Genomic DNA, 54,393 nt, shown 5'->3' with positions numbered 1-54,393 from the left:
GGTTCTGCCGCTGTTGCAGAACCAGGCGCCGTATCTGCCGGCGGGGCAGGCGGCCTATGTCTATGTGGCCGACGATCCGAATCTGGTCCTTGCGGTGCAGGAGGATTCGGTGGGCGGTGCGCTGTCGGCCGGTGCCGTGTCGGGCAATGTCAACCTGGTGGCGGGGGCGGGATCGACCGTGTCGGCGCAGTCGGGGTGGCAGATCCAGTCGAGCAGCGCGGGGACGCTGGCGACCGGGCAGATGCGCATTCTGCGGGCGTATCAGGCGATCGACAATGCGATCGGCGCCAACGCGAAGTGGCTGTGCCGCATCAATCTTCATTCCATCACCAGCACGCTTGGCGTCTGAGGAGTCTGTTCAATGGCCGTAATTACGACGGGCGCGCACCCCAAGGCTCTCTGGCCCGGTATCAAGGCGTGGTGGGGGCGCAGCTATGACGAGCATCGCGTCGAATATCTGGATCTGTTCGACAAGCAGACGTCGGACAAGGCGTATGAGGAGGAGGTCGAGATTACCGGCTTCGGCCTGGCGCCGGTGAAGCCGCAGGGGCAGCAGATCTATTACGACACGGAAGCGCAGGGTGCGGTCAGCCGCTTTACGCATGTGGCGTATGCGCTGGGCTATATCGTGACCTATGAGGAGCTGCGCGACAATCTGTATGAGGCGGTGTCGAAGCGCCGGGCCGCGCAGCTGGCGTTTTCGATGCGCCAGACCAAGGAAAACGTGCTGGCCGGCATTTACAACATGGCGTTTTCGGCCAGCGCGCTGGGGGGCGATGGGGCGCCGCTGATTTCGGCCGGTCATCCGACGCTGGCGGGCAGCCAGTCGAACCTGCTGGGGACGGCGGCGGATCTGTCGGAGGCGGCGATCGAGGATCTGACGGTGCAGATCATGCAGTGTCAGAATAATCGGGGGATGCGGATTTCGGCGCTGCCGCGCACGCTCAATGTGCCTTCGGCGCTGTGGTTCGAGGCCAACCGGGTGTGCAATTCGGTGCTGCAGAACGATACGGCGAACAATGCGATCAACGTGCTGCGGGCGACCAATGCGTTCCCCGAAGGTATCAAGCTGAACCATTACTTCACCAGCCAGACGGCGTGGTTCATCCGGACCAATGTGCCGAATTCGCTGACCTATTATGAGCGTGATCCGATCTCGTTCGATCAGGACAATGATTTCGACACGAGGAATGCCAAGGCGGCCTGTTACGAACGCTATTCCGGATACTGGGCGGATTGGCGGGGGTTGTATGGGACGCCTGGGGTTTAAGGTTCTCTTCTTTTTCTGAAGAAAAAGAAGCAAAAAGACTTTTATTCGTTTGGTGTTGTATGCGCGGATAAGAGTCTTTTCTTTAATTGATCAAAAGTTTTTTGGTTCTTTTTTTCAAAAAAGAACAGAACGCTGACAATGGAGCAATCCTCATGACCAAACGCAAGCCGACTCCTCCGACTCCCCGCCGTCCCGCCGTGGTGGAGGTGCATCATCATTACCATGGTGCCGCGCAGGTGCCGGCCGAAGCGAAGACCGTGCCGGTACGCCGCAAGCCGGCGCCGACGACGCGTCGGGGCTGATGGCGTGGGCGCGGCCGGTGGGGCCGGCTGCGCCCTGATGCGGGGAGGGACGGCATGGCGGATGTGACGACTGTTCAGGTGATCGCGAATGGTCCACGTCATCTGGTTCTGCGCGTGACGGATGTCAGCGATGGGACCGGGCTGGCGGGGATGAAGATCGTGGATGCGCAATCCATGGCTTTTGCGGTCGGTGGACAGGTGCCGGGGGTGCATCTGATGGTGCGGCGCATTGCCTATGATGTGCATGGGATGGTGGCGCGGCTGCAATGGGAGGCGACGGAGCCGGTGGATCTGGCGACGCTGTCGGGCTTCGGGCATCTGGATTTTCGTCGGTTTCAGGGCGTTCCCAATCCGAAAGCGGCGGGGGCGACGGGATCGATCCTGCTGACGACGATGGGGGCCGGGGCGGGGAGCGCGGCCACGATCGTTCTTGAGATGATCAAGGGTGTGCCGCAGGCGTGACGGGAGAGCGAATGTGAGCGAGCCCTGGCGGTACCGGCCCGGCGACCATTATGTGCTGGACGACCTGTCGGGTTTCAAGATCCGGCGGTCGCGGGCGCGCACCATCCCTGGCGGGCAGACCGGACAGGCCCTGGTGGATGGAAGGCGGTGGGAGGCGCAGCAGCCGCAGGATTTCGTGCGCGGGGTGGCGGACGAGCAGAGTGTGGATGTGGCCCGGCCGCGCCAGGAGAACCGCTTTACCGTGGTGGGAACCTGCGTGGCGGCGCCCGCCGCCGCCGGGAGCGGCGTGGTGGCGGTGGCGTCCACGCTCGGTTTCGCCGTTGGTGACCGGGTTCAGATCATGCTCGACCGGGGTGAGAATGTTGCGGTCTCGATCGTGGCGATCGGCGGCGGAATGCTGACCATCGTGCCGGTTCTGCCGGGTGCGGTGGGGGTGCTGGGCGGGGGGATGGAGAACATGGTGCTGAAGATAGTGCAGGAATCGTCTTCGTCTTTCCTGATGGTCGAGGGCGATAAGCCGCTTGGGGTCGGGGCGTGACGGTGCCGGCGGGGGCCTATCCGGTCAGTCGTCTTGATCCGGTGCCGGCATGATGACCGGGAGCGCGGGCTGGAACCCCGGGACATCCGACATCATCAACGGCGCGCTGCGGCTGATCGGCGCGATGGCCAGCGGGGAGGTGCCGCCGGCGAATGAATATCAGGACGCGCTGTCTGCGCTGAACGGGCTGATCAAGGCGTGGCAGGTGTCGGGCGTGCATGTCTGGGCGCAGGGTGAGGGGACGGTGTTTCTCCAGCCCGGGCAGGCCCGGTATGGGATCGGCGTCGGCAGTGCGGACAATGTGGCGCAGGGCTATGTGGCCACGGTTGCGGGAGCGCCGGTGGTGGCGGGGGCGGCGCAGGTGACGGTGGCCTCTGTTGCCGGCATCGCGGCCGGCTGCCGGATCGGCATTGTGCTGGATGGGGGCGGGCTGTTCTGGAGCTCGGTTCTGTCGGTGGTCGGTGGAACGGTCTATCTGGCATCGGGGCTGGGCGGCGCGGTATCGGCGGGGGCGGTGGTGGTCGCTTATGGCGCGCCGTTCGTGCGGCCGCTGACGGTGATCGGGGCGCGGGCCGTCGATCTGGCGACGGGGGTGGAGACGCCGCTGATTCCGATGGCGCGGCTGGATTATGCGAACCTGTCGGGCAAGGGGACGCCGGGTGGGAGTCCGGTGCAGTATTTTTACGATCCGCAGGTGGGGACCGGTCTTTTCAGTGTCTATCCGGCGCCTGGAAGCGGGCAGGTGGCGGTGACCCTGACCTGCCAGCTTCCGTTGCAGGATGTGGGCGGTGCGGCCGATCGTGCCGATGTGCCGCAGGAATGGATCTCGGCGCTGCGTTTCGCGCTGGCGGTGGAACTGGCGCCGGAATATGACTGCCCGGCCCAGCGTTTCGAGATGCTGAAGGCGATGGCGGCGGAGAAATTCGCCGTGGTGGCGCAGTGGGATCGGGAGCCGGCGGGGACGACCACCTGCCCGTTCAGCCAGCCGGTCTATCAGATGATCGCGGGGGCATTGCGGCTGTGCGGGGCGGTGGGGCCGCAGGATGTGCCGCGCCTGGGGCTGGTGGAGAATGCGTTCGCGTCGCTGAATGCGATGGTGCAGGCGTGGCAGGCTTCGGGCATTCATGTGTGGGCGGAAGAAGAGTGCACGCTGTTCCTGCAGCCGGGGCAGGTGCGGTACCTGATCGGGGCCGGGTCGGCGGATGCGGTTGCGGTGAGCAGCCAGTGTGTCGAGACGGTGCTGGCGGCGGCGGGTGCGGGGGCGCAGGTGACGGTTGGGGCTGTGGCGGGGATCGCTGCCGGCTGGCGGGTGGGACTCTGGCTGGATGGCGGGGGTGTGTTCTGGACCGGTGTGGTGGCGGTTTCGGGGGGCGGGCTGACGCTGGCCGCGCCGTTGCCGTCCGCGGCGTCTGAGGGGGCGCGGGTTGTGGCCTATCCTTGCCCGATGGTGCGGCCGTTGCGGGTGCCGGCGGCGCGGCGACGGCAGTTCGCGGGCGGCGGGCAGGCGGTGGAGGTCCCGCTGGTGCCGATGTCGCGTCTGGATTACGCCAATATTCCGAACAAGAGCGTGCCTGGTGTGGTGACGCAGTTCTTCTACGATCCGCAATTGGGGACGGGGGTGCTGCATGTATGGCCCGCGCCCTCGGACAGTGGCAGTGCGGTGGCGTTTACCGCGCAGCGGCCGCTGATGCCGTTTGCCGATCTGACTTCGGTGCCGGATTTTCCCGATGAGTGGCTGGCCGCGATGCGCTGGAACCTCGCTGTGGAATTATGGCCGGAATATAACGGATCGGGGAAAGGGCCGGTCGATCCGGCGCAATATGCGATTCTGAAGCAGGAGGCCGTCAGCAAATTGATGGTGGCGCAGGCCTGGGATCGGGAGCCGCAATCGGTGCTGTTTGGTGCCGGCGCGGGGCCGGCCGGGCGGGCGGGGTAGGGGCGATGGCGGTTCAGCAGGTGGCCTTTGCCGCGCAATCTTACCAGGCGCACTCAGTGGCGCTGGATGCGCAGCGTTGCGTCAATTTCTATGCCGAATATGCGCCGAAGGATGCCAAGACGCCGGTGCCGGTGTGGGGCTGCCCCGGCATGGTGGCGTTCGCGCAGTGCGGGGCCGGGCCGGTGTGGGGCATGTGCCTGATGGGCGGGGCGCTGTATGTGGTCTCGGGGCAGGCGCTGTATCGGGTGGATGCCGACGGGTCGAGCTTGGAGCTGGGCGCGACCTGGGTGACGGGGCCGGTGTCGATGGATACCAACGGCGTCGATCTGGTGTGGGTGGATGGGGAGTCCGGCTGGTCCTATTCGGTGGCCGGCGGTGTGCGGCAGATCACGGATGAGAATTTCTATCCGGCTGACAGCGTGGTGTATTTCGATACTTATTTCGTCTTCAATCGGGCCGGGACGCAGGAATTCTTTCTCTCGCCGCCGGAGGCGGTGACGCCGTTCGACGGGACGATGTTTGCCTCGAAAGAGGCGACGGCCGATCCGTTGCTGGCGATCGTGAATTCGCATGAGCAGCTCTATCTGTTCGGCGCGGCGCGGACGGAGGTGTGGTACGATGCCGGGACTGCGGCGCCGTCCTTTCCGTTCCAACGGTTCGATGGTGCGTTTATCCAGCGGGGCATTGCGGGGCCGCATGCGCATTGCCTGGAGGATAATACGCTCTTTTTCCTGGGCGATGACGGAATGTTCTATCGCCTGGCGGGGTACCAGCCGCAGCGTGTTTCGACCCATGCGATCGAGGGGGCGTGGCAGGCCTATGTGACGCGGGCGGATGCGCGCTGTTTCAGCTACACGCTGGAAGGGCATAAATTCATCACCCTGCTGTTTCCGTCGGCGGCTGCGACCTGGGTTTATGATGTGGCGACCGGATTGTGGCACGAGCGGGAATCCTGGACCGGCAGTGGGGCAGACAGTTCGATCGGTCGCTGGCGGGCCAATTGCGCGATCATGGCCTATGGCAGGGTGCTGGTGGGCGATTGGCTGAGCGGTGTGGTCGGGGTGTTGAATCCGCTGGTCTATACCGAGCTGGGGGCGACCATGCGCGGGTTGCTGGCCGCGCCGCCGGTGCAGGGGTTGCGCGGGCGCGTGTTCATGCGGCGGTTCGAGCTGGATGTGGAGACGGGGATCGGTCTGCCGGGCATGCCTGCCGTGCGGAACGTGACCTATCAGCCGCAGGGGGTGGAACTGACGACGCCCACCGCGCTGACGCGGGCGACGGCGCCGGAGGGCATGGCGGTGGGGCTGGCCAGTCTGCTGGTCAGCCTGTGGGTGGATCTGCCCGATGACGGCGCGCCGCGCGGGCTGGTGCTGGGCAGTGGGGATGCGACGGGCAGCCGGCCGGGCTTCTTTATCGGTGTGGCCAATGACGACACGCTGGCCGGGGCGCAGATCGTGGTGCGGGCGACCGACATGCAGGGCGGGGAGATCGTGCGTGCGTCTTATGATTTTGCCGGCTGGGGGGCGGGGTGGGTGAATCTGCTGCTGTCGCTGTCGCCGGGGGAGCGGCAGGTGCAGCTTTATGCCGGAGGGGTGGCGCTGGTGCCGGCCTCGGTCATGTGGTCGTCGGCGGCGCCGGTCGGCAATGTGGCGGGGCAGGGGTGGCGCGTTGCGCCCTGGAACGGCGTTGTCGAGGGCGCGGGGCTGCTGGCGGCGCCGCAGTTTGGCGGCCATACGGCCGGGTCGACCGCCGTTTATAACGGGTGGGCGAATATGTCGTGCATGCCGGACCGGTCGGGCAACATGATTTCGCTGGGCAGCGGGGCGGTGAATGCGGTCTCGCCTTCGGGCACGGTGGTGTGGACGCTGGAGCAGGCCGGCGTGCAGGCCGATATCCTGACGATGGCGCCGGGGCTGGACATGCTGAATTTCCGGCTGAATGCGGTCTCGGTGCTGCTGCTGGGCCAGTATCTGGTGGTGGGGGTGGATGACGGCGCGGTGTGGGAAGGGATTGCGCTGTATCAGGCCAATGGCCAGGCGGTGCCGGTCTTTCTGGGATTCGTCTATAACGCCATTGGCGGGCCGGGGCCGATCTATGGCGCCAATCAATGTTTCCTGGCCGGGTCTCAGACGATCGACGATCCGATCCTGTCCTACCAGGTCGATTATCCGGCGGTGCCGCGTGTGGTGCTGGTCTTTCCCAGTATTGCGCAGATCATCGGTGGGGCGGCGCGGTCGGGTGGGCTCAACGGGCTGTATCCCCAGTTGGGCAGCGCGGTGGCGTGGGCCGCGTGCCGGGTGCCGGTGATCAAATATGCCTATCCCGCGCAGCTTGGGACGCATCTGCTGATCCAGTCCGGTTATAACGGCAATGTCGGGTTCTTTCTGCCGGACGGGCAGGGGGGGACCAACCATTATCTGTATTTCAGCCGGGGCGACATGGCGGCCAATGCGGTGGCCGGGGGGAATGCCAACCCGGAATTGCTCGGCGTGATCGGGCCTGCCTGGCCGCATGGGGCGATGGTGCGGATTGCCATGGGGGTTGTCAGCTACGATGCGCTGGCGGCGCAGTTTGCCGGCAATGTCCTTACGGGGCTGAACGGGACATTGCCGATGTATACGATCGACAATGAAAACTGGATCGATTCTGCCGGCGTGGTGCAGATTCCGTTTGCGGATGAATATGCGTTCATTGCCGACGGACAGAAGGGGGGGACGGATGTTTATGGCGGCCAGCCGGGGCTGACGCGGATCGGGGGGAGTGGCGACTGGCTGGTGTCGTTTCTGCTGGTGGGGCTGTCGGACAGTGCGGCCAACCGGGGCAATGCGCGCATGTGGGATACGGTGCGGGTGTTCCGGTATGCCGCCGGGCGGGCGACGCAGATCGGGGCGCCGGTTTCGGGCGAGGCCTATGCCGCCACCGACTGGGCGGGCTACACGATCGGGCCGTGGAGCGATGGCAATGCCGTGGCCTATGTGAGCGGATCGGTGGTGACGATCTGCGGCAACATGAAGCAGACGGCGGTGGGGACGTATCCGGTGCCGGCCGGCACGCAGTATCAGACGCGTTTCGGCAGCCTGGCCTTTGCCACGGCGCGGATTGCCGATCTGTTCGTGGGGGCGCCGGGGGATTTTGTGGATCTGTCGGTGGCGGCGAACAGGGCGTTGTTCCTGACCGATGCGGGTGGGGCGCGTTATCTGGCGTCTGACGGGTCGGCGCCGCTGGGGGTGGCGCCGCCGGTTTTCCTGACCGTGGCGGCGGGGGCGCCGGTGGCGGCGTTTGCCGATAATGGCGGGGCGGGTGGCGGCTTTGCGGTGACGGGGGGGATCGTGCCGGCGGGGTCGAACCCGGCGGGCAGTGCGTTTGTGGAATCGGCTGATGTCGTCAATGACGATCCGCCCGGTGTGGACCCGCGGATCATGCTGGACTGGTCGGATGACGGGGCGCGGACCTGGAGCGCGTTGCGGCTTTGGCGGTCGATGGGGCGGCAGGGGGCGTATCGGACGCGGCTGCGCTGGCAGAAGCTGGGGCAGGCGCGGCAGCGGGTGCTGCGGTTGCAGGTGACGGACCCGGTGCGGCGGAATCTGATCGGGTTCTATCTGGACACCGAAACGGGGATGGAGTGATGCCGGCGGTACCGCGCCAGACCCTGCCGGTGGGGGACTGGCCGTTCGTCGACACCGCGACCGGGCGGCTGACGCTGTCGGCCTATCAGTTTCTCGCGCGGCTTCAGGCCGGGTCCAGCGGGTCGATCCGCAACCTGTCGGTGATTGCCGGGGCGCTGGGCGTGCCGGTGGCAAGTATTGGTGCCAGCGGGTCGGCTTCGGTGATCCTGCCGGCGTCCTTTCCGCCGCCGGCACCCGTGCCGGCGGGGCGGGGGGAGCGGTTGTCGGCGTTGCTGGCGGCCGTGCCGCGCCCGGTTGCGCCGGGTTCGCGGATGTTGCCCGTGGCGCCGGCACGGCCGGCGGATGTAGTGGCGTTGCATCATGGTGCGCGGGTGATGGACGGGTTCGGTGGGCCGGAGGGGCGGGTCGCCGGGTGGGTGGGCGATGTCTTCCTGCAACGCGATGGCGGGCCGGCGGGGGCGGTGTGGGCCAAGCAGTCGGGCGCCGGGACGGTGGCGGGCTGGGCGGTGCTGGGGCAGGGGGCTGGCGCGGGGGGTGGCGTGCTGCCGCTGGTCAACGGGAATATCGCGCCGGTCGGCATGCTGTCCGATCCGGCGGGGCAGACAATCGGGGTGCCGATCTGATGGGCAACAGCACGCTGATTACCGATTATCTCGGTTACGGCACCCTTGCCGCGCGGCCGGTGGCGCCGAACCTGCCGGCGGGGTGTCTCGGGGTCTATTACGCCACCGATACCGGGCAGATCCAGGTGTGGAACGGGGCGTGGCAGGATTGGACGCCGTCCGCCCTTTCCTTCTCCGGCAGTCTGGTGGCGGCGGGAAGCGGGCAGGGCACGGCTGCTGCCATGTCGTCGGAAGTCAATCTGTTCACCAATGTGGCGGCCGGCACTGGGGCGGTGCTGGTGGCGGGGCTGGTGGGAACCTGGCGCAAGGTGCTGAACCGGGGCGGTTCCGCGCTGCTGGTCTATCCGCACGTGGGGGGCGTGATCGATGCGCTGGCGGCGGGAGTGCCGGTTGCGATCGTGCCCGGTGGAGTCGCCACGTTCTGGCAGAACAGTGCAACGCAATGGTATTCGGAATGAAGAGAATCCTGTTGATGCTGGCCGGCATGCTGGTGCTGGCGCCATATGCTTCGGGCCCGGCGCGGGCGCAAATGGTGGGGCCGGTCGGGCATGGTGAAATTCCGTCCTGCCCCGACAGCGGCGGCAACCATCTGAATTATGTGCCCGTGAGCGGGAGTTTTGCCTGCGGTACGACTGGTGTGCCCTGGGTGGGGGCGATGGTGACCCTGTCGGCGGATGCGGCGATGGCGGCGACCGGTGGCAGTTTCGTGCAGATGAAGGTGTGGAACAGCGAAATTCTCGATACGTCGTCTTTCTGGTCGGCGGGTACGCCGGGGCAGTTCACGATTCCGGCCGGGGTTAGCCGGGTGCGGGTTGCGCTGTCGGTCGCGCAGTCGGGTATCGGGTCCAACCAGTTCCTGGTCTATCGGAACGGGGTGCGGGTGGCCGGATCGTTCCGGATCTCGGTGCCGGCGGGCTACAATAATGACGGGGTGACTGGTATGTCGGGGGTTATTCCTGTTTCTCCGGGCGATGCGATCAGTGTTTCCTATGCCTCGGCGGCGGCTTTTACCCTTTCTGCCGATGTCAGTACCTGGTTCCAGATCGAGGCCGTACCATAGAACCTGTCTGGAAATGCTCATGGAGCCCGCGTGACGCACATATCCGCGTCACGCTGCTTGGCCTCTTGACCGCGTTGCCCGTGGCGGCCCACTTTCTGCCCGTCGAGAGAAGATGAGGCGGGATGATGGATCTGATCGAAATTCTCAAGCATCGCTATACGGCCAAGGCCTATGATACCGGCCGCCGGCTGCCGGACGATATCGTGGCGCAGCTGATGGCGGCGCTGCGCTTCAGCCCGTCCTCGGTCAATGCGCAGCCCTGGCATTTCTTTGTGGCCGACGATGCGGCCGGCAAGGCGCGCGTGGCCACGGGGGCGGCGGGGCCGTTTGCCTATAATGCGCCGAAGATCCTCAATGCCTCGCATGTCGTGCTGCTGTGCGCGCGCACGACCCTGCCGCCGGCGCATTTGCAGGCGGTGCTGGACCAGGAGCAGGCGGACGGCCGCTTTGCCGGCGAGGAGGCCCGCGAGGGGCAGCGCAAGACCCGGGGCGGTTATGTGGCGCTGCACGAGGAGGCGGGCGACCTGGCCATGTGGACGCAGAAGCAGGCCTATATCGCGCTGGGCTTCCTGCTGCTGGCCGCCGGCGCGCTGGGGGTGGATGCGACGCCGATGGAGGGTTTCGATGCCGGGGCGCTGGATGCGGCGTTCGGCCTGACGGAGAAGGGGCTGGCGCCGGCGGTGATCGTGTCGCTGGGCTATCACGCCGAGAGCGATTTCAACGCGAAACTGCCGAAATCGCGGCTGGCGGACGATGTGGTGTTCTCGCGCGCCTGACGGCCGGCCCGGCCTGCGACCGTCCCTGGATTATCTGTGCGGGAAGCATTCATGACCACCCTGTCCGGCGCCGATGCGCGCGACGCCGATCTGGCGGCCCAGTACGAGGCCTATCCCTATCCCGAGCGCGACCCGCGCGATGAGGCGAAGCGGCTGCTGATCGGCAGCCCGAGCCATCTGCGGGAGATCGACTACTGGGTGCTCGGTGCCCGCCGGCCGGAGGCGGCCCCGTTACGGGCGCTGGTGGCCGGGTGCGGCACCGGGGACGGGGCGATCATGCTGGCCACGCACATGGCGCGTGCCGGCCGGGCGGGCGAGGTGGTGTGCGTCGACCGTTCGACCCATGCTTTGGGGATTGCCCGGGCGCGGGCCGAGGCGCGGGGGCTGGGTAATATCCGCTTTGTCCAGGGCTCGCTGACCGCGCTGGGTGAGCTGGATCTGGGGGTGTTCGATTATATCGATTGCTGCGGCGTGCTGCATCATCTGCCTGATCCGCTGGCGGCGCTGCGCGGGCTGGTGGGCCTGATGGCACCGGGCGGGGGGATGGGGCTGATGGTCTATGCCCCCTATGGGCGGACCGGCGTGTATATGGTGCAGGAGGCGCTGGAGATTCTGGCGCCGCATGGCCGGAAGCCGGCGGAGCGGCTGGGCACCGCCAAGCGCGTGATGGCCGCGCTGCCGGCCACGGCGTGGCTGCGCCAGAACGGCAATTTCGGCGACCATCTGACCGGGGGTGATGCCGGGTTGTATGACCTGCTGCTGAACCCGCGCGACCGGGCCTATACGATTGCGGCCTTTCTCGATCTGCTGGATGCGGCGGGGCTGGAGCCGGCGTGCCTGATGGAGCCGGCGCGCTATGACCCCGCGCTGTTCCTGCCCAATCCGCGCCTGCGGGCGCGTGTGGCGGAGCTGGGCTGGCGGGAACGGGCCGTGGTGGCCGAGGCGCTGACGGGCAACATGGCCACCCATGTCGCCTATGTGGTGCGCAAGGGTGCGCGGGTGGCGCCGCCCGATTGCGGCGGCGACGATGCGGTGCCGGTGATGCGGGAAATCCCCGGCGCCGAGCTGGCGCGGCAGATCAGCCCCGATGGCATCCTGCCCTTTGCCTTCGGCACGCTGACAGTGCCGGCGCCGGTGCCGCCGCAGATGCGGACCATTCTGCCGCTGGTGGACGGTACGCGCAGCGTGGGCGCGCTGGCCGGGCTGATGGCCGAGCGGGGGATGGAGCGGGCCCGGTTCCTCAAGGTCTGGCGCGAGGGGTTTACCGTGCTGGAAAGCCTGAACCGGTTGTTGCTGCGGGCTGCCGCGTAGGGCGTGTCAGTCGTGATCCTGGCCGCCGGAAGAGGATGGTGCCGACCAGATGCTGCGCATGGGATAGAAGGTGCCCCCCTTGAAGCGCACGCTGCCGCCTTCGCTGAACAGGGCGACGCGGTCGAATTTTTCGGATGGAAAGATTGTTTCCGTCATCACCGTCTGTCCGTTATCGGCGAAGAGTTCCATGGACGCCGCGTCCATCAGTAGCCGCAGGGTGACGGGCTGGCGCATGGCAGTGCGCGGAGCGGTGTCGATCCGGGGGGCGAATTTGGGCGAGAAGGCCGGGTCGGCGGCCTTGCGCCGGTCGCTGAAATAGCGGCCGGTCGTGCCGTCATAGCCGACGCGGAGTTCCTCGCCGCGCGCATTGGAGAAGACCAGGCCGAAGCGGACTGCTCCGGTGGGGCGGTCGAAGCGCAGTTGCAGGTCCGACTGGCTGACGGTGGCGGGGGGGGGGATATCCAGCTTCAGCATGCCGTCGATCGTGTGGGCGGTGGTTTTCGGCGTAGCTGGCCGTTGGGATGGCTTCCATGGTCGCCGGAGAGACCGCGTCATGGACTCCACTTTCTGTCAGTCGTGCGCAGGTCGGGCCTTTGCAGCGGCGCGGTGGAATGCTGATGATTTGTAAAAAGACGAGACAGATGCGTGAGATGTGCCGCTATTAATTACGATGCTGTGATGAATATGGCGGTATAGGGAAATCATATGGGTTCCGGGGAAGAGGGCGTCTTTTTCAGGCTGGCGATGGTTTTCGGCGGCCAAAGTTGCGGCGGTATTCGCTGGGGCTGAGTTTGACGCGGCTGCGGAAATGGTGCCGCAGGGCGAAGACGCTGCCGAAACCGACGGCTTCGGCGATGTCTTCCATCGGGCGTGACGTTTCCTGCAGGAGCGTCTTGGCGGCTTCGACGCGTTCGGTGGCCAGCCATTCGCCGGCCGGCATGCCGGTGGCCGCGACGACACGGCGTTCGAAGCTGCGGCGGCTCATCGCGGCTTCGTCGGCCAGGCGGGCGATGGGCCAGGATTGATGGAGTGCCTGGCGGACACGGTCGAGGACGGGGGCGATATCGGTTTCGGCGCGCAGGCTGACGGGGCGTTCGAGAAACTGCGCCTGGCCGCCGGTGCGATGCGCGGGCATGACGATGCGGCGGGCCACGGAATTGGCGGCCGCCGGCCCGTAATCCTGCCGGACGATTTCAATCAGCAGGTCGATGCCGGCGGCGCTGCCGGCGGAGGTGAAGATGCGGTCGGTCTCGCGATAGAGCGAGGTGCTGTCGACGCGGAGGGCGGGAAAGCGGCGTTGCAGGGCCTGGGCGTGGCGCCAGTGCGTGGTGACCGGCGCGCCGTCGAGCAGGCCGGTGGCGGCCAGCACGAAGGCACCGGAACAGATCGACGCCAGCCGTGCCCCGCGCGCGTGGGCTCGGCGCAGCCGGACCACGAGTGTGGGGGGGACGGGTGCCTCGGCGCCCCTCCAGCCGGGGATGACGATCAGATCTGCCTGATCCAGGAGTTCCGCTCCGTGGTCGGGGAGGATGCGGATGCCGCCATGGGCGCGCAGGGGGCCGTCCTCGATCGCGCAACTGGCGAAGCGGTACCAGTCCGTCCCCATTTCGGGACGGTGCAGGCCGAAGATTTCGGACACGATGCCGAATTCGAACGTGCAGAGGCCGTCATAGAGCAGGGCGGCGACCAGCGGGCCGGTTGTGTTTGGCATGATCTGCATGATGATTGTCGTTTATGCCAATTGCAAGCGTGGCGCGGGGAAAGGATGCTGGCGGGGAGAAGCAGGGAGGCTTTCGATGGCAACGTCCGTCACCTTTGTCCCGCCCGCGTCGTCTGCCGAAGCCGTTGCGCATTTCTCGGCGCTGTTCGCGTTCGAGACGGATTGCTGGGATGTGCATGAGGCTTTGGCCCGGGAGGCCGATTTCGTGTTGCTTGATGTGCGGAGCCCGGATCTTTTCGTCAGAGGGCATGTCGGCGGGGCGATCAACATGCCGCATGGAAGGATCACGGCCTCGGGCATGGCGGCGTGGCCTGCGGAGACGGTTTTCGTCGTCTATTGCGCGGGGCCGCATTGTAATGGCGCGGCGCGTGGGGCCCTCCGTCTGGCCCGGTTGGGGCGGCCGGTGAAGATCATGGCTGGTGGTGTGACGGGCTGGCTGGATGAGGGTTTTGCCCTTGAGGCAGGTACCCATGCTTGAGATGCGCCCCGATTGCGGCTGTTGCGGCAGGGACCTTCCGCAATCATCGGCCGAGGCGATGATCTGCTCTTTCGAGTGTACTTTCTGCGCGGCCTGCGTGTCGGAGGTGCTGGACCATCGGTGCCCGAATTGTGGCGGGGAACTGGTCAGGAGGCCGATCCGCGATGTGCCGGCTTCGGCGTGACGTGCGGAATTCGTATCCTGACCAGTTTGCGACTGGGGCGATGACCCTGTATCAGTTCGTCGGGAAGCGAACCGTGTCCGATGGCACCACGCGAACGGTTCTTGATCCGGCGTCGAACCCCGATAACAAGCGGTTGTGGTGATCGACGATCTGCTCGGCAGTCAGTGGGCCGAAATCGGCGGTTGTATGACCATCGCTGAGTAACAGCACGTCGAAGCCCAACGAAACGGCCCGCCGTGTGGTGGTATCGATGCAGAATTGGGTCATGCAGCCGCCGATTATCAGACGATCGACACCAAGCTCTGCCAGACATTCGCTCAGGTCCGTGTCGTGGAACGAGTCGCAACTGCGCTTGTGGACGATGACCGTATCGTCGCGCGGTGCGATTTCGTCGCGGAACAGCCAGCCGGTCGTTCCGACCGCCAGACGATGCCTGGCATTCCCGTCATGCTGAACGAGGATGACGGGAATTCCCGATGCTTCCGCTGCATGTTTCATCCGGCCCAATCGGGCCGCGACCGCATCGAGGCGGGCATCGATGGACGATTGCCGATCGGCATGGGCCAGCCCTGTGAGGATGGCCCGCTGGAGGTCGATGATGAGAAGGGCTGTTGTCATTGGCTGTCGATCCATAGTGCCATTCCTCTTGCATCTGGCAGGACATTCGAGAAACCGAATCGTTCGTAGAGCCGCCAGGCTTCGCCATTTGCCATCAGGCTTACATATGTTTCGGCAGGAATGGTGGATCGGATATGACGCATGATAGCGCCCACGATCGCAGACCCGATTCCGTGCCCGTGATGGGCAGGATCGACGGCGATATCGACGAGATGGATGAAGAGCGCGCCGTCGCCGATCATCCGTCCCATCCCCACGATGTCAGCATCGTACACGACATGCACCCCGTAGAGTGTATGGGGCAGGCCCATCCGGGCGGCGCGCAGGCTGCGCGGTGTCAGACCGCTTATTCTGCGCAGACGGCAATAGGTTTCTGCGTCGGGAACGCCTGCGCGGAAGGCGTATCCCTCAGGTAAGGGATAATGATCCTGGAGACCGGGAGACATGATGGCTGTTTCCTCCTGGGAAGCCTCCATCGTCAGCCTGACTGGTCGTTTCTGGTAAAATGACTCAACACAAGCCGACTGATGCGGCTTGAGTCATGAAAAGAGACCCTATGCCGCTCCGCGAACGGAGCGCCACCAGACATGTGAAGCTGTATTTTCTGTGTGGGTCATGGATTCATGCGTGCCATATTAAAGCCTCTTGGGCAATGGAAAGATGTCCGCTTGTGGTGAGCGGACATCGCGAAGTGGAGCGCCTCTTTCCCGCGCCGGCATTGTGTATTCGCAGACTTGTCCGGGCATGATTCGGTTTGCTCAGGCGGGCTCTGCTGCCTGTTCGGCCCAGAGGGGGAACGGGTCGGGCAGGTGGGCGTGGCGGTGCGGGAGGAAGTCCGGCTCGGGGACCAGGCAGGCGTCCAGGGCGGCGCGGATGGCGGGTTGGTCCATGGTTGTGCCGATGAAGACCAGTTCCTGCCGGCGGTCGCCGAAGCTGTCGTCCCAGTTGCCGGCGAGCGTGCGGCGCCAGTCTTCGTCCAGGGGCCAGTGCTGGTGGGGGATGGTGGCCCACCAGCGCCCGGCCGCCTGGTGGCGGGCGAGGGCGCCGGCGATGCTGAGTTCGCCCACCCAGTCAGGGCGGGTGGCGAGCCAGAAATAGCCCTTGGCGCGGACCAGGCCCGGCCAGCCCTGTTCGATGAAGCGGGCGAACGCCGCCGGCACGAAGGGGCGCCGCGCGCGGTAGACGAAGCTTGAGATGCCGTATTCCTCGGTTTCGGGAACGTGCTTGGTGTGGCCGTGAAGTTCCTTGAACCAGAGCGGGTGCGTATGGGCGCGTTCATAGTCGAAGCGGCCGGTGTTCAGCACGCGTGCGAGGTCGAGCCGGCTGTGGTCGGTTTCGATCAGGTCGGCGTCGGGGTTCAGCGCGCGGATGATCTGGCGGGCGGCGTCGCGTTGCGCCGGGGTGGCGCTGCCGGTCTTGTTCAGGACCACCACATCGGCGAATTCGATCTGCTCGACCAGCAGGTCGACCAGCGCGCGGTCGTCGCCGTCACCCGCGACCTCGCCCCGGTCGCGCAGGAAATCGGTCGATGCGTAGTCGTTCAGCAGGTTGGCGGCATCGACCACCGTGACCATCGTGTCCAGCCGGGCAACGTCGCTGAGGCTGTTGCCCCGTTCGTCGCGGAATTCGAAGGTTGCCGCTACGGGCAGGGGTTCGGCGATGCCGGTGGATTCGATCAGCAGGTAATCGAAACGGCCTTCGCGCGCCAGGCGGCCGACCTCCTGCAACAAATCGTCGCGCAGGGTGCAGCAGATGCAGCCATTGCTCATCTCGACCAGTTTTTCGTCGGTGTGCGACAGGTCGCCGCCGCCGTTGCGGACCAGGTCGGCGTCGATGTTCACCTCGCTCATGTCGTTGACGATGACCGCGACCTTGCGGCCCTCGCGGTTGTTGAGGATGTGGTTGAGCAGCGTGGTCTTGCCGGCGCCGAGAAAGCCGGACAGCACGGTGACGGGAAGGCGGGTGTCCATGACGCGATGCTCCGTGGCGGTTGCGTTTCCGGCCTCTAGACCGTATGTTATAATATATCAATACACGCTGGAGCGGTGCCTGCCCGATGTCTTCCTGCCCGACACGCCATCGCCTGACCGATCTGGCATCCTGCGGTGCCATCCGGGCGGCCGGACGGTCCATCCTGGTGCATCCCCGCATACCCGGGGCGCGGGTGCGGGAGGCGGCGCGCCTGCATGTGACGGAGGGGGCACGGCTGGTCCAGGCGCGGGGCACGATTCAGGACATTCGCCGGCGGATTGCCGGGGCGTTTACAGTACGCACCGGGGCGCTGCTGGACGATGCGCTGGTGCTGGCGACGCTTTATGCCACGGTGGCGCGGCAGTCGCTGCTGCGGGTGCGCCTGGAGCGGATCGTCACCGACAGTTGCCGTAAATTCCATGTCGATCATGTCGGCCTGCGTCTGCTGTGTGCCTATCTGGGCCCGGGCGTGCAGTGGACCGCGGATGAGGGTGCGATTATCGGGCAGGCCGAAACCGGAGCGGTGGTGCTGCTGAAGGGGCGGCGTTTTCCCAATTGGACGGAGGAGCACGGCGTCCTGCACCGTTCGCCACCGCTTTCGGCATTGCCCGTGACGGAGCGGATGCGGCTGCTGCTGACGGTCGATGCGGCCGATGCCTGCGGCGGGGCCGACGATGGACCCGTGACGGTCGCGGCCTGAACGATGTTCACGATCGAAAACTGGCCGGCTGCGGCGATGGGGGAGGCTCCGCGCGTTCGGGCCTCCAGCATGCCCGGCAGTCTGGTGGATCTCGCCGCGCCTGGCGTGGACATGGTGGTGTGGGCGCGGGACGTGCCGCCGGTCTGGCATGAGACGCTGGAGACGTGCGCCCTGCCGGACGGGTGCATCACCCTTGCCGGGACATTGGACGAGGTGACGCTTGCGCTGCGGCGGCCCGATCTGCGGCGACGCTATCCGGCGTTTCTGGTCGAGGATGTCGCGCAGACGGCGGCCCTGGTGGCGACGCTGGCGGTGTGTACGAGCCTGACCGTCATGCTGGGCGATCCGGCGGCGTGGCCGGATGCGGGCCCGTTGCCGGCCGCGCGGCTGCGGGCGCTGTGCTGCTATGGCGCGGGCACGGTGGACTGGGTGTCGGGCCGGGTGGGGGGATGCGATCTGCTCAGCAGCATTTCACCCTATGCGCTGGCCTTCGTGCCTGCCTGGGGCGAGGCTCATGTGGCGTGGCGGTTCGCCCGGCTGCGGGAGCGGGCGGTGGGGCTGGAGATCGTGGCCGGGTAGAAGCCGTGCGGGCGAACGGGCGGGACCCGCGCGCTGGTTCGTCGCCAGCGCGCGGGCCCTGGTCCGGGTCAGAAATCCATGCCGGCCTGGAGGAAGGCGTAGCGGCCGATCACGTTCTGGCCGTAGGCCGCGAGGTCGGTGTTGATGACGCCGTCGGGGACGAAGGGCGGGTTCTTGTCGAACAGGTTGTTGACGCCGGCCTGGAACGTCCACTGGCGCAGGCGATAGCCCAGCGTGATGTCCTGCGTGAAGATGCCCGGCACCTTGTAGTAGGTTGCCGAGGCGGGCAGCAGGTCCTTCGAGCCGTTATTGAGTTTCATGCCGCCGATATAGTTCATCATGTAGGTGATGCTGTACGGTCCGTGCGTCCATGTGACCGTGGCGTAGTCGGACACGCGCGGATGGGCGACGCCGGCGCCGGCATAGGCGCCGCCGCCCGCATAATACAGCCGTCCGGCGCCGTTGAGTACCGGCGAGCCGGCATAGGGGCGCACGTTGTAGGCGATCAGTTCCTGGAAGTTGTTCGAGACGCTCAGCACGTCGAGCGAGGTCAGCCGGATGCGGTAGTCGAGGTCGAAATCGATGCCGTCGGTGTTCATCGTGCCGAGATTCTGCATCGTCGCGTTGACCATGGTGATCTGGCCGTTGGCGTCACGCGGCGAGATGTCGGCGCAATAGCCCGGCGAAGAGCCGGTATAGCACTGGTCGACGATATATTGCGTGCCGACGCTGCCGATCGTGTTCTGCAACGAAGTGTGCCAGTATTCGACCGATGCCGAGAGACCGGGGACCCAGCGGGGCGTCACCACCGTGCCGAACGTGTAGGTGCGGCCGATTTCGGGGCGCAGTTTGGGGTTGCCGCCTTCCAGCGTCGGCAACTGGTTGGCATAGGCCTGCGACGGGTGGGCCAGGTTGGCGCCGTAGCGCGCGCAGTTGGCCTCGACCGTCGCTGCCGTCGCGCCGTAATAGGACGGACGGGTGCAGGGATCGACCGCCGCCGGATAGCCGACCGACTGGCCGCCATAGAGTTCGTAGACGTTGGGCTGGCGGAAGGAGGTACCCAGGGTGGCGCGGAAGCGGATGTCGCGCACGGGCGCCCAGTTGATGCTGGTCTTCCAGTTCTGGGCATTGCCGAACGTGTTGTAGTGCGACCAGCGGCCCTGGGCGTCGATCGTCAGGTCCCTGGCGAAACGCACGTCGTGGAGCAGCGGGATCTTGGCTTCGCCATAGATTTCGGTCGCGTTGAAGCCGCCGCTGGTGGACGAGGTATAGGAGCCCGCGATGTTGCCGGCCTGGACCTCGGGGTCCGCGTAATAGGAGAGCTGTTCGCTGCGATGTTCCAGGCCCAGGGCGAGGCCGATGGGGCCGCCGCCTTCATAGGGCAGTTTCACCACCTCGTTGTTGTTGACGCGCAGGTTGAAGTCGCGGAGCTGGTAGGTGGCGTGGTCGACTTCGGTATGTTTGGCATAATTGACGGCGGAATCGGGCCAGGTCTGGAACGGGTTGAACAGCGTGCAACCCGGCTGGCTGGTACAGACAGACGGATTGTAGGAGACGCCGCGGCCCGCCGTGGAGACGCCCAGTTCCTGCATGATGTCGGCATAATTGACCATGCCCTGGGTGCGCATGGTGTTCTGCGTCTGCCCGTAGGTCATGGACGCATCGTATTTCCAGTTGTCGACGATGGTGCCCTTGCCGCCGGCCACGACCTGCCAGGTATCGTTGGCGGAATCGTACTGGCGGGGGCCGAATTCGGTCGTCCGCTTGTACATGCTGACATTTTTGCCCCAGACATTGTACGGGTTGCCGGCGGGCAGGACGAAGGCGGCCGGCAGGTCGTTGACTCCGACGCTGCCGGTCAGCGGTTCGGACGAGAGCTGGGCCTGCGAGGATTTGTGCGTGTAGCGCGCGTTGGCGTACAGGGTCAGATGGTCGCTGACGTCGTAATGCGCGTCACCCGTTACGGCGGAGCTTTGCACATACTGGTAGAGCGTGCCTTGCGGGCCGTAATTGTACCGTTCGGACGCCGTCAGCGGCGAGAAGCCGCCATTGCCGTTGGGAAACATCTCGACCCCGCCGACGATGGGCGTGGCGGTGGGGGTGATGCCCGACCCGTGGACGATGGTGCCGCCGGGGGCGGGGTTGTTGATCTGCGGGTTGTAGCCCCAGGCGCGGTCGCGCTGCATGATCGAGCCCTGGGTGAGATACTGGCCGCCGATCGTGATGTTGCCGCGATGATGGTCGAAATCGAACCCCTTGATCGCGGAGATCATGCCCGTGCGGTTGTCGCCGTACTGGGTCAGGCCGCCTTTCAGCGTGACGTTGCCGGTCGTCAGATCGTGTTTCAGCTTGACGTTGATGACACCCGACACCGCGTCTGCGCCGTAGAGTTCCGACCCGCCATCCTTCAGGATTTCGACGCTTTCGACCATCGAGGCGGGGATGGTGTTGAGATCGACGCAGGAACTGCCTGCCCCGCCATTCTGCACCTGCCGCTTGCCGTCGACCAGAACCAGCACCCGGTTGGAGCCCAGATTGCGGATATCGGGGCAGGCGATGCCGCCGCCGCCGTTGGTCGACGTGTTATAGGTGCCTGACGTGCCCATGGAGGGCAGCCGTTGCAGATAGTCCGACAGGGTGGTGGCCGAGGTGCGCTGGATATCCCTGGCGGTGATGATCTGCACCGGGTTGGCGTTGGAATTGTTCGAGGTCTGCAGCATCGAACCCGTGACCACCACAGATTCCGGCGCCGACGGCTCGGGCATCGGGGCGGCGACCATGCGGGCTACCTGCGCCTGCCTCTCCCGTGTTGCCAGGGCCGGGGCGGACGTCGGCGTTGCCGGTGCGGCTGTTGCTGCTGCCGTGGGTCTGGCCGTGCGGTTCGCGCCATGGTGTGCGGCTGTCCGGTGCTGGGCGGCGTGGGGCTGGGTCCCGACGGCCGTCTCGGCACCGGCCGCCGGGGCCAGGACGATCGCGCCGGCGAGGGCCGGAAGCGGCAGAAGCCATTTTCTGTCGAACGATGGAGGCATGGTGAAAGCGAATCCCTGAACAGACTGTCGCGTCGTGTGGCGGCACGAATTCATGCCGACGGACGGAGCAGCCGCCACCTGACATGGTTTCGTAACGGAATGAAGCGATAACGTAACAGTCCAGGTCAAATACCGAATTGTTGGCGGCATATAACGTCAGGTTAACCGCTCGGGGCGCTGTCGGGCCGGGAATAACCTGGGGTTAACGTCATGCGTCATATTGGAATTGGTGCCTGCCCCCGGACGCGCCCTATTGCGGGAACTCGGCCGTGTCGCGCGACGGCGCGCGGTTGCCGTGTCGTGTGACGGCGCGCGGTTTCGGTACGGGAGGATCGATCAGAGGTATGCGGCACGCGCGTTCGGTTACGGTCATCGGGGGCGGTGTGGTCGGGTTGTCGACCGCTTATGCCTTGATCCGGCAGGGTCATGTGGTTCGCCTTGTCGAACAGCTTCCCGATGTCGGCCATGGTGCCAGTTTCGCCAATGGCGGGCAGTTGAGCTACCGTTACGTCGCGCCGCTGGCCGATGCCGGCGTGCCGCGCCAGGCCCTGGCCTGGATGATGCGCCCCGGTGCGCCGGTATCGCTGCGGCTGCGCGCCGATCGGGATCAATGGCGGTGGCTGCTGTCCTTTCTCGCGGCGTGCCGGGCCGGAACCAATCGTGCGCATGCGCACCGCCTGCTGGACATCGCCCTGCTGGCGCAGCGGGTCCTGGCGGCATGGCGCGCCGAGGGGCTGGAGGAATTCTGCTGGCGCCGCCCCGGCAAGATGATCGTTCACCGCACGGCGACCACGCTGGCGCATGCCGCGCGGGGGATCACGCAACCCGACGCGCAGTCTGTGCTGACGGCTGCCGAATGCGTGGCGCGTGAGCCGGCGCTGGAGACATTGCGCGGCGCGCTGGCGGGCGGAATCTTTACCGAAGGCGAGGAAGTCGCCGATTGCCACCTGTTCTGTCGCGCGCTGCTGGCGCGGCTGGCCGCCAGCCCGGATTTTACCCATGTCAGGGGTGTGGCGACGCTGGAAGCCGCGCCGGACAATCGCTGCGCGGTGCGGATCGACGGCCAGGCCGGCCCCCAGACCGACCTGATCGTCGTTGCCGCCGGGCTGCGCACGCGCGCGCTGCTGCGTGCCGTGGGTGAGGATATTCCGTTATATGGGCTGAAGGGATATAGTCTGACCCTGCCGGTCCGGGCCGGGGGGACGCCCGATATCAGCGTCACCGACTACGACAACCGCGTGGTCTATGCCCGGCTGGGCGAGCGGTTTCGCATTGCCGCCATGGTCGATATCGGCGCCGATGACGATGGCGCCTCGCCCCGGCGGATCGCGCAGTTGCGGCGCCTGGCGCAGGCCAGTTTCCCCAATGCCGGGCCGTATGACGATGCGGAAGCCTGGGCGGGCTTTCGGCCCGCCACGCCCACCGGACTGCCCGTGGTGGGGTATACCGGCCGGGCCAACCTGATGGTCAATGCCGGGCAGGGGGCGCTGGGCTTCACACTGGCCCCTGCCTGCGCCACCCTGCTGGCCCTGCTGGTCGGTGGCGAGACCACCGGCGCGCCCGTCCCGTGATCGTACGAAGGATCTGACTGTATGGCCCGCTCCGCCTTTCCGCGTTTCCTGTGGCTGTCGCTTGTCCTGGCGGCCCTGCCGGCCGGTGCCGGTGCGGCCAGCGGCAATGCGTCCGACACGGCGCTGGAGACGATCGTGCAACAGGGCGAGGCGTTGCCGCTGGCGGGGCTGGCGGCGGCGCGGCTGCATGACGGCCGGATGGTCTACAGCCATTACAGCGGATTTCGCTATCGCACGGACGGGCATAGCCTGCCCGTGACGCCGCAGACGCGCTTTCGGATTGCCTCGGTCTCGAAACTCGTCACCACGATCGGCCTGATGCGGCTGGTCGAACAGGGCCGGGTGCGGCTGGATGACGATGCGTCGGGCTATCTGGGCTTTGCGCTGCGCAACCCCGATTTTCCGTCGGCGCCGATTACGGTGCGGATGTTGCTGAACCATACGTCGAGCATCCGCGATGCCGACGGTTACCTGATTCCGCCGGGGCAGGATATCGCGAGCCTGTTCGATACCGCGCACCCGCCCGGCCCCACCGGCGATCATTTCGCCCATGGCGCCGGCCGGGCGCCGGGGGCGTGGTTCGAATATTGCAACCTCTGCTACGGGCTGGTCGGCACCATCATCGAACGGGTCAGCGGCGAGCGTTTCGACCGCTACATGCGCGCCCATGTGCTGGACCCGGCGGGCATTGCCGGTGGCTACGACCCGCTGGCGCTGCCCGACCCCGACGCGCTGGCCACGCTGTACCGCCATCTGCCGCAGGGATGGGTGGCGACGGCCGATGACCGGCCCCTGCGCGGCCGGACGCCGGCCGAACTGGCGCATTATCGGGTGGGCAGCAACGGCACCCTGTTCTCGCCGCAGGGCGGGTTGCGGGTGTCGATCCCCGAGATGGCGCGGATCGCGCGGCTGATGATGCAGCGGGGCACGCTCGATGGCGTGCGGATCCTGTCGCCGGCCTCGGTCGAGATGATGGAACGTCCGACCTGGACCTATGACGGGCATAACGGCCTGTCGGGGGCCGATGGCGAGGGGCCGATCGATTGCTATGGCCTGTCCGTCATCTGCCTGCTGGGGCAGCGCGATGCCGCCGGCCGGGGCGACACGCCGTATCCCGGTTATCGCGGTGGCCTGCGCGGCCATCTGGGCAATGCGTACGGGCTGCATTCCGGCCTGTGGTATGATCCTAAGACGGGTGACGCGCTGCTGTTCGCCGCCACCGGATACCCGTCCGATCCGGAGACGCGGCCGGGCCGCTATTCGTACTTCACCCGCGTGGAAGAAGAGATTCTTGGAGTGCTTGCCCGTGCCGACAGCTTCTGACCCGCGCCTGTCCGGCCTGATGCGGCGGGAGGTGCTGCGCGGTGGCGCCCTGCTGGGCCTGACCGGCGTGGCGGGCTGCGCATCGCGTCCCGGCGGGGCCGATTTCGCGCCGGTCGGCCGCCTGTTGAGCGAGGCCGTGGCGCGTGGCGACGTGCCGGGCGTGGTGGCGGCGGTGGGGCATGGCGGGCGCGTCGTCTATCGCGGCGTCTATGGCCACCGGGCCCTGCTGCCGGTGCCCGAACCGCAAAGCTGGACCACGCGCTTCGACATGGCGTCGCTGACCAAGCCGACGATGACCGCGCTGGCGGTGATGCAGCTATGGGAACAGGGGGCCTTCGCGCTGGACGAGCCGGTGGCCCGCCGCCTGCCGGCCTTTGCCGCCGCCGGCAAGGAGGGCATCACCATCCGCCACCTGCTGACCCATTATTCCGGCCTGCCGCCCGACCTGGAGCTGTCCACCCCCTGGCAGGGCAAGGATGAGGCGGTGCGCCGCGTGATGGACACGCGGCCCGACCGTCCGGCCGGCGAGCGGTTCGTCTATAGCGACATCAATTTCATCACGCTGGGGCTTCTGGTGGAGACGCTGAGCGGCCAGACGCTGGACGGTTACGCGGCGCAGCATATTCTGGCGCCGCTGGGCATGGCGCATTCTGGATTCCGCCCCGATGCGGGGCTGATCCCGCAGATCGCGCCCACCCAGTTCGACGAGAACCATGTGATCCTGCGCGGCGTGGTCCATGACCCGACGGCGCGGCGCATGGGCGGTGTCGCCGGCCATGCCGGCCTGTTTTCCGATGCCGACGACATGGTGCTGTATGCGCAGGCCCTGCTGGACCGGCGTGCCGGGCGGCCCAGCGCCTTTCCGCTGAAGCGCGAGACGCTGGTGCTGATGACCACGCCGCAGCAGCCGGCCGGCAGGACCGACCTGCGCGGGCTGGGCTGGGACATCGCCACCCATTATTCCACGCCGCGTGGCGACCTCTTTCCTGTCGGTTCGTTCGGCCATACCGGCTTTACCGGCACGTCGTTGTGGATGGACCCGGTCAGCGACAGTTTCGTGCTGATCCTGACCAACCGGGTGCACCCCGATGGCGGCCATGGACGGCAGACCATACAATTGCGCCATGATGTGGCGACCGCCGCCGCCCGCGCGCTGGGGATCGCATAGCCGGGATTACGCGCGCGCGGCGAGTGACGCGGCCAGGGTTGCGATCCATTCGGGTGTGACCGGCCAGCCCGCCAGGCGGGCGGCGCGGAGGGCGGCGCCGCCCAGTGGCGGCAGGACCGGCGGCAGGGGAGGCGTGCCCAGCGTCGTTTCCATATGGGCGAGGAACGGGCGGCTGTTGAAGATGCTGCCGCTATGGCTCCATGGCCCGCCGGGCAGGCCGGCGCGGGTGGCGGCGGTGCGCACCTGTCCGGCCAGGGCCTCTGCCGCCTGGTGCAGGATGGCGATCGCCTCCGGCAGGCCCTCATCGGCGCAGGTGGCGACGAAGGCGGCCTGGGCGGCGATGGCGGAGCGGGGATGGGGCTGTCCGCGCAGCCATTCCAGCAGGCCGTCCGGCGTGGGGGTGATGCCCAGCCGTTGGGCCAGGCGCCGGGCGAGAAGATGCGCGTCCGGCGGGTCATCGGCTGGCGGGCCGGCATCGATCCATTGCGTCAGATGCCGCATCGCGTCGCGGCCGATGGCGTAGCCGCTGCCTTCGTCGCCCAGCAGATAGCCCCAGCCGCCCACCCGCAGCGTGGTGCCGGCGGCGTTGCGTGCCAGGACGATCGACCCGGTTCCCGACAGGGCCAGGATGCCCGGCTGGCCGCCCAGCGCACCGTCCAGGGCGATGTCGGCATCGCTGCATAATTGCGCCGGCAGGGGCGCAGTCCAGTCCGCCAGGGCGTGGGATTGGGCGGCGGAGGACGGGCGCCGGCTGCTGAAGCCGGCCAGGCCGAGGACCAGGGCCTGGGGGGATGCCTCCAGCAACGGGGCGAGGGTGGCGCGCAGATTGTCCAGCCAGTCCGACCGGTCGAAGGCGTTGGCCCCCGCGCCCTCGCGCCGGGATGGGACAAGGCCCGCGCGCGTCACCAGGGCGGCCTGGGTGCGGGTGCCCCCGGCATCCACGGCAAGAATGCAGGTCATGATCGGTGTCCGGTCAGGAATGGTAGAGCAGGACGGTGCGGCGGCGGCGTTCGAAATCCGCCAGCTCGCTCTGCCAGTTCGCGATGATCGCGCGCGGGGCGGTGCCGGCATCGATGGCGTGGCGGATGCTGTCGGTGCCGAACAGCAGGTCGGCGGTCCGGCCGGTGCCGCGCCAGAGCGGGCCCTGGCAGAGCGGGCGGGCCGCGCAGAGCAGGGTAAGGCCGGTGGCCAGGGCGTCGAAGCGCCGGCGGTCGGTGACGATCAGGTTCAGGCCATGGACCAGCCGGTCGCGGTCGACCGAGCTGCTGGGGGTGAACCAGGTCTCGCGGATCGCCAGGCCGGGCAGATCGGCCTGGCGCAGGGCGGCGACCCATGGGCGGGCGTCGACTTCCGGCCCGCCCAGTTGCAGGAACGGCAGCGCCGTGCCGCGCCCGACCGACAGGACCGTGCCTTCGAACAGGCAGGTGCCGGGATAGGCGATGGCGGTTTCGAGCGTCGGCATGTTGGGGCTGGGGGCGATCCAGGGCAGGCCGGTCTGGTCGAAGAACAGGGCGCGCGACCAGCCGCCCATCGTCACCACGCGCGGCGGGGTGCCGGCGGGATGCAGGCAGTAGCGGTGGAAGAACAGTGCCAGCTCGCCCATCGTCATGGCATGTTGCAGGGCGATCGGCGCCCGACCGATGAAGGAGGCCTGGGCCGGTTGCAGGACCGGGCCGGAGGGCGCCTGTGCGCCGATGGGGTTGGGGCGGTCCAGCACGATGACGGGAATGGCCAGCCGCGCGCAGGCCGCCATGACGTCGTACAGTGTCGAGGCATAGGTGTAGAAGCGCGCGCCGACATCCTGGATATCGAACAGAAGCAGGTCGATGCCCGATGTTTGGAGAATGCGCTCCAGCGGGGCGCCTGCGGTGTTGTATATGTCGAAGACGGTGATGCCGGTGGCCGGGTCGGTGGTGCGGGGTTCGGACGCGCCGGCAGGGGCCGAGCCGCGAAACCCGTGTTCCGGCCCGAAGATTGCCTGAAGCTGGATGCCCGGTACCGCGTGCAGGATGTCCGCGATATGACGCAGGGTGCGGTCGGTGCTGGTCGGGTTGGCGACCAGCCCGACCTTGTGCCCGGCCAGCAGGCGATAGCCGTCGGCGCGCAGCCGCTCGAACCCGGTCGTGACCGGGCGGGAGAGGGCGCCTGGGGCGTCGGCCCATGCGCGGGAGCGGGGCATGGCGGCGGCCAGCGCGCCGGCGCCCAGGCCGGCAAGGGCCGTCCGGCGGGTTGTCGTCATGGGGTGGCCTTCTGGAAGCGTCTGAAGCCGGAAGCGAGGGTGGCGAAGCAGAAGAACAGGACGACGCCCAGCGGGACGATCCATGCGAAGCTGATGGCCTGCCCGCCGGGGCGGAGCTGGAATTCGGCCAGGGCCACGGCGGCCAGCGTCGCGCCGTAGGCGGCCATGACGGCGCGGCTGTCGGTGTGGCGCGCGACCAGGCCGAACAGGAAGGCGCCCAGCATGGGGCCGTAGGCATAGGCACCGACCGACAGGCCGAACACGACCAGCGAGGTTGCGCCCTGGCCGAAGGATTGCGCCACCGCGATCAGCAGCACCGCCCAGACGCAGGTCAGCCAGCGGGCCAGCGACAGGTCGCCCAGGCCCAGGGCGCCGGCCATGCGCCGGCACTGCGCCGGGAAGTCGGTCATCGCCGCGCTGGTCAGGGCGTTGAGCGTCGAGGACAGCGAGCCCATGGTGGCGCTGAGGATGCCCGCGACCAGCAGGCCGGACAGGCCGGCCGGGGCGTCGTGGACGATGTAGTAGGGGAAGATGTCGTCGCCGCGCAGGGTGTGGTAGGGCGCGCCGCCGGCCGGGGTGGCCGTCAGCAGGATGCCCAGCAGCGACAGCGCGCCGAACAGCAGCCCGACCACCAGCGCGCTGGCGACCAGCGCCAGCCTTGCGTCGCGCAGGCTGCGGGCGGCCAGGATGCGCTGTACCATCAGATGGTCGGTGCCGTGCGACGCCATGGCCATGACCGCGCCGCCGATGAGGGCCGAGGCCGGGGCGAACGGGTCCGCCAGCAGCGCCGTGCCGTGGTCGAACAGGTGGAAGCGCCCCGCATGCGCCAGGTCGGCGACCGTGCCGGGGCCGAGCCCGTGCCAGATGACGGCGGCGCAGAGGATCGCGCCCAGCAGGTAGGTGCAGAACTGGATGACGTCGGACCAGATGACGGCCTTGAGCCCGCCGAACACCGTGTAGAGCAGCGTCATCGCCATCAGCGCGCCCATGATGGCCAGGGGGCCGTGGGGCAGGTGGAAGGCCGCCAGCAGCATGGCCAGCGGCAGCGTGCCGGCCAGCAGCCGCACGGCCTCGCCGATCACGCGGGTGACCAGGAAGGTCAGGGACACCATGCGCTGCACCGGCGCGCCGAAGCGCTGGCCCAGGAACTGGTAGGGCGTGCGCATGCCCCCCGCGAAGTAGCGTGGCAGCAGCAGCCAGGCGACCAGGCAGCGCCCCATCAGGTAGCCGATTGCCAGCCCGACGAAGACCATGCCGCGATGGAAGGCCACGCCGGGCACGCTGACGACGGTGAGGGTGGAGGTCTCGGTGGCGACCAGCGACAGGCAGATGCCCCACCAGGGCAGGTCGTGCGTGGCGCCGAGATAGGATTGGGCGGTTTTCTGCCGCCCCGCCATCCACAATGTCAGCAGCGGCAGGGCGGCGAGGTAAAGGCCCATCACCAGAAGATCGAGTGTTGACATGGTGTTCCCGGGCGTTCCTGGTCAATACCAGAACAGAACCATAGGGAAATTGGTTTTGCAATGGTATTGTTCTGGCGTTATGAGAGGGCCTGTTCAACCGCCCGCAGGACCCGCCATGACCGAGATCGACCGGCCCGCCACCCCCACCACCGGGACCGAGCAGCGGGACCCGCGCTATGCCGATATCGACATCTGGCCCGTCCGGTCCGTGCTGGACGCGCTGGCCGAGGCGCAGATGGCGGCGACGGCGGCCGTGCGCGCGGCGGTGCCGGAGATCGAGGCGGTGGTGGAGGCCGCCCTGCCGCGCCTGCGACAGGGTGGGCGGCTGGTCTATGTCGGTGCCGGCACCTCGGGGCGGATCGGGCTGCAGGACGGTGTCGAGCTGGGGCCGACCTTCGGCTGGCCGGCGGAACGGCTGGTGCTGCTGCTGGCCGGCGGGCCGCAGGCGATCTTTCAGGCCGCCGAGGGTGCCGAGGATCGCGAGGATACCGGCCGGGCCGAGCTGCTGGCCCACGCGCCGGACGCGCGGGACGTGGTGTTCGGCATCGCCGCCAGCGGGGGGACGCCCTATACCTGTGCCGCCGTCGCCGCCGCGCGGGAATGCGGTGCGCTGACGGTGGGCATAAGCTGCAACGCGACGGGGCGGCTGCTGCGCGAGGCGGAATACGGCATCGTGACCGTCACGGGGCCGGAGGCGATTGCCGGTTCGACGCGGCTGAAGGCCGGCACGGCGCAGAAGGCGACGCTGAACCTGCTGTCCACCGCGCTGATGATCCGGCTGGGCCATGCCTATCGCGGGCGGATGGTCGATATGCGCGTGATGAACGCGAAGCTGGACCGCCGGGCCGCGCGGATGGTGGCCGACCTGGCCGGCGGGTCGGACGAGGAGGTTCGCGCCGCCCTGGTGGCGACGGGCGGGAACGTCAAGCGTGCGGTGCTGGTCCGTGCCGGCATGACGCCCGACGAGGCCGAGCAGGCGCTGGACCGCCATGGCGGCGACCTGCGGCGCATTCTGCCGTCCGCCGCCCCCACGGGTGGCTGAGGACGCGATGGGCCACGCCGACGACGGCATGTTTCGCGGCCTGGCGCCGGACCCGGACAGCCGCCAGCCGCTTTATCTGCAACTCGAAGCCGGGCTGAGTCGGCTGATCCGGAGCGGGGCGCTGTGCCAGGGCGATGCGGTGCCGCCCGAGCGCGAACTGGCGGACATGACGGGCGTGTCCCGCGTGACCGTGCGCAAGGCGCTGGAACGGCTGGTCGAGACCGGTCGCCTGATCCAGCGGCCGGGGGCCGGGACCTTCGTCTCCGGCCGGATCGAGCAGCCGCTGACCGCCCTGCTGGGTTTTTCCGAAGACATGCGTGCGCGGGGGCGGGTGCCGGGGTCGGTCTGGCTGGAACGGGGCGTGGCGCAGGCCAGTCCGGACGAGGCCATGGCGCTGGGCGTGGCGCCGGGCACCGCGCTGTCGCGGTTGAAGCGCATCCGGACCGCCGACGGTGAGCCGATGGCGATCGAGACCGCCATCGTGGCACGGGACGACCTGCCCGCGCCGGAAGCGGTCAGCGCGTCGTTCTATGCCGCGCTGAAGGCGCGGGACCTGTATCCGGTCCGGGCCCTTCAGCGCATCCGGGCCGGGCTGGTCGACGCGCGGGAAGCCGAATTGCTGGGGCTGGCGCGCCCCAGCCCCATCCTGCGGATCGAACGGCGGTCTTTCCTGGCCGACGGGCGGCTGCTGGAAGTCACGTTCTCGGCCTATCGGGCCGATCTGTACGATTTCGTCGTCGAACTCAGGACGGATCGCGGCGGGGATTGAGGGGTTTTCTGGAAAAGTGGGCTGGTATGCAGGAAGGAAGCACGATGCGACATGTCGTGATCGAACAGGGCCGCATGGAGATCGTCCTGGCCCCCGACGCTATGACGGCGTGCCGCGAGGCGGCCGCGCGGATCGCGGACTATATGCGCGGGGCGCCGGACCCGGTGCTGGGTCTGGCGACCGGCCGCACGATGGAGGCGGTCTATCGCGCCCTGGTCGGGATGCATCGCGACGGGTTGTCCTTCGCGCGGTGCCGGACGTTCAACCTGGATGAGTATTATCCCATCGCGCGCGATGATCCGCGATCCTACCACGCCTATATGCACGAACAGCTTTTCCGCCATGTCGACATCGTGCCCGAGCGCACGCGCCTGCCCGACGGCGCGGCGCCCGACCCGGAGTGCGAATGCCGCGCCTATGAAGACGCCATTCGCACGGCCGGTGGGATCGGGCTGCAGCTTCTGGGCATCGGGCTGACGGGGCATATCGGCTTCAACGAGCCGCCGTCGGATTTCGTCACCCGCACCCGGCTGGTCGAACTGGATGAGGAAACACGCAGGCAGAATGCGGAAATGTTCGATGATCGCTGGCAGGATGTGCCGCGCCGGGCCCTGACCATGGGTGTGGGGACGATCCTGGATGCAAGGCGCCTGTTGATGGTGGCGACCGGTGCGGCCAAGGCGCGGATCGTGCGCGATGCCCTGGAAAGGCCCGTGACGCCGATGGTCAGCGCCTCTGCCCTGCGGCAGCATCCGGCCAGCACGGTGATACTGGATTCCGAGGCGGCGGGGCTGTTGCGTCTGGACCGGTAAACGCGTGTCCGGGCCTGCGTGCCCGGAGCGATCCGGCGCGCGTTTCCGCTTGTATGGAAAACTGTCCATACGATAGAAAAACCCATCGGGCGCAGGCATCGCCCACCATCCGGCCCCCTCTAGGGGTATTGCGCGAAGGTCGATGCCATGTCCGTTCAGCCCGTTGCCCTGATTCCCGCGCAGGCTGTGCCCAGCGCGGCGGCGGCGCTCTATACCGCGCCGGGTGGGGTGATCGCGCGGATCGACAGTCTGGGTGTGTGCAATGTCGGGGCGGTGCCGGTTTCGGTGACGCTGTATCTGGTGCCTGCCGGAAAGGTGGCGGGGCCGGGGACGGCGACGACGTTTGGCCAGACGATCCTGCCCGGGCAGACCTGGAACAGTCCCAATGAAATCGGCCGGGTGTTGCAGCCGGGCGATGCGATTGCGGCGCAGGCTTCTGCCGCCGGGGCGCTGACGATTTCGGCGGGCGGGCTGCTGGTGACCGTATCGTGACGCTCTATGCCGTCGAGCCATGGAGCGACGTGGTGGGGGAGATGCGCGGGCTGTGGCAGGCGCATTTTCGCGAGGTGGCCAGCGACCAGGAGCGTGCGCCGCTCGATCCCGACCTGGAGGCTTATGGGCGGCTGGAGGCGGCCGGGGCGCTGCATGTGCTGACGATGCGCGAGGGCAGGGTGCTGGCCGGGTATCTGGTGGCGCTGGTGTGGCCGCATCTGCATCATCGCAGTGTCAGCCATGCGTTTTTCGACCTGTATTATGTGCGGCCGGCGCATCGGCGGTGGACGGCGGGGATCAGGCTGTTTCGCGAGGCCGAGCGCACGCTGGCGGCGCGCGGGGTGCGGCGGATGATCACCGGCACCAAGCTGCATGTTGCGCCCTCTGGCCGGTCGCTGGATGTGGGGCCGATCTTTCGCCGGCTGGGCTGGGTGGAAATGGAACGCCAGTATGGGAAGTGGATCGGAGCATGGTAACGGCGATTGGCGGTGGATTGTCGGCGCTTGGGTCGATCGCGGGTGGGATCGCAGGGTCTGGCGCGGCTTCGAAGGCGGCGCGCGAGCAGGCGCAGGCTTATGGGCAGGCGCAGCAGTTTCAGCAGAATGTCTATGACCAGACGGACCAGAACCTGTCGCCTTATGTGGGGGCGGGGACCAATGCGCTGTATAGTCTGGCGACTCTGCTGGGTCTGCCCGGTGGGGCGTCGGGGCAGGGATCGGGTGCGGAGGCGGCCTATCAGGCGTTTACCGATACGCCTTATTACCAGTTTCCGTTGCAGCAGGGCGAGCAGTCGCTGGACCGCTCGGCTGCTGCGCGGGGGCTGGCGCTGTCGGGCGGGCAGATGAATGCGTTGCAGAATTATGCCCAGAATTATGCCGGCCAGCAGTTCGGAAATTACATGAATGCGCTGTCGGGTCTGGCGAATATGGGGAGTTCGGCGGCGTCTGCGCTGGGGAGCCAGGGGAATGCCTCGGCCGGCACGTTGTTGAGTGCGTTGAGCGGGCAGGGCAATGCGCTGGCGCGCGGTACGACGGGGTCGAATGCCGCGCTGATGTCCGGCGTGGGTAATGCGCTGGCATTGCTGGCGGGGTCGTCCGGTACGCCCGGCATGCTGGGCAATCTGTATGGCGCGGGGAATGGCGGCAGCTACGATTTCTGAATAGGGGTCAAGGGGATGGCCATCCCCTTGCGGGTGCAGGGCAGAGCCCTGCATCGAACTGGATCAGAAAAATATATTCCTCATAAGGATATTTCGTTGGTCGTTCAGTGTGGAATTGCCGGAATCCGAGTCGCCGGTTATGATCTGACTCCATCAGGGCACAGGCACCGCCCCAAACGAGACGCGCTCTGAGGAGCGTGGGAGTGGTGCATGGCTTATTCTGCCGCCCGTTTTGTCTGGCCCAACAGTTTCAGCGTGGATGCGACGGGTGTGCCGCGTGCCGGCGCGCGGTTGTTCTTCTACCAGGGCGGTAGCACCATGCCGTTGGCGACTTATGCCGATGCAGGGCTGACGGTGGCGAATCCGAACCCGGTGGTCGCGGATGCGAGCGGGCAGTTCGGCAATGTCTTCCTGATGGGTGGGGCGGCCTATGCCGTCATGCTGTGCGATGCCGCCGGCAACCAGATCTGGACCATGGACCCGGTGGGGGCGGCCGGCGGGGACGCGGGCGGCGGGGTGCCGGTGGGGGCCATTGTCGATTATGCGGGGGCCGTTGCGCCTGCCGGGTGGCTGTTGTGCTGCGGGCAGAGTGTGAGCCGGACGGTCTATGCCGCGCTGTTCGGGGTGCTGGGCACATTGTATGGCGCGGGTGATGGGGCCACGAATTTCGGTCTGCCGGATCTGCGGGGGCGGGCGACGTTCGGTGTCGACAATATGGGCGGGGCCGCGGCCAACCTGGTGACGATGGCGGGGTCGAACGTCAACGGTGTGCAGTTGGGGGCCGTGGGTGGCAGCCAGTCGGCGGCGGCGCATACGCATGATGTCACCGATCCGGGCCATACGCATGCGCTGACCGATCCTGGCCATGGACATGGGCCCAATCATGGCAGCGGCTTCGTCGTTCCGCAGGGATCGGGCGGCGAGATGGATGCGGTGTTCGCCGGTGGCGGCGATGTCGAGGAAAAGGCGACGGCGCAGACTGCGACCGCGACGACGGGGCTGGCGGCGACCAGCGCGACCACGGGGCTGACGATCGTCTCGGCGGGCAGTGGCGACAGCCAGAACATGCCGCCGGCCATGATGCTGAACAGGATCATCTTTGCCGGGGTGGGCGGCTGACGCCCTGCCGGCCGTTGATATTTCGAAAAGACGGGAAGGTGACATGAACGACGCGCAGGCCGTTCCTGATCCGGCCGGGCTGTCCGACACGCTGCGCCAGCATGATGCGCGGATCGGACGGCTGGAGGCCGGACAGAGGGACATGATGATGAAGCTGGTCGAGATTTCGGCCGAGGGGCGGGCCCGTGGCGCGCATCAGGACCAGCGGGCCGATCGCGACGTGGAGCAGACGCGCCTGGCGATTGTGGATCTGCGGCGGGAGATGCGGGCGGTGATTGCCGACACCACGGCGCCGTTGGCGGAATCGCAGCAGACGTTGATTACGATGAATGCGCAGATTGCCGGTGGTGTCAGGCTGATTCGCAATGCGGGCTTTGCGCTGGGGGGCGTGGTGTCGGCGCTGATGGGCTATCAGCCCTTTGTCGAATGGCTGGGCCGCGTGATGCGCGGCGAGGGGGGATGATGGGCGGAATCGATCCCTCGGACCTGAAATGGCGGGTGGTGGCGCCGGTGCTCGACCGGCTGGGGCTGGGCGGGGCGGCCGCCGTGAATCTGCTGACGGGCACGGCGCTGGTCGAATCCCGCGCCGCCCGGCTGGTGCAGGATGGCGGCGGCCCGGCGCTGGGTATGTGGCAGATGGAGCCCGCGACCCATGATGCGCTGTGGAGCATGCTGGAGAAGGCGGAGCATGCCGACCTGCAAACCCGTGTGGCGCGCATGACCTGTGCGGACATTCCGCGGGTGCGGCAGTTGATCGGCAATCTGCGCTATGGCTCCGCGATGGCGCGGGTGAAGTATTTCTTCGATCCGGCGCCGGTACCGGCTGCGAAAGATGCGGTCGGGCTCTGTACCTATTGGAAGAGGGTCTATAACAGCGCGCTGGGGGCGGGGGTGGTCGATAATGTGCATATAGCCGCCTTCACCACCGCAATCAGAGCCTGATCGGACATGCGCGCTGGTGGCGATCCGACGCGCGCCTTCTGCGCTCTGCGTCGAGGTTCGAAGTATGGACCAGGCGTGAGGGCCTTTCGTAATACAGAATGGAACGATCCATGGATTCTATGACGATTCTTCAGACCCTGATTTCGGTCGTGCCGGTTCAGGATGTGATTTATGTTGCCGCGCTGTGCGGTGTGTGTGCGGCGCTGATGCCGTGGTTGCCGGTGCCGGCCAGTGGGGGGTCGGTTTATGGGCGGCTGTATGCGGTGCTGAACCTGCTGGCGCAGAATTTCCGCAATGTTGCGAACAGGACGCAGCCTGGAGCCGCGCCGGGGAAGGATGGCGGGGGTGTGGCCGCGATCATGCTGGCGCTGGGGCTTGGTGTGGCGGCGAGTCTGGGAGCCTGTGCCACGATCGGGGGGACCACCCGGATCGATACCGCCGAACTGGCGGCGGATGCCGGGGCGATCGATTTCGCGGCGCAGGCGATCGAGGCGATTCCGGGCCTGTCGGCACATCTTTCCACCGACCAGGTGGCGCGGATCAATGGTGCCCTGACACAGATCCGGACCATTACGGCGCAGATCGATGCCGCGTCGGGCGGGGCGATCGATATCGAGACCGGCAAGGGCTGGGCGTCTTCGCTGGCGGGGGAGTTCCAGACCATCCTGACCATTGCGGGCACGGTGGCCTCGGCGCTGGACCCGGCGGTGGGAGGCTATATCACCACGGCCGAGCAGATCATCCCGCTGATCGAGGCGGCGGTGGGGCTGGCACCGGCGAGCATGTCGGTAGCGGCGGCCGGCGATGCGCCGGCGGTGCGCGCCGCGCTGTATCGGGGGGTGTAATGGCGCATCGTGCAGTCGGCAGGCGGCTGGGTTGCCTGCCTGCGGCGGTGCGCCCCGGCCAGCCGTTGCTGGCCGGGTTGCGGATGATGGCGCGGCGGGCGCCTGGGCGGCTGCTGCGGGAGGGGATCGATCCGGCGCCGCTGATGCTGGGCAATGATCGGCTGGGGGACTGTACGTCGGCCGGGTTGGGAAACCATCTCCGCGCGACAGCCGCGTTGGCCGGGTTTCAGGTGGCGGTGCGGGATGCGGATGCCATCCTGTTCTACGAACGTGCGACCGGCTACACGCCGGCCGATCCGGCGACCGATCGGGGTGGGGTCGAGGTCGATGTGCTGGCCTGTGCCGCGCGCGATGGATACGCGCTGGCGGACCAGACATTCTATCCTGTGTGGGGTTCGGCCGCGCCGGACGACCTGAACGCGCTGCGGCTGGTCATGGCCGGTATGGGGGCCGCCTATCTGGGCGTGCGGTTGGCGTTGGCCGACCAGGCGGAAGGGGGCGTGTGGGACACGACCACGCCCGGCGACCAGACGCCTGGATCGTGGGGCGGGCATTGCCTGCTGGCATGGTCCTATGACGGGGTGGAGGACGAGTCCGTGGTGTCGCTGCTGACCTGGGGCGGTATCCAGCGCGCGACATGGCGCTGGGTGCGCTCGCGGATCATGGAGTGCCATGGGGTGGCCTGGCGGCAGTTGATACCGGCCGGCGCGGATTGGGACGCGCTGGTGGCGGCGAATGCGGCGTTTCTGGAAGGGGAGGCGGCCATGCCGGTGTGAAGGCTGGGGGAAGAGCTTCTTTTTTCTGCCGAAAAAGATAGGAAAAGACTTTTATCCGTTCAGTGGAATCTTCTGGCCAAGTGCATGAATCCTGAATGGATCTGAAATTTCCTGGCTTTCGGAGAGAATGGAGACAGCTTCTTCTCTGTGGGTTACGGGCCGCGCGAATCTGGGCCCCGGGCTGGCGGAACGTGCTTGGCAGCCCGCGGAGTGATTGAAAATATGTTGTATTTTTTGTTTAATGTGTCATTGGGATTATTTATCATATCTGATGTTGATTGTTTGATGTAAATAGTATAGTAACGGTCTATATAGAAATTTTCGGAATATCTATGAACCATTGTGCAGCGGACAGACTGGCGGCTTCAGATTATTCCGATGACGCAATCAGGTCGATCAGGCAATATCAGGGCGGTCATCTCGGGATCAGTCTTTTCCAGCTCGTCTCGACCATCGGCCTGCTCCTGGTGTGCTATGTTCTGCTTTATGCGGGATTGATGCATGGCTGGTGGGGGGTGCTGCTGCTGGCGCCGCTGGCGTCCGGCCTGTCCATCCGCACCTTCGTGCTGCAGCATGATTGCGGCCATGGTTCGCTGTTCCGGAGCCGGTGGGCGAATGACCTGGCGGGACGGCTCTGCTCGCTGCTGACCCTGACGCCCTATGATCACTGGAAGAAGCATCACGGGCTGCATCATGGGTCGTGGAACAATATGGACACGCGGGGGCGGTTGTCGGACCTGTATTCGGACTGCATCACGGTGGCCGAATATCGGAAGATGACGCAGCTGAAGAAGGCGCTGTATCGGATCAGCAAGAATCCGATTCTGAGCGTTTTCCTGATGCCTCCGTTCATTTTCTTCATCGTCTACCGGATTGCGTTCGACACGCCGCGTCACTGGGTTCGGGAGCGGCTTGGGGTCTATCTGACCAATCTGTGCCTGCTGTTCGGCTATGGGGCGCTGGCCTGGTTCGTCGGGCTGAAATTCGTGGCGCTGGTCAGCGTCCTGGTGATCTATCCCGCCGCCGTGATCGGGGTCTGGCTGTTTCTGGTGCAGCACAAGTTCGAAGGGGTGCAATGGGCGCAGAACCCGCAATGGAACAGTTTCGAGGCCGCGTTGACCGGCTGCTCGTTCATGCGTCTGTCACGGGTCTGGCGCTGGTTTACCGGTGATATCGGCACGCACCATGTGCATCACGCGGCCCCCGGCATTCCCAATTATCGTCTGGTGGCGTGTCACGATGCGCATGCCGTCTTCCAGGACGTGAAGGTCCTGACCTGGCGGGACGGGATTCGGGAGGCGCGGATCAACGTGCTGTGGGACGAGGAAAACCGGATCATGGTGGATCTGCGCTCCGTCACCTGACGGTGGGGCGGGTGGCGTGCCGGCGCGTGCTTCGGAGCATGGAAGGCGGGCCTGCGCCGCCCGATTTTCAGGCGTGTCCGGCATATTGCTTCGCCACCCAGTCGATGAAGACGCGGACCCGGGGGCTGAGCTGGCGGTTGCGCGGATAGAGCACATGGACGGGCGAGGCGGCGGGGGGCGTGTCGGGCAGGCATTCCACCAGGGTGCCGGCCGCCAGTTCGCGCGCGACGGCGTAGCGTGGCACCTGGATCAGGCCCAGCCCCTGTATGGCGGCTTCCTTGTAGGTGTCGGCGCCGTTGACCGTCAGCACCGATGGCAGCATCACCGTGCGGCGTGTGTCCCGCACCATGAATTCCAGTGGCAGCACGCCGCCGGTGGCGGAGGAATGGAAGCCGACCATGCGGTGCCCCTCCAGCCTGTCCCATCGTTCCGGCGTGCCGAACCGGTCCAGATAGAAGGGTGAGGCGACCGTCATTTCGGGCAGCAGGGCGATGCGCCGGGCGATCAGGTCGCTGTCCTTCGGCGTGCCGGTGCGCAATGCGCAATCGACGCCTTCGCCGATCAGGTCGATGAAACGGTCGGTCTCGCTCAGGAAGAGCGTGATGTCGGGATACTCGGCGAAGAAGCGGGGCAGGGCGGGCACGATGAGGCGCCGTGCCTGCGCGCCCTGGACATCGACGCGCAGCGCCCCGCGCGGGCGGGTGCCGCTGAAGGCGCTTTCGGCCTCTTCGATCTCTTCGAGGATGCTCAGGCAGCGCCGGTAATAGGCCTCGCCATCCAGGGTTGCGCGGACCTGCCGCGTCGTGCGGTGCAGCAGCCGGACCTTCAGCCGGGCCTCCAGCGCCTTGATGGCATCGGTCACGGTCGAGGCGGGCAGGGCGAGATCTTCCGCCGCGCGGATGAAGCTGCGCCGTTCCACCACCCTTGCGAATACCCGCATGGTGTCGATGCGGTCCATTGTTCGCCTCCGCCGGATAGTGATCGCGAATAATGGCCGATTATGGGGATGGGATAAAGTGCGATCCTGAGATCCTTCGAGGCGATTGGAAAGGATCGGCACCATGACGACGAACGGCACGAAGATTGCCCTGATCACCGGCGCCAGCCGGGGGGTGGGGCGCAGCATGGCGATCGCGCTGGCCCGCAAGGGCGTGGACGTGATCGGCACCTATCACAGCAACAGGGACGAAGCCGATGCCACGGCGGCCGCGATCGCCGCGCTGGGGCGCCGGGCGGTGATGCTGCGCCTCGATACCGGCGATGTGAGCGGTTTTGCGGCCTTCGCGGAGGAGGTGAGGCAGGCGCTGCAGGTGGTGTGGAGGCGCCACAGTTTCGATTTCCTGGTCAACAATGCCGGCATCGGCATCAACACGCCATTCACCGAGACGACGGAGGCGGTTTTCGACCGGCTGATGAACATCAACCTGAAGGGTGTGTTCTTCCTGACCCAGACGATGCTGCCGCTGATTGAAGATGGCGGGCGGATCGTGAACCTGTCCAGCGGTCTCGCCCGGTTCAGCCTGCCGGGATATGCGGCCTATGCCGCGATGAAGGGTGGGGTCGAGGTGCTGACCCGCTATCTGGCGAAGGAGCTTGGTCCGCGTGGGATCGCGGTCAACACGGTGGCGCCGGGCGCGATCGAGACCGATTTCGGCGGGGGCGCGGTGCGCGACAACCAGCAGGTCAACGCCTTTATCGCCAGTGTGACGGCGCTGGGCCGGCCCGGTCAGCCGGAGGATATCGGCCCGGCGGTGGCGTCGCTGCTGATGGAGGAGAATCGCTGGATCAATGCGCAGCGGATCGAGATTTCGGGCGGCATGTTCGTCTGAAATGGGAGACGGTTCTTTTTTGAAAAAAGAACCAGAAAACTTGATTCGTTCAGGAGCCTTGTGCGTGCGGCTGACAATGGCCCTGAACGGATGAACGTCTTTTTGCTTCTTTTTCTTCAGAAAAAGAAGAGAGCAACGCTACACCGTCCGTTCCGTCGCGAAGCGGATGCCCAGCGCCATGAAGGCGAGGCCCGAGGCGCGGTCGATCCAGTGGCGCAGCCGCAGGAAGGCGCGCGAGACGTGGCGCAGGCTCAGCACCGTGGCGACCAGCGAGAACCAGGCCACGGCGATGACGAACATCGTGCCCACGCAGGTCAGGCCCAGGCCGATGGAGGCATGCTGCGGCAGGGCGGCGGCGAAGAGGCTGGAGACGAAGATGGGCGCCTTGGGGTTGGCGAGGTTGGTCAGCAGCCCCATGCGGAAGGCGCGGGTCGTCGCGAAGGCGGGATTGGCGGGCTGGTCTTCGGCGGGGGCGTTCTTCCAGCTTCCGGCAAACAGCCGGGCGCCCTGGATGAACAGGTACAGGCCGCCGCCGACCTTCAGGAGAGTGTAGAGCCAGGGCGAGGCGATGAAGAGTGCGCGGATGCCGAAAAAGCCCGCGAGCCCCCATGCGGCGACGCCGGTCGCGATGCCCAGTGTGGCGCGGAGTGCTGCCATGCGGCCCTTCATCATGGCCAGGCGGGTGACCAGCAGGAAATCGAGGCCGGGGACGATCATGGCGACCAGCCAGAAGGCGGAGATGGCGCCGATGACCGAGACATCCTGTGCGAGGTTCATGATACGTCCTTCTTCGTTCGGCAGGCGCCTGGGGTAGGTGGATCGTTGCTATTCCACGACAGGTGCGCCGGCGATGCAATCGCCGGACCGGGGATGCGGGTGGTCGGATTGTCCGCGTGCGGCATCCCCATTTTGGGTCTGGATGTTATATGTTTTTTGAATGGAACGATTCGGAAAGGGCTGAGCCTGCCCTTGAAAATCGTGGGAGATCAGGCGGATCGGCGACGGGGTCTCCTGAGAGTGTGTTCCAAATATCATAAAATTATCGTGTTATATCAATATATTGTCGCGTTGGCGGTCCGCCGGCACGGTGATTGTGATAAAAATGTCATACATTCCGAATTCGTTATGGGTGGTTATGATTTTGTATTGAATTAAGGTCGCTTTCCGTCTCCTGATGTAGCGGTAAAGTAACGACGTTCGCGGGAGCACGTTAAGTCTATGACCCTGAGGCGAAGCCTTATCGCGGCCACGATTCTTGCCATTCAGTTCGACGTCGCCGCTGCGGTGGCGCAAACGGCTACGACGTCCGGGACGTCGACGGCCACTCATCGCCACACGGCGAAGGCCAAGAAGGGGGTCAGTGCGCCTGCCCGCTCCACCGCGAAGGCGATGGTGGCTCCGGCTGCCGCAGCCCCGACCGCGCGGGTCGCCCCGGTTGTCGAGCCTGTCTATCATGCGCCGCCTGATTCGGGCGAAGCCGTGATCGTGACCGGCACCCATGACACCCATCGCCATGCGCGCCAGAGCTCCTCGCCGATCTCGGTCGTCACGGCGGCGACGCTGGCCCGTTCGGGCCAGATGAACCTGTCGGACGCGCTGACCAAGACCTATGCGTCGATCAACGTGGTCGCCATGGCCGCGGATTCCGCAGCGCTGACGCAGTCCATCCAGATGCGTGGCCTGGGCCCCAACGAAGTGCTGGTGCTGGTCGACGGCAAGCGTCGCCATGTGACTGCGAACATCGTTGCCGATTCCGGTCCGCAGTTCGGTTCGACCGGCGCGGACCTGAACACGCTGCCGTCCAACATGATCGACCATATCGAAGTGCTGGAAGACGGCGCGGCGGCCATGTATGGCTCGGACGCCATCGCCGGCGTGGTCAACATCATCACCAAGAAGCAGGATCACGGCTACAACCTGAGCGCCACGACCGGCGCGAACGCCTATAGCGGCCAGGCATGGCAGTATCAGGTGAATGGCGATGCCGGCTTCAAGTGGGGAAATGATGGCTTCCTGCATATCAGCGGTCAGGTCTATCACACCGACTTCTTCGTGGCGCCGGCGACCGATCATCGCCTGCTGCCGCTGAGCGCCGCACCGGTGGGGGCCTATACGGGCGCCAACTATACCGGTCCGCTGAACGTGCCCACCGATTCCAACCATATCATGGGCCGCCCCGAGGAAACCCGTGAGAATTTCGGGATGGACTGGGGCAAGGACATCATCGGTGACCGCCTGCAGTTCTATGGTAACCTGACCTATGCGCATCGTCATGGCGAGGCGTACGAGAACTACCGCATCCCGACCCGCGCGCCGTCGATCTATCCGTCGGGCTTCTCGCCGCGCGAGACGAACGAGGAAAATGACTACGCCGTGACCATGGGCCTGAAGGGCGCCGAGCTGTTCGGCGACTGGGACTGGGATGCGAGCTCGACCTACGGTGCCGACGGCACGAAGATCGGCAACAAGAACACCGCGAATACTGGTATGCTCGCCGCGACCTGCTCGACCAATCCGAGCAGCCCCTATTATTCCTCGGAAGGGTGCGGTTACTCGCCGACCTCGACGCTGGCGGAAACGTACCGCATGGCGCAGTGGACGAACAATCTGGATTTCCGCCGTCATTTCAACATCGGCAACGTCGTCCCCATGACGCTGGCGGTGGGCGGCGAGCACCGTATGGAAACCTACCAGATCACGGCGGGCAACCCGAACTCCTATGAGCTGGGCGGCACGCAGGGCTATGCCGGCCTTGGCCCGCAGAGCGCCGGCAACTGGAACCGCAACATCTTCGCCGCCTATATCGATGGTGACTTCCGCCTGACCAAGCATTGGGACCTGGATTTCGCCGGCCGGTTCGAGCACTACACCGACGTGGGCAACACCCAGAACGGCAAGATCTCGACCCGCTACGATTTCTCGCGTCGCGTCGCGATCCGCGGCACGATCAGCACCGGCTTCCGTGCGCCGACCCTGGCCGAGCAGCATTACAGCGCGATGAATGTCGGCCCCTCCAGCGCCGCCGGCATGCTGGCGGTTGATTCGGCGGCGGCCCGTGCGCTGGGCGCCCAGCCGCTGAAGCCTGAGCAGTCGGTCAGCGCGTCGGGTGGCATCGTCCTTGAGCCCGTCAACGGGTTCCATGTCGAGGCCGACGTCTACCAGATCAACCTGCGCAACCGGATCGTCGGTGGTGGTACCGTGACCGGTCCGTTGGCGGTGCAGGCGATCGAGGCGATGGGTTATACGCTGGCCGGTCCGGCGCTGGACGATACGTCGCAGGACAGCGCCTATTACCTGACCAACGGTGCCAGCACCCGCACGCAGGGCCTGGACATCAAGGCAGATTATGCGTTCCACCTGCATCAGTATGGCAATCTCGATCTGAGCATGGCGCTGGACCTGAACCGGACGCGCCTGCATCATAACGGTATCGCCCCGAACGGGTCGGAGATCCTGAACGCGCAGAATGTCGGCTACATCACCACGGCCTATCCGCGCAGCAAGATCATCCTGAATGCCTACTACAAGGTGGGCAAGCTGGACGTGAACGTTCGCCAGACCCGCTATGGCCAGACGACCGACATGATGCAGTATACGGATTGGTCGAATTCCAACATCATGTGTTCGGGTGGTGGTTCGATCCAGTATTCGAACACCTGCTTCAAGGAGTTCAAGAATACGCCGCGCTGGCTGACGGATATCGAAATCGGGTATCAGTTCACCGATCACCTGCACTTCGCCGTCGGCGCCAACAACGTCTTCAACGTGCGTCCCCGCAAGGTCTCGCAGGATGTCAACTCCTACGGTGCCCAGGTTTACGACCAGTTCTCGCTGCAGGTGCCGATCACCGGTGGTTACTACTATGGCCGTCTGAACGCCACGTTCTGACGAAAACGGCATGGATACCGGAAGCGATTCCGGTATCCATCCTCGTTCTGGAATTCATGCCGCGTATGCGGCATTTTTTGTTTCGGGCGGTTTTGAAAAAGTTGCCGCCGGCATGGTCTGCGCGTCTTTTCGCGCTTGTAACGGCCGCCCGGCAGGATGTTCCGCCGCTGCGATGCGCAGGACCATATGCCGGCCCCGATCGTGGCATTTTCAGGACGGCCTCCCCCAGACAAGCGCAGGATGACCAATGACCGGAGAGTCCGGCTTTCAGGCACAGACGCGCCGGCAGCTTCTGACAAAAATCGGGGTTCTGGCCGGAAGTGCCGGGCTTTATCAGGCGATGACCAGTATGGGTCATGCGATGGGCACGGATTTCAAGAGCCCACCGAAACTGTCGGGTGCGAAGCCGGGCACGCGTGTCGTGGTGCTGGGGGCCGGTCTGGCGGGGCTGCTGGCCGCGTATGAATTGCGGCAGGCGGGCTATGCGGTGCGGCTGCTCGAATTCCAGAACCGGGCGGGTGGGCGCAATATCTCGCTGCACGATGGCGATACCGTGACGGAACTGGGCGGTGCCACGCAGATGGTCGGTTTTTCTCCCGGCACTTATATCAATCCGGGGCCGTGGCGTATTCCGTACCATCATCAGGGGCTGCTTTATTACTGCCGGAAGTTCGGCGTGGCGCTGGAGCCGTTCATTCAGCTCAACCACAATGCCTGGCTGCATTCCTCGCAGACCTATGGCGGCAAGCGCCTGCGCTATCGGGAATTCGCGGCGGATTTCTCGGGATACACGGCGGAACTGCTGGCCAGGGCGATCAACCAGCACCGGCTGGATGATATCGTGACGCCCGAGGAGCGGGCGCATGTGCTCTCCTCCGTCGCGACCTGGGCCAATCTGGACGATGACGGCGTGTGGCGTGCCGGTGCGCGGTCGTCGCAGCACCGGGGATATGACAAGGCGCGCGGAGCCGGTATGGATGGGGCGCCGACCTTCTCGACCCCGGCGCCGCGTGCCGAGGTGATGGCGTCCGGCCTGGCGCAGTGGCTGGCCTTTCCTGAATAGCTCGACATGCAGACGACGATGTTCCAGCCCGTCGGCGGAATGGACAATATCGGCAAGGGTTTCGCGCGGCAGGTCCAGGACCTGGCCGGAATGGTTCCCTACCGCCGGCCGGCCCCGGCTGTTAAGGTCGGAACATGCAATCGATTATCCTCTATATCGGCGCGGCGCTGGCGGAGATCGCCGGGTGCTTCGCCTTCTGGGCGTGGCTCAGGATGGGGAAGTCGCCGGTCTGGCTTGTGCCGGGCTGTGGCGCGCTGGTGCTGTTCGCGTGGCTGCTGACGCGGGTCGATGCGTCGGAAGCCGGGCGGGCTTATGCGGCCTATGGCGGGATCTATATCGTCTCGGCGCTGTTGTGGCTGTGGGGGGCCGAGGGGGTGCGGCCCGACCGGTGGGACCTGATCGGCGCCGCGCTGTGCCTGTGCGGCGCGGGGGTGATCCTGTTTTTACCCCATCGCGTGTAGAGCCTGAGCCTTCTTTTTCTGAAGAAAAAGAAGCAAAAAGACTTTTATTCGTTTGGGGAATCGTATGTCCCTGCAAAAAAACCTGAACGAATCAGAATTTTTTTGGTTCTTTTTTCAAAAAAAGAACAGAAGCGTCAGCCCTCCGCTCACTCCTCGCGACTATTCACCACCCGAATTGCCCCGACCCCGTCGGGGAGAGGGCGCGCGGCGCGGCCGGAGCCGAGGCGCCAGAGCAGGTGGGCCACGGCCATCACGGCCGGGCCGATGAACAGGCCGGGCAGGCCGCAGCTTTCCAGCCCGCCGAGGATGCCGAGCAGCACCCACATGAACGGCAGCCTGATCGAGCCGCCGATCAGGGCCGGGCGGATGAAATGATCGGCCAGGAACAGCACGATGGTGCCGAACAGGCCGACGCCGATGGCGGCCGCCAGGCTGCTGCCCTTGATGAGGATGGCCAGCACGCACAGGGCCAGCGCGAAGCCGCCCACCATCGGGATCATGCAGGCCAGCGCCGTGAAGATGCCCAGCAGCAGCGGCTGCGGTGCCCCGGCGAGCACGTAGGAGAGGCCGATCAGCACACCTTCGCCCAGCCCGACCAGCACCAGGCCGGCCAGCGCGCCGCGCACGGCGCCGACGATCTGGCGCTGGACCATGCCGCCCCGCGCGCCCAGCAGGCGCCAGACCAGCAGGTCGATCCGGGTGACGAGCGGCTGGCCCACCCGCAGGAAGAAGAAGAGGATCAGCAGGGCGAAGCCCATGATGACCAGCCCGTTGGCCAGGTCGTGCCCCAGTTGTTCCACCGTTGCGAGGGCATGTTCCGGCCGGAGGCGGTCCATCAGCTCATGCACGCTGTCGGCGGTCGCCAGGTTGGTCTGCCACCAATGCTGGGCCTGTGCGCGGCCCCAGGGCAGGCGGTCGAGCCATGCCGGGGCGGGGATGCCCTGTTCGGTGGCCTGCCGGACCCATTGCGCGCCTTGCCTGGCCTCGCCGGCGGCGGCCGAGATCAGCACGGCGGAGGGTATGATGAAGACCAGCGCGATTCCGAGGACGATGGCGGCCGGTGCCATCGTGGCGGCGTGGGGCGACGGCCATTTCCGCCGCAGCCTCGTCAGCAGCGGCCAGCAGACGATGGCGAGCACGCCGCCCCAGAACAGGGCGGAGCGGAAACGCCCGAGGATGAACAGGGTGAGTATGATCACGCCGAATGTCAGCGCGCCCTGGGCCCAGCATTGCAGCGTCGTGCGTGGCCCACCGGGCAATGTGGCGGTGGGGCGGGGGGCGCCATGCTTGGCGGGGTGGACGAAGGAATGCGGGGGCACGGGCATGCGGGCTCGATTCAAGGGGCTGTGTCAATGGTTTGCCGGCTGGTGGCGCGAACAGTGATAACGGTGCCGGGTGCCTGGCGTTGCAGCCCGAGGGGTGGGTTGCGGCCGGCGCGAGGCTCCTGGGGGGGCGTCCTGTGAGGGACGGGATGATTCGATTTCAGTACGAAATCCGCCCGTCATGCAAGGCCGCCATACGCCCGTTCAGGGGCACCCGCCCTTAAAATGCCGCATGCGCACCCTATATGGATGAGCCAAGCCGTTCCGGCCCGTTGCCGGGGCACCTTGAGCAGGAGGATCGTCATGTCGGTTTCATCCGCCGAGGGAAAAGCAGCCTCCGTGTCGCCCGTGTCCAACGCGGGACGGTCCGATGGGGTCGCGCTGACGCCGGCACAGATTCATGCCGCCCATCGCAGCGCGCTGCGGCAGGCGGGCAGGCGGCTGCGCACCCGGTCCGGTCGGGGGGAAGAGCCCGGCGCCACGGCCCGGCCCCGCGCGCCGGCGCCCGAGAGGGCGGGGAGTGCTTCAGGCAGGGCCTGATCCGTCGGAGCCTGACCGAAAATGCGCGCTGGCGGCGATCCAGCGCGCGTTGCCTGTGCTTCGGTGCTCATGGCCATCAAGGCCACTCCGCTCCGATGCTCGGCAACACACGCCGGGCGCGGCCCTCTGGGCCGCTCTCGCGCGCCAGCCCGCATTTTCGGTCAGGCTCTCGGGCGCCCGACCGGATCAGCCGTCGACGGCGCGGCGGCCGAGAGCGGGGTCGTCGGTGAAGAAGCCGTCCAGGCCCAGATCCAGATAGCGCCGGATTTCGGCGATCGAGCCTTCGGGGTTGCGGGCGTCGTCGCCCGCGTCGTTGCGGAGCTGGCGGGGCAGGAAACGGTTTTCGGGCCGGCAGGTATAGGAATGGACCAGCAGGCCGGCGGCGTGGGCGTCGTCGATCAGGCTGGTCGGTGCCTGCCATGCGCCCGAGGCGTCGCGCGGGATCAGGTCGGTATTGGACGGGCCGATGGCGTCGGCGTAGGCCCGGACCTGGCGCAGGCCGTCCGGTGTCATCAGGTCGCCGAAGGTTGTGCGCGCGCCGGCCGCCACGAGGTCGGGCGCGCGTTCGGTCCGCTCGCCCATCAGGAACATCAGCCGGGCCTGAGGGTTGATGGCCTGCACGCGCCCATGCAGCATCTTCAGGTTGGTGGTCTCGAAGGACTGGACCTCCAGCGGGGCGTAGCGCGTGTACTCGTGCGCCGCGATCACGCGCAGGAAGGTTTCCTCCGGCGTGTGGCCGAGTGCGTGGAAATGGGTCGAATTCTTGATTTCGGGGATCAGGCCGATCGTCCGGCCGCGCGCGGCGGCTTCGGCGGCGACGAAATCGATCACCTCCTCGAAGGTCGGGATGTCGAAATGCCCGTCATAGCGGGTGTTCTGCGCGCGGATGGTGGGCAGGCGCTCGCGGGCGCGCAGGGTCTTGAGTTCCGCCAGGGTGAAGTCGGTGGTGAACCAGCCGGTCTCTGCCTTGCCGTCGATCGTCAGCGTGCGGCGGCGGGAGGCGAATTCCGGGCGGGTCGCGATGTCCGTGGTGCCGGCGATGTTGCTTTCATGGCGGGCGACCAGCACGCCGTCGCGGGTCGGTACCAGATCGGGCTCGATATAATCCGCGCCGTCGGCGATCGCCTTGGCATAGGAGGCCAGCGTGTGTTCCGGTCGCAGGGCCGAGGCCCCGCGATGGGCGAACACCAGCGGCCGGGGCGCGACCGATGCCGCCGCCCGGGCGCGCGATGAGCCCCCCAGGATCGTGGCACCCGCCATGAGGGAGAGGGTGTTTCTGCGTGTCAGCACGTGGGAAGCCTCAGAACTGGGCGCTTACGGTCAGGAAATACATGCGCGGGGCGATCGGGAAGGCGGTATACTGGCCCGAGGCGTTGGAGGTGTTCAAGGTCGACCAGCCGCGCGTGTTCGTCAGGTTGGTGATGTTGCCCTGCACTTTCAGCCCGCGCACATGCGGGATGCCGTGGATGGTGTAACCGGCATTGAGGCTGAACAGCGCGTAGCTGCTGGCATGCAGGTCGTTGGTGAAGGTGGTGTAGCGCCGGCCGATCACGTCGCCGATGAACTGGGCGTTGAAGGCGCCCCAATCGGTCGAGGCCACGAATTTCTCGGTCCAGTCGGGAACGCCGGCGACATTCTTGCCCGCCGTGGGGACGATGGTGGTGCCGTTGGAATAATTGTCGTTATAGACGGATTTGTTGTACGACAGCGCGTTGTAGAACGAGAAATGCGGGCCGAACTGCGCGGTGAAGGAAAAATCCATGCCGTCGGTCGTGACCGAGCCGACATTGGTCAGGATGGTGGCGCTGCCGACGATCGAGGCCAGGTTGGGCGAGGACGAGACCGCCAGCAGGCGGTTCGAGAAATGGACGTGGTAATATTCGAGCTGCCCGCCGAGATGCGTCAGCGGCCCGAAGGAGAGGGCGCGGTTGGTCCGCAGGCCGGTCTCATAGGTCCAGGCGGTTTCGGGCTTGCCGTGCTCGCGGAAATTGTCGAACGCCTGCTGGCTGGTCACGCCCCAGGGCGTTGCGTTGCCATAGCCGGCATCCTGGAACGAGCGCATGTTTTCCTGGATGTTCGCGAACCATTCCTCGTTCGGCGTGATGTTCCACAATGCGCCGAACGCGGGCAGGAACGGCCGGACGGCGGCGATGGTGCCGCCGGGCACGGTGATCGCCGTCCTGGGTGACAGCGAACCCGGCAGGCCCGCCACCGGCAGCGTGCCGTTGGTGTAGACCAGTTCGGACTTGAAACCGGCATTCAGGGCGAAATGCTTCGAGACCTGCCAGGAATCCTGCAGGTGCGTGACCCAGCTATTGGTGTAGAAATAGTTGGTGTACTGGTGGATCAGCGGGTTCTGCTGCCGGTCGTAGGGCGTGGTGGGGTTGGTGGCCGAGAACGGGTACCAGCGCCGGGCCTGCGTGTTGTTGTTGCGCTCGTACCAGCCGCCCAGTTCGATATGGTGCCGGCCCAGGTGATAGCGCAGCGTCGAGAGCAGCCCGCCGCGATTGTCCCAATATTCGGTGGTGCGCGTCGCCATGCCGCTTCCGCCGAACACCTGCGAGAGCTGGGAGGCCGTGTTGTCGGGGAAATAGGCGCCGAACAGGGTCGGCAGGCCCGCCGCCGTGATCGGGCCGGCCACCACGCCCTCGCCCAGATCGTGATGGTAGTAGATCTGGTTGTCCCAATGCAGGTTCGACGAGAAATCGTGCGACCATGTGGCGTAGGCCAGGAAATCCTGGCGCTGGGCGGCCGAATAGTAGTTGCGGTAATTCAGGCCGGCTGCCTTGTAGGCCGCGGAATTGTTGTAATAATTGATGGCTTCCTGAAGGTTCGGATACATGAACGGGCGCTTGTAGAGCGAGCCGCCCGCGGGTTCGACGATGCCGTCCTCGTTCGGTTCGATCTTGTCCGACCAGTCGAAGAAGGCGGTCATCCGGTCATGGTCGCCCTGATGGACGAACTTGGCGTTGACCTGGTTGCCACCCTGATGGCCGGCGAAATCCCACGCCCGCGCATCCTGCCGCGCCCAGGCCACATAGGCCGAATTGCCGTTGCCGAAATCGCCGGTGTCGATGCGGGCGAAGGTGCGGAAGGTCGACCAGCTTCCGAAGGTCTGCGCCAGTTGGCCGCCGGCGCGATGGGCCGGGTCCTGCGTCTGGAATTGCAGGGTGCCGCCCAGATTGCTGGTCGAGGCCGTGCCCAGCGCGCCGGCCCCGGTGGCGACGGAGGCCGCGCCGATGATTTCGCTGATCGCGGCGCGCTGGGGGGTCAGGCCGTTGAAATTGCCGTAGGCCTGATCGCCCAGCGGTACCCCGTCCAGCGTGAAGCCGAGCTGGTTCTGGTTGAAGCCGTGGATGAAGAGCGACGAATTCTGCTCGTTATTGCCCCAGGGATCGGCATTTTCGAACACCACGCCGGGCAGGATTTCCAGCGCCTTGACCGGGTTGATGCCGGGCAGGATGCGCTGCATCTCGACATGGCCGACGCTCTGTTCCGAACGGGTGCGGCGGGCGGTGGAGATGATCTGCTCGGCGGCCGGGGCCGGGCTGGCGGAGGCCGGTTTCGCCGCGCGCGCCGGGTGGGTGACGGCCGGTGGCGCCGTGTCGGCCGGGGCGGCGTTGGCGGCCGAAAGGCCGGCACCCAGGGCCAGCAATGTGGTACCGAGCAGCAGGCGGCGGCCATGCGTGGCGTGGACGGAACGGGGGGAAAATACATGGAAAGACATGGGCGGGATCGCTGTTCTTTCGTCGCCGGTGTGGTTTCGCCTTTCATAGGCGCCAGATTGGCGGATTTTCATGTGAAGCTTTGAAGACGATGCAGCGCGGTCACATCGCAAAAAATAACGTTTCCGTGAAGGGAAAGCCGTTTGGGGCTGGACAATCTGCGGCCATACAATTAATGGTCATGGCAATTATTTTGATGAAAACGTAAGCGGCAGGCATGACCGACGGAAACAGGCCGCAGGCGACGGGCCTGCGCGCGCTCCTGAATATCGACGAATCCCCATTCCCCGGCATGTCCGTCACCTTTCGCGTCATGCGGCTGGGTGCGGTGTGGCGTACTCGGCTGGAGCGGGAGCTGAAGCCGACCGGAATGACCGTCGCGGGCTTCCGGCCCATGGTCTATCTGATGATGATGCAGGAGGGCACGTCGCAGCGGGAGCTGGCGGCGGCGCTGGATACCGATACGTCGGCGCTGGTGCGGGTGCTGGACCTGCTGGAGGCGGCCGGGCTGGTGGAGCGCCGGCCCGATTCCGTCGACCGGCGGGCCAACAACCTGTTCATCACCGATGCGGGGCGGCGCAAGTGCCGCGCGTTTCACGAGATCGCGGCGCGGGTGGAGGCCGAATTGACGGAGGGCCTGCCGGCCGGGGAGATCGTGGAACTGGTGGCGCGGCTGGAGCATGTGCTGGCCAATGCCGCGCGGCCGCCGGCCGCCAACATGCCCGATGGCGGCGAGGCGGCGTGACGATCACCATCCCTTCACGCATGCTGCCGGCCTTCCTGGCCAGCGATGCGCGGTGGCGCGAGACGGTGGGGCGCGCGGCCTTCTGCGCGCGGACCTTCGCCGCGATCGGGCTGGCCCTGTCCTGCTCGTTCTTCTTCCAGCTCGAATCCCCGATGTCGTCGGTGACGACGGTGATGATCGTGGCCAATCCCACGGTCGGCGCGCTGATGGCCAAGAGCATGTGGCGTGTCATCGGCACCCTGCTGGGGGCCACGATCAGCATCGCGCTGATGGCGGTCGTGGCGCAGTCGCCGGTGCTGTACACGATGATGCTGGCGGTGGCGGTGGCCTTCGCCTGCCTGGTCGCGACCTTCCTGCGGCTGTTCCGCGCCTATGCCGCCGTGCTGACGGGCTATACGATCGTGATCGTCGCGGCGCCATCCTATGCCGATCCGGACGGTATCTTCCTCAGCGCCATGGCGCGGCTGTCGGCGGTGACGGTCGGCATCGTCGCGACGGCGGTGGTGTTCATGGCCAGTTCGGTGCGCCGTCCCGACCGGGTCATGACGCAGGTGGGGCAGATGGTGCGCGACGTGATCGCCTATGCCATGGAATTTCATCGCTTCCAGTATGCGGGCGGCCATTCGCCGGACGCGCCGACGAAGGATGCGGTGGTGCTGGGCGGGTTCCGCACCCTGCCGTTGCCGCTGAACGACCGGCGGGGCGCGCTGCTGGCGCGGATCAACGGGCTGATGTCGTCGGTGGAATATGCGGCGGCCGATACGTACGAGATCTCGCGCCGGGTGAATGCGCTGCGGGTGGGGTTGAGCGGGCTGGCGGGCGTGGTCGCCACCTATCATCCGCTCTGGCACGACCTGGAGAACGACGCGGCGCCGATGCGCGGCCTGCACGAGCGTGTCGCGTCCCTGATGGAAGAGATCCTGGTGCTGACGGGGCGGCCGGACTGGATGGACGATCCGCGCGCGGTGCTCTCCGTGCTGGGCACCGCGTTGGATGCGCTGGCGGCGGCCGAGCGGGCGGAGCAGGACATCGCGATGCTGTCGGCGATCGACAATATGCGCGACGTGCTGGTGCAGGTCGATGCCGTGGTGCGGATGCTGGTGGCGCCGTCCATGCCGCGCCGGGTGCGGCTGCGCTGGTTCCTGGACTGGCCGACCGCCCTGCGCAACGGTGCGCGCGGCGGGGTGATCGCGCTGCTGGCGGGGCTGCTGTGGTATGTGCTGCACTGGAGCGCCGGGCCGATGCTGATGCTGTATATCGTCGCGGCGTCCAGCCTGGTCGCGACCACGCCTTCGGCCTCGCGCTCCAGCGTGATGATGGCGGCGGGCACCGCGCTGTCGGTGCCGGCGGGGATTGCGTGCCATATGCTGGCGCTGCCGCGCATCGACGGTTTTCCGCTGCTGTGGTTTGCGCTGTGTATGTTCCTGGCGCCGGGCATATGGTTGCAGTTCAGCCCGCGCTACGGGATCGGGGCGTTCGGCTATGGCGTGTTCTTCGCCGCGATGCTCGATGTGTCCAATCCCATGCATTACGACGATATCGCGCTGACCAATACGTGGCTGGCCTTTCTGGTGGCCAGTGCGCTCCTGGTACTGGGCTTTCGCGTCATCCTGCCGCCCGACGACCGGCTGGATGCGGCGCGGCTGGTGGGCTCGCTGTCGCGGGCGGTGCGGCGGCTGGCGCTGGTGCTGCCTGTGGCGCCCGAGAACTGGATCGTGTGGGAAGGATTGCAGATCCAGAAGATCTGGCGGCTGGCGATGCGCCTGTCGGTGGGCGTGATGCCGGCCGAGCGGCAGGCCTATACCGATGCCGCGCTGGGGGCGGTGTCGCTGGGGCGGCTGGTGGTGCGGGCGCGGCGGATCGCGGACCTGCCGGCGCTGGACGCGGCGGATGCCCGGGCCATGCGCGCGGCGCTGCGTGGCTTCGACGGTCTGCTGCGCGACCCCGAAGCGACGGCACGCGGGCTGGTGGAGGCGGCGCAGGCGATCCTGGGCCGTGCCGGCCCGGGCGAGGACGGGTTGGCGGCGCGGCGGGGGGCCGCCTGCCTGCAACAGGCGGCGTATATCCTGCGGGCGGTGCCCGGTTTCTTCCATCGCCACGGCCCGCTGCAACTGTCGCCGGAGATGCCGGACGCGCATCGGCCGCTCGATGCGCCGGTGCCGGTCTATACGCCGCTGCTGGGCCGCGTGCGGCGTCAGGCCGGGTAGCGGGAGCGGGATGCTGAGCGAATTCAACCTGCATGGCGTGTTTCTGGCGCCGCTCGCGGTCTATGCGCTGGCGGCGCTGGTGCCCAGCATCGCGATCCGCGCGGTGCTGGCATGGTGTGGGGGCATGCGCCTGTTCTGGCATGTCGCGCTGTTCGACCTGGCGCTGTATGTCTGCATGCTCTGTCTCCTGGTCCGGTACGTCTGAAGCGCCGGTAACGAAAGATCCGAGCCCCCGATGCCTCTTTTGCGCACCCTGATCCGCGTGGTCCTGACCCTGAGCGTCGTTGTGCTGGCGATCGTTCTGGGGGTGACCCTGTGGGACACGTATATGATTGCCCCATGGACG

52 protein-coding genes and 2 pseudogenes (1 of these 54 only partly in view) are annotated in these 54,393 nt (G+C 66.6%); 40 read left to right on the top strand and 14 right to left on the bottom strand.

The genetic code is table 11. From position 1 onward, the window contains the following. The 12 genes from HLH29_RS12985 to HLH29_RS12930 form a co-directional block, all read left to right on the top strand. Nucleotides 1–349 carry the 3' portion of a hypothetical protein gene (locus tag HLH29_RS12985; RefSeq protein WP_182967459.1) on the top strand. The gene continues 245 nt to the left of window position 1, outside the view, so 349 of the gene's 594 nt are visible here — the last part of the coding sequence; its start codon lies beyond the left edge, outside the window; the stop codon is at nucleotides 347–349. A gap of 12 nt (nucleotides 350–361) precedes the next feature. Beyond that, entirely contained in the window at nucleotides 362–1,270 is a 909-nt protein-coding gene (locus tag HLH29_RS12980) for a phage major capsid protein (RefSeq protein ID WP_182967457.1), read from the top strand. A 152-nt stretch (nucleotides 1,271–1,422) separates the two neighbouring features. Further along, on the top strand, nucleotides 1,423–1,572 hold the full coding sequence (locus tag HLH29_RS12975; protein ID WP_182967455.1) for a hypothetical protein: 150 nt from the start codon (nucleotides 1,423–1,425) through the stop codon (nucleotides 1,570–1,572). Nucleotides 1,573–1,626: 54 nt separating this feature from the next. After that, nucleotides 1,627–2,034 carry a hypothetical protein gene (locus HLH29_RS12970; RefSeq protein ID WP_182967453.1) on the top strand — a complete coding sequence of 136 codons (408 nt, stop codon included), beginning with the start codon at nucleotides 1,627–1,629 and terminating at the stop codon, nucleotides 2,032–2,034. A 13-nt stretch (nucleotides 2,035–2,047) separates the two neighbouring features. Continuing rightward, nucleotides 2,048–2,572, top strand: a complete 525-nt coding sequence (locus HLH29_RS12965; protein WP_182967451.1) for a hypothetical protein — start codon at nucleotides 2,048–2,050, stop codon at nucleotides 2,570–2,572. A 49-nt stretch (nucleotides 2,573–2,621) separates the two neighbouring features. Further along, nucleotides 2,622–4,508, top strand: coding sequence for a hypothetical protein (locus HLH29_RS12960; protein ID WP_182967449.1), 1,887 nt, complete (start codon nucleotides 2,622–2,624; stop codon nucleotides 4,506–4,508). A gap of 5 nt (nucleotides 4,509–4,513) precedes the next feature. Continuing rightward, complete coding sequence (locus HLH29_RS19910; protein WP_182967447.1) at nucleotides 4,514–8,134, top strand: hypothetical protein; 3,621 nt, start codon at nucleotides 4,514–4,516, stop codon at nucleotides 8,132–8,134. Then, nucleotides 8,134–8,757, top strand: coding sequence for a hypothetical protein (locus HLH29_RS12950; protein WP_182967445.1), 624 nt, complete (start codon nucleotides 8,134–8,136; stop codon nucleotides 8,755–8,757). The genes HLH29_RS19910 and HLH29_RS12950 overlap by 1 nt, the downstream gene beginning before the upstream one ends. Beyond that, nucleotides 8,757–9,215: a hypothetical protein gene (locus tag HLH29_RS12945; protein WP_182967443.1), complete on the top strand. Its 459-nt coding sequence runs from the start codon at nucleotides 8,757–8,759 to the stop codon at nucleotides 9,213–9,215. The genes HLH29_RS12950 and HLH29_RS12945 overlap by 1 nt, the downstream gene beginning before the upstream one ends. Further along, entirely contained in the window at nucleotides 9,212–9,817 is a 606-nt protein-coding gene (locus tag HLH29_RS12940) for a hypothetical protein (RefSeq protein ID WP_182967441.1), read from the top strand. The genes HLH29_RS12945 and HLH29_RS12940 overlap by 4 nt, the downstream gene beginning before the upstream one ends. 122 nt (nucleotides 9,818–9,939) lie before the next feature. Next, on the top strand, nucleotides 9,940–10,593 hold the full coding sequence (gene nfsB / locus HLH29_RS12935; protein WP_246374231.1) for an oxygen-insensitive NAD(P)H nitroreductase: 654 nt from the start codon (nucleotides 9,940–9,942) through the stop codon (nucleotides 10,591–10,593). A 51-nt stretch (nucleotides 10,594–10,644) separates the two neighbouring features. Further along, the gene (locus tag HLH29_RS12930; RefSeq protein WP_182967439.1) at nucleotides 10,645–11,904 is read left to right on the top strand and encodes a class I SAM-dependent methyltransferase; all 1,260 of its coding nucleotides are present in this window, start codon (nucleotides 10,645–10,647) and stop codon (nucleotides 11,902–11,904) included. A gap of 6 nt (nucleotides 11,905–11,910) precedes the next feature. On the opposite strand, the gene HLH29_RS12925 is transcribed toward HLH29_RS12930, so the two are convergent. Then, nucleotides 11,911–12,378 (bottom strand): GH32 C-terminal domain-containing protein, encoded by a 468-nt coding sequence (locus HLH29_RS12925; RefSeq protein ID WP_182967437.1) that lies wholly within the window; start codon nucleotides 12,376–12,378, stop codon nucleotides 11,911–11,913. Between the two features lie 259 nt (nucleotides 12,379–12,637). Next, nucleotides 12,638–13,624: a transcriptional regulator FtrA gene (ftrA, locus tag HLH29_RS12920; protein WP_246374230.1), complete on the bottom strand. Its 987-nt coding sequence runs from the start codon at nucleotides 13,622–13,624 to the stop codon at nucleotides 12,638–12,640. Nucleotides 13,625–13,700: 76 nt separating this feature from the next. Here ftrA and HLH29_RS12915 point away from each other — a divergent pair, with 76 nt between their 5' ends. Together HLH29_RS12915 and HLH29_RS12910 are read left to right on the top strand one after the other, a co-directional pair. Continuing rightward, on the top strand, nucleotides 13,701–14,102 hold the full coding sequence (locus HLH29_RS12915) for a rhodanese-like domain-containing protein (protein ID WP_182967435.1): 402 nt from the start codon (nucleotides 13,701–13,703) through the stop codon (nucleotides 14,100–14,102). Further along, complete coding sequence (locus tag HLH29_RS12910) at nucleotides 14,065–14,286, top strand: DUF1272 domain-containing protein (RefSeq protein WP_338030240.1); 222 nt, start codon at nucleotides 14,065–14,067, stop codon at nucleotides 14,284–14,286. The genes HLH29_RS12915 and HLH29_RS12910 overlap by 38 nt, the downstream gene beginning before the upstream one ends. Nucleotides 14,287–14,337: 51 nt before the next feature. Here the strand turns inward: HLH29_RS12910 and HLH29_RS12905 are convergent, their stop codons facing one another. From HLH29_RS12905 to zigA, 3 genes are all read right to left on the bottom strand, one after another. Then, a complete protein-coding gene (locus HLH29_RS12905; protein ID WP_182967431.1) occupies nucleotides 14,338–14,904 on the bottom strand; it encodes an isochorismatase family protein in 567 nt (188 codons plus the stop codon). Further along, nucleotides 14,901–15,380 carry a GNAT family N-acetyltransferase gene (locus HLH29_RS12900; protein ID WP_220791514.1) on the bottom strand — a complete coding sequence of 160 codons (480 nt, stop codon included), beginning with the start codon at nucleotides 15,378–15,380 and terminating at the stop codon, nucleotides 14,901–14,903. Before HLH29_RS12900 ends, HLH29_RS12905 begins: the two co-directional genes overlap by 4 nt. A gap of 282 nt (nucleotides 15,381–15,662) precedes the next feature. Further along, nucleotides 15,663–16,874 (bottom strand): zinc metallochaperone GTPase ZigA, encoded by a 1,212-nt coding sequence (zigA, locus tag HLH29_RS12895; protein WP_182967429.1) that lies wholly within the window; start codon nucleotides 16,872–16,874, stop codon nucleotides 15,663–15,665. 86 nt (nucleotides 16,875–16,960) lie between these two features. Between zigA and HLH29_RS12890 the strand changes: the two genes are divergently transcribed. Beyond that, nucleotides 16,961–17,575: a DUF1826 domain-containing protein gene (locus HLH29_RS12890; RefSeq protein ID WP_182967427.1), complete on the top strand. Its 615-nt coding sequence runs from the start codon at nucleotides 16,961–16,963 to the stop codon at nucleotides 17,573–17,575. A 3-nt stretch (nucleotides 17,576–17,578) separates the two neighbouring features. Beyond that, nucleotides 17,579–18,154, top strand: a complete 576-nt coding sequence (locus HLH29_RS12885; RefSeq protein ID WP_182967425.1) for a hypothetical protein — start codon at nucleotides 17,579–17,581, stop codon at nucleotides 18,152–18,154. Nucleotides 18,155–18,222: 68 nt separating this feature from the next. Here HLH29_RS12885 and HLH29_RS12880 read toward each other — a convergent pair whose 3' ends face one another. Continuing rightward, complete coding sequence (locus HLH29_RS12880) at nucleotides 18,223–21,183, bottom strand: TonB-dependent receptor plug domain-containing protein (protein WP_246374229.1); 2,961 nt, start codon at nucleotides 21,181–21,183, stop codon at nucleotides 18,223–18,225. 344 nt (nucleotides 21,184–21,527) lie between these two features. Between HLH29_RS12880 and HLH29_RS12875 the strand changes: the two genes are divergently transcribed. The 3 genes from HLH29_RS12875 to HLH29_RS12865 are packed head-to-tail and all read left to right on the top strand — an operon-like array spanning nucleotide 21,528 to nucleotide 25,245. Further along, complete coding sequence (locus HLH29_RS12875) at nucleotides 21,528–22,754, top strand: FAD-dependent oxidoreductase (RefSeq protein ID WP_182967423.1); 1,227 nt, start codon at nucleotides 21,528–21,530, stop codon at nucleotides 22,752–22,754. Between the two features lie 21 nt (nucleotides 22,755–22,775). After that, complete coding sequence (locus tag HLH29_RS12870) at nucleotides 22,776–24,077, top strand: serine hydrolase domain-containing protein (protein ID WP_182967421.1); 1,302 nt, start codon at nucleotides 22,776–22,778, stop codon at nucleotides 24,075–24,077. A 19-nt stretch (nucleotides 24,078–24,096) separates the two neighbouring features. Further along, nucleotides 24,097–25,245, top strand: a complete 1,149-nt coding sequence (locus HLH29_RS12865; RefSeq protein WP_182967505.1) for a serine hydrolase domain-containing protein — start codon at nucleotides 24,097–24,099, stop codon at nucleotides 25,243–25,245. Nucleotides 25,246–25,251: 6 nt separating this feature from the next. Here the strand turns inward: HLH29_RS12865 and HLH29_RS12860 are convergent, their stop codons facing one another. From HLH29_RS12860 to HLH29_RS12850, 3 genes are read right to left on the bottom strand one after another with little or no spacing between them, the layout of a single operon-like run. After that, entirely contained in the window at nucleotides 25,252–26,205 is a 954-nt protein-coding gene (locus HLH29_RS12860; protein ID WP_182967419.1) for an N-acetylglucosamine kinase, read from the bottom strand. A gap of 13 nt (nucleotides 26,206–26,218) precedes the next feature. Then, entirely contained in the window at nucleotides 26,219–27,484 is a 1,266-nt protein-coding gene (locus HLH29_RS12855; protein WP_182967417.1) for an exo-beta-N-acetylmuramidase NamZ family protein, read from the bottom strand. Further along, entirely contained in the window at nucleotides 27,481–28,947 is a 1,467-nt protein-coding gene (locus HLH29_RS12850) for a sodium:solute symporter (protein ID WP_182967415.1), read from the bottom strand. Before HLH29_RS12850 ends, HLH29_RS12855 begins: the two co-directional genes overlap by 4 nt. 115 nt (nucleotides 28,948–29,062) lie before the next feature. Here HLH29_RS12850 and HLH29_RS12845 point away from each other — a divergent pair, with 115 nt between their 5' ends. The 12 genes from HLH29_RS12845 to HLH29_RS12790 all read left to right on the top strand — a co-directional run bounded on the left by HLH29_RS12845 (nucleotide 29,063) and on the right by HLH29_RS12790 (nucleotide 38,267). Further along, nucleotides 29,063–29,989 carry an N-acetylmuramic acid 6-phosphate etherase gene (locus tag HLH29_RS12845; protein ID WP_182967413.1) on the top strand — a complete coding sequence of 309 codons (927 nt, stop codon included), beginning with the start codon at nucleotides 29,063–29,065 and terminating at the stop codon, nucleotides 29,987–29,989. Nucleotides 29,990–29,996: 7 nt separating this feature from the next. Beyond that, nucleotides 29,997–30,758 (top strand): GntR family transcriptional regulator, encoded by a 762-nt coding sequence (locus tag HLH29_RS12840; RefSeq protein ID WP_246374228.1) that lies wholly within the window; start codon nucleotides 29,997–29,999, stop codon nucleotides 30,756–30,758. A 44-nt stretch (nucleotides 30,759–30,802) separates the two neighbouring features. Then, nucleotides 30,803–31,570 carry a glucosamine-6-phosphate deaminase gene (nagB, locus tag HLH29_RS12835; RefSeq protein WP_246374226.1) on the top strand — a complete coding sequence of 256 codons (768 nt, stop codon included), beginning with the start codon at nucleotides 30,803–30,805 and terminating at the stop codon, nucleotides 31,568–31,570. 147 nt (nucleotides 31,571–31,717) lie between these two features. Further along, nucleotides 31,718–32,062, top strand: a complete 345-nt coding sequence (locus HLH29_RS12830; protein ID WP_182967411.1) for a hypothetical protein — start codon at nucleotides 31,718–31,720, stop codon at nucleotides 32,060–32,062. Beyond that, nucleotides 32,059–32,538, top strand: a complete 480-nt coding sequence (locus HLH29_RS12825) for a GNAT family N-acetyltransferase (RefSeq protein WP_182967409.1) — start codon at nucleotides 32,059–32,061, stop codon at nucleotides 32,536–32,538. Before HLH29_RS12830 ends, HLH29_RS12825 begins: the two co-directional genes overlap by 4 nt. After that, entirely contained in the window at nucleotides 32,532–33,221 is a 690-nt protein-coding gene (locus HLH29_RS12820; RefSeq protein ID WP_182967407.1) for a hypothetical protein, read from the top strand. Before HLH29_RS12825 ends, HLH29_RS12820 begins: the two co-directional genes overlap by 7 nt. Before the next feature lie 210 nt (nucleotides 33,222–33,431). After that, on the top strand, nucleotides 33,432–34,340 hold the full coding sequence (locus tag HLH29_RS12815; protein ID WP_182967405.1) for a phage tail protein: 909 nt from the start codon (nucleotides 33,432–33,434) through the stop codon (nucleotides 34,338–34,340). Nucleotides 34,341–34,383: 43 nt separating this feature from the next. Continuing rightward, the gene (locus HLH29_RS12810) at nucleotides 34,384–34,803 is read left to right on the top strand and encodes a hypothetical protein (protein WP_182967403.1); all 420 of its coding nucleotides are present in this window, start codon (nucleotides 34,384–34,386) and stop codon (nucleotides 34,801–34,803) included. Then, nucleotides 34,800–35,282, top strand: a complete 483-nt coding sequence (locus HLH29_RS12805) for a hypothetical protein (RefSeq protein WP_338030239.1) — start codon at nucleotides 34,800–34,802, stop codon at nucleotides 35,280–35,282. Before HLH29_RS12810 ends, HLH29_RS12805 begins: the two co-directional genes overlap by 4 nt. A gap of 110 nt (nucleotides 35,283–35,392) precedes the next feature. Further along, the gene (locus HLH29_RS12800) at nucleotides 35,393–36,127 is read left to right on the top strand and encodes a hypothetical protein (protein ID WP_182967522.1); all 735 of its coding nucleotides are present in this window, start codon (nucleotides 35,393–35,395) and stop codon (nucleotides 36,125–36,127) included. Continuing rightward, the gene (locus HLH29_RS12795; RefSeq protein ID WP_182967401.1) at nucleotides 36,127–36,903 is read left to right on the top strand and encodes a hypothetical protein; all 777 of its coding nucleotides are present in this window, start codon (nucleotides 36,127–36,129) and stop codon (nucleotides 36,901–36,903) included. Before HLH29_RS12800 ends, HLH29_RS12795 begins: the two co-directional genes overlap by 1 nt. A gap of 332 nt (nucleotides 36,904–37,235) precedes the next feature. Beyond that, complete coding sequence (locus HLH29_RS12790; RefSeq protein ID WP_182967399.1) at nucleotides 37,236–38,267, top strand: fatty acid desaturase family protein; 1,032 nt, start codon at nucleotides 37,236–37,238, stop codon at nucleotides 38,265–38,267. Nucleotides 38,268–38,334: 67 nt separating this feature from the next. Here HLH29_RS12790 and HLH29_RS12785 read toward each other — a convergent pair whose 3' ends face one another. Beyond that, complete coding sequence (locus tag HLH29_RS12785) at nucleotides 38,335–39,225, bottom strand: LysR family transcriptional regulator (protein WP_182967397.1); 891 nt, start codon at nucleotides 39,223–39,225, stop codon at nucleotides 38,335–38,337. Nucleotides 39,226–39,328: 103 nt separating this feature from the next. On the opposite strand from HLH29_RS12785, the gene HLH29_RS12780 reads away from it, so the two are divergent. Continuing rightward, the gene (locus HLH29_RS12780; RefSeq protein WP_182967395.1) at nucleotides 39,329–40,096 is read left to right on the top strand and encodes an SDR family NAD(P)-dependent oxidoreductase; all 768 of its coding nucleotides are present in this window, start codon (nucleotides 39,329–39,331) and stop codon (nucleotides 40,094–40,096) included. Nucleotides 40,097–40,234: 138 nt separating this feature from the next. Here HLH29_RS12780 and HLH29_RS12775 read toward each other — a convergent pair whose 3' ends face one another. Next, a complete protein-coding gene (locus HLH29_RS12775; RefSeq protein ID WP_182967393.1) occupies nucleotides 40,235–40,873 on the bottom strand; it encodes a LysE family transporter in 639 nt (212 codons plus the stop codon). Between the two features lie 441 nt (nucleotides 40,874–41,314). Here HLH29_RS12775 and HLH29_RS12770 point away from each other — a divergent pair, with 441 nt between their 5' ends. From HLH29_RS12770 to HLH29_RS12760, 3 genes and pseudogenes are all read left to right on the top strand, one after another. Further along, nucleotides 41,315–43,984: a TonB-dependent receptor plug domain-containing protein gene (locus HLH29_RS12770; RefSeq protein WP_182967391.1), complete on the top strand. Its 2,670-nt coding sequence runs from the start codon at nucleotides 41,315–41,317 to the stop codon at nucleotides 43,982–43,984. 247 nt (nucleotides 43,985–44,231) lie between these two features. Next, a pseudogene (locus HLH29_RS12765) lies at nucleotides 44,232–45,131 on the top strand (flavin monoamine oxidase family protein); the annotation flags it as partial. 50 nt (nucleotides 45,132–45,181) lie between these two features. Further along, nucleotides 45,182–45,508 carry a YnfA family protein gene (locus HLH29_RS12760; protein WP_182967388.1) on the top strand — a complete coding sequence of 109 codons (327 nt, stop codon included), beginning with the start codon at nucleotides 45,182–45,184 and terminating at the stop codon, nucleotides 45,506–45,508. A gap of 146 nt (nucleotides 45,509–45,654) precedes the next feature. On the opposite strand, the gene HLH29_RS12755 is transcribed toward HLH29_RS12760, so the two are convergent. Next, on the bottom strand, nucleotides 45,655–46,833 hold the full coding sequence (locus tag HLH29_RS12755) for an AI-2E family transporter (protein ID WP_182967386.1): 1,179 nt from the start codon (nucleotides 46,831–46,833) through the stop codon (nucleotides 45,655–45,657). A 300-nt stretch (nucleotides 46,834–47,133) separates the two neighbouring features. On the opposite strand from HLH29_RS12755, the gene HLH29_RS12750 reads away from it, so the two are divergent. After that, nucleotides 47,134–47,370, top strand: coding sequence for a hypothetical protein (locus HLH29_RS12750; RefSeq protein ID WP_182967385.1), 237 nt, complete (start codon nucleotides 47,134–47,136; stop codon nucleotides 47,368–47,370). 186 nt (nucleotides 47,371–47,556) lie between these two features. Here HLH29_RS12750 and HLH29_RS12745 read toward each other — a convergent pair whose 3' ends face one another. Together HLH29_RS12745 and HLH29_RS12740 are read right to left on the bottom strand one after the other, a co-directional pair. Then, a complete protein-coding gene (locus tag HLH29_RS12745; RefSeq protein WP_182967496.1) occupies nucleotides 47,557–48,630 on the bottom strand; it encodes a glycerophosphodiester phosphodiesterase family protein in 1,074 nt (357 codons plus the stop codon). A 40-nt stretch (nucleotides 48,631–48,670) separates the two neighbouring features. Beyond that, nucleotides 48,671–51,097, bottom strand: coding sequence for a TonB-dependent receptor (locus tag HLH29_RS12740; RefSeq protein WP_182967383.1), 2,427 nt, complete (start codon nucleotides 51,095–51,097; stop codon nucleotides 48,671–48,673). Between the two features lie 215 nt (nucleotides 51,098–51,312). On the opposite strand from HLH29_RS12740, the gene HLH29_RS12735 reads away from it, so the two are divergent. The 4 genes and pseudogenes from HLH29_RS12735 to HLH29_RS12720 all read left to right on the top strand — a co-directional run. Further along, nucleotides 51,313–51,840, top strand: a complete 528-nt coding sequence (locus HLH29_RS12735) for a MarR family winged helix-turn-helix transcriptional regulator (RefSeq protein ID WP_182967381.1) — start codon at nucleotides 51,313–51,315, stop codon at nucleotides 51,838–51,840. Between the two features lie 20 nt (nucleotides 51,841–51,860). Beyond that, nucleotides 51,861–54,047 carry an FUSC family protein gene (locus HLH29_RS12730; RefSeq protein WP_182967494.1) on the top strand — a complete coding sequence of 729 codons (2,187 nt, stop codon included), beginning with the start codon at nucleotides 51,861–51,863 and terminating at the stop codon, nucleotides 54,045–54,047. A gap of 10 nt (nucleotides 54,048–54,057) precedes the next feature. Further along, the gene (locus HLH29_RS12725; protein WP_182967379.1) at nucleotides 54,058–54,252 is read left to right on the top strand and encodes a DUF1656 domain-containing protein; all 195 of its coding nucleotides are present in this window, start codon (nucleotides 54,058–54,060) and stop codon (nucleotides 54,250–54,252) included. Between the two features lie 30 nt (nucleotides 54,253–54,282). Continuing rightward, a pseudogene (locus HLH29_RS12720) lies at nucleotides 54,283–54,393 on the top strand (efflux transporter periplasmic adaptor subunit); the annotation flags it as partial.

Origin of the sequence: Gluconacetobacter tumulicola, assembly GCF_014174215.1 — a bacterium.
Classification (GTDB): Bacteria; Pseudomonadota; Alphaproteobacteria; order Acetobacterales; family Acetobacteraceae; genus Gluconacetobacter; species Gluconacetobacter tumulicola.
This window is presented reverse-complemented; position numbering and strand designations above follow the sequence as displayed.

What these genes read in the sequence shown, in the direction of transcription:
- HLH29_RS12980 (WP_182967457.1), top strand. Translation starts at nt 362, where the DNA reads ATGGCCGTAATTACGACGGGCGCGCACCCCAAGGCTCTCTGGCCCGGT.
- HLH29_RS12975 (WP_182967455.1), top strand. Translation starts at nt 1,423, where the DNA reads ATGACCAAACGCAAGCCGACTCCTCCGACTCCCCGCCGTCCCGCCGTG.
- HLH29_RS12970 (WP_182967453.1), top strand. Translation starts at nt 1,627, where the DNA reads ATGGCGGATGTGACGACTGTTCAGGTGATCGCGAATGGTCCACGTCAT.
- HLH29_RS12960 (WP_182967449.1), top strand. Translation starts at nt 2,622, where the DNA reads ATGATGACCGGGAGCGCGGGCTGGAACCCCGGGACATCCGACATCATC.
- HLH29_RS19910 (WP_182967447.1), top strand. Translation starts at nt 4,514, where the DNA reads ATGGCGGTTCAGCAGGTGGCCTTTGCCGCGCAATCTTACCAGGCGCAC.
- HLH29_RS12950 (WP_182967445.1), top strand. Translation starts at nt 8,134, where the DNA reads ATGCCGGCGGTACCGCGCCAGACCCTGCCGGTGGGGGACTGGCCGTTC.
- HLH29_RS12945 (WP_182967443.1), top strand. Translation starts at nt 8,757, where the DNA reads ATGGGCAACAGCACGCTGATTACCGATTATCTCGGTTACGGCACCCTT.
- HLH29_RS12940 (WP_182967441.1), top strand. Translation starts at nt 9,212, where the DNA reads ATGAAGAGAATCCTGTTGATGCTGGCCGGCATGCTGGTGCTGGCGCCA.
- nfsB (WP_246374231.1), top strand. Translation starts at nt 9,940, where the DNA reads ATGATGGATCTGATCGAAATTCTCAAGCATCGCTATACGGCCAAGGCC.
- HLH29_RS12930 (WP_182967439.1), top strand. Translation starts at nt 10,645, where the DNA reads ATGACCACCCTGTCCGGCGCCGATGCGCGCGACGCCGATCTGGCGGCC.
- HLH29_RS12925 (WP_182967437.1), bottom strand. Translation starts at nt 12,378, where the DNA reads ATGCTGAAGCTGGATATCCCCCCCCCCGCCACCGTCAGCCAGTCGGAC.
- ftrA (WP_246374230.1), bottom strand. Translation starts at nt 13,624, where the DNA reads ATGCAGATCATGCCAAACACAACCGGCCCGCTGGTCGCCGCCCTGCTC.
- HLH29_RS12915 (WP_182967435.1), top strand. Translation starts at nt 13,701, where the DNA reads ATGGCAACGTCCGTCACCTTTGTCCCGCCCGCGTCGTCTGCCGAAGCC.
- HLH29_RS12910 (WP_338030240.1), top strand. Translation starts at nt 14,065, where the DNA reads ATGAGGGTTTTGCCCTTGAGGCAGGTACCCATGCTTGAGATGCGCCCC.
- HLH29_RS12905 (WP_182967431.1), bottom strand. Translation starts at nt 14,904, where the DNA reads ATGACAACAGCCCTTCTCATCATCGACCTCCAGCGGGCCATCCTCACA.
- HLH29_RS12900 (WP_220791514.1), bottom strand. Translation starts at nt 15,380, where the DNA reads ATGGAGGCTTCCCAGGAGGAAACAGCCATCATGTCTCCCGGTCTCCAG.
- zigA (WP_182967429.1), bottom strand. Translation starts at nt 16,874, where the DNA reads ATGGACACCCGCCTTCCCGTCACCGTGCTGTCCGGCTTTCTCGGCGCC.
- HLH29_RS12890 (WP_182967427.1), top strand. Translation starts at nt 16,961, where the DNA reads ATGTCTTCCTGCCCGACACGCCATCGCCTGACCGATCTGGCATCCTGC.
- HLH29_RS12885 (WP_182967425.1), top strand. Translation starts at nt 17,579, where the DNA reads ATGTTCACGATCGAAAACTGGCCGGCTGCGGCGATGGGGGAGGCTCCG.
- HLH29_RS12880 (WP_246374229.1), bottom strand. Translation starts at nt 21,183, where the DNA reads ATGCCTCCATCGTTCGACAGAAAATGGCTTCTGCCGCTTCCGGCCCTC.
- HLH29_RS12875 (WP_182967423.1), top strand. Translation starts at nt 21,528, where the DNA reads ATGCGGCACGCGCGTTCGGTTACGGTCATCGGGGGCGGTGTGGTCGGG.
- HLH29_RS12870 (WP_182967421.1), top strand. Translation starts at nt 22,776, where the DNA reads ATGGCCCGCTCCGCCTTTCCGCGTTTCCTGTGGCTGTCGCTTGTCCTG.
- HLH29_RS12865 (WP_182967505.1), top strand. Translation starts at nt 24,097, where the DNA reads ATGCGGCGGGAGGTGCTGCGCGGTGGCGCCCTGCTGGGCCTGACCGGC.
- HLH29_RS12860 (WP_182967419.1), bottom strand. Translation starts at nt 26,205, where the DNA reads ATGACCTGCATTCTTGCCGTGGATGCCGGGGGCACCCGCACCCAGGCC.
- HLH29_RS12855 (WP_182967417.1), bottom strand. Translation starts at nt 27,484, where the DNA reads ATGACGACAACCCGCCGGACGGCCCTTGCCGGCCTGGGCGCCGGCGCG.
- HLH29_RS12850 (WP_182967415.1), bottom strand. Translation starts at nt 28,947, where the DNA reads ATGTCAACACTCGATCTTCTGGTGATGGGCCTTTACCTCGCCGCCCTG.
- HLH29_RS12845 (WP_182967413.1), top strand. Translation starts at nt 29,063, where the DNA reads ATGACCGAGATCGACCGGCCCGCCACCCCCACCACCGGGACCGAGCAG.
- HLH29_RS12840 (WP_246374228.1), top strand. Translation starts at nt 29,997, where the DNA reads ATGGGCCACGCCGACGACGGCATGTTTCGCGGCCTGGCGCCGGACCCG.
- nagB (WP_246374226.1), top strand. Translation starts at nt 30,803, where the DNA reads ATGCGACATGTCGTGATCGAACAGGGCCGCATGGAGATCGTCCTGGCC.
- HLH29_RS12830 (WP_182967411.1), top strand. Translation starts at nt 31,718, where the DNA reads ATGTCCGTTCAGCCCGTTGCCCTGATTCCCGCGCAGGCTGTGCCCAGC.
- HLH29_RS12820 (WP_182967407.1), top strand. Translation starts at nt 32,532, where the DNA reads ATGGTAACGGCGATTGGCGGTGGATTGTCGGCGCTTGGGTCGATCGCG.
- HLH29_RS12815 (WP_182967405.1), top strand. Translation starts at nt 33,432, where the DNA reads ATGGCTTATTCTGCCGCCCGTTTTGTCTGGCCCAACAGTTTCAGCGTG.
- HLH29_RS12810 (WP_182967403.1), top strand. Translation starts at nt 34,384, where the DNA reads ATGAACGACGCGCAGGCCGTTCCTGATCCGGCCGGGCTGTCCGACACG.
- HLH29_RS12805 (WP_338030239.1), top strand. Translation starts at nt 34,800, where the DNA reads ATGATGGGCGGAATCGATCCCTCGGACCTGAAATGGCGGGTGGTGGCG.
- HLH29_RS12800 (WP_182967522.1), top strand. Translation starts at nt 35,393, where the DNA reads ATGGATTCTATGACGATTCTTCAGACCCTGATTTCGGTCGTGCCGGTT.
- HLH29_RS12795 (WP_182967401.1), top strand. Translation starts at nt 36,127, where the DNA reads ATGGCGCATCGTGCAGTCGGCAGGCGGCTGGGTTGCCTGCCTGCGGCG.
- HLH29_RS12790 (WP_182967399.1), top strand. Translation starts at nt 37,236, where the DNA reads ATGAACCATTGTGCAGCGGACAGACTGGCGGCTTCAGATTATTCCGAT.
- HLH29_RS12785 (WP_182967397.1), bottom strand. Translation starts at nt 39,225, where the DNA reads ATGGACCGCATCGACACCATGCGGGTATTCGCAAGGGTGGTGGAACGG.
- HLH29_RS12780 (WP_182967395.1), top strand. Translation starts at nt 39,329, where the DNA reads ATGACGACGAACGGCACGAAGATTGCCCTGATCACCGGCGCCAGCCGG.
- HLH29_RS12775 (WP_182967393.1), bottom strand. Translation starts at nt 40,873, where the DNA reads ATGAACCTCGCACAGGATGTCTCGGTCATCGGCGCCATCTCCGCCTTC.
- HLH29_RS12770 (WP_182967391.1), top strand. Translation starts at nt 41,315, where the DNA reads ATGACCCTGAGGCGAAGCCTTATCGCGGCCACGATTCTTGCCATTCAG.
- HLH29_RS12760 (WP_182967388.1), top strand. Translation starts at nt 45,182, where the DNA reads ATGCAATCGATTATCCTCTATATCGGCGCGGCGCTGGCGGAGATCGCC.
- HLH29_RS12755 (WP_182967386.1), bottom strand. Translation starts at nt 46,833, where the DNA reads ATGCCCGTGCCCCCGCATTCCTTCGTCCACCCCGCCAAGCATGGCGCC.
- HLH29_RS12750 (WP_182967385.1), top strand. Translation starts at nt 47,134, where the DNA reads ATGTCGGTTTCATCCGCCGAGGGAAAAGCAGCCTCCGTGTCGCCCGTG.
- HLH29_RS12745 (WP_182967496.1), bottom strand. Translation starts at nt 48,630, where the DNA reads ATGGCGGGTGCCACGATCCTGGGGGGCTCATCGCGCGCCCGGGCGGCG.
- HLH29_RS12740 (WP_182967383.1), bottom strand. Translation starts at nt 51,097, where the DNA reads ATGTCTTTCCATGTATTTTCCCCCCGTTCCGTCCACGCCACGCATGGC.
- HLH29_RS12735 (WP_182967381.1), top strand. Translation starts at nt 51,313, where the DNA reads ATGACCGACGGAAACAGGCCGCAGGCGACGGGCCTGCGCGCGCTCCTG.
- HLH29_RS12730 (WP_182967494.1), top strand. Translation starts at nt 51,861, where the DNA reads ATGCTGCCGGCCTTCCTGGCCAGCGATGCGCGGTGGCGCGAGACGGTG.
- HLH29_RS12725 (WP_182967379.1), top strand. Translation starts at nt 54,058, where the DNA reads ATGCTGAGCGAATTCAACCTGCATGGCGTGTTTCTGGCGCCGCTCGCG.